This window comes from Gibbsiella greigii (assembly GCF_039540155.1).
Taxonomy (GTDB): Bacteria; Pseudomonadota; Gammaproteobacteria; order Enterobacterales; family Enterobacteriaceae; genus Gibbsiella; species Gibbsiella quercinecans.
The window spans coordinates 112,835-161,867 of record NZ_BAABEM010000011.1; the positions used below are offsets into that span (position 1 = coordinate 112,835).

Consider the following 49,033-nt stretch of genomic DNA (forward strand, 5'->3'; position numbering starts at 1 on the left):
CGCCGTTGTACATCCCCGCCATCATGCCAAGCGCAAACAGCGGCTCAATGCCAAAGGTGAGCGGGATCAGCACCGCAATGCCGGTCGTCACGGTCAGGCCGGGCAACGCCCCAACCACCAGGCCGGCCACCGTGCCCAGCAGCACCGCCAGCAGGTTCATGGGGGCCAGCACGAGTGGCAAGGCATTAATCAGCGCATCGATCACAATAGGCCCCCCAGGAACGACGCCACAATGCCCTGCGGCAACGGGCGTTCCAGCAGCACGTTAAACACCAGCCAGATAAACACGATGGTACCGCCGATCACCCACAGCAGTTGTTTCCAGTCGCGATAACCGGCCAGCAACGGCAGCACCAGGCCAAACAGCAGGCTGGCGGCGATATACCCCACCCAGTCCATCAGCAACAGATAGAGGAACACCAGCACAAAGCCCATCAGCACGCGGCCCGGCGCCTGAAACAAGCGTGCCGCCTGCGCGGCGGGCAAACGGCGCAGCGCCAGGAAAGATTTAACGCTGAGCACCACGCCGCAAATACCAAGCAGCACCGCCAGCGCGCGTGGGAAAGTGGCACTGGCCGCGCTGAAATGGCCGGCCTCAACATACAGCCAAATGGCTAACGCCACCCAGAGGATGGCGAACAGCAACTCAACCCAAGCCTTACGGGGGTTAAAACTTAACGCCATGGCGTGATTTTCCAGGTTTCGGCCAGGTCAGTGTTAATACGGGCGATTAACGCGCCGTAGCTTTTGGCATCCAGGTAGTTCAGCGGCATTTCGGCTTTTTGCGCGGCCGCCAGGTAGTCCGGATCGTTAACCACATCGTGCAGCGCTTTTTCCAACCTGGCGACAATCGCCGGTGGTGTGCCCTTCGGCGTAGCGATTCCCCGAGAGGCGCCGGCGATCAGATCGATATGCTGTTCGCGGAAGGTCGGCACATCTTTCACATAGTCCGAACGCTGTTCAGACATCACGCCGAGGATACGTATCTGCCCTTCACGCGCCAGTTGCAGCGCTTCGCTCAAGTTCATGGTCGCCGCCGGCACATGGTTCCCCAACACCGCCTGTTTTACCGGCGCGGTGCTGCCGAAGAAGGCGGCTTTCAATTCAACGCCCGCCAGGCGATTAAGGTTGAGCAACGCCACATGTTCAGAAGAGCCAGCCGCGCCAGACGTGCCGATCACCAGCTTGCCGGGAGCTTGCTTGCCGGCGTCGATAAACTGCTGCAGCGTTTGATACGGGCTCTTGCTATTCACCACCAGAATGGCCGGATCGTAAACAATATTGGCGATCGGCTGGAAATCATCCATGGTGTATTTGGCTTTCCCCTCCACCACCAGTGAATTGGTGGCCGGCGGGTTGATCATACCGATGGTGTAGCCATCCGGCTTGCTGCGCGCCAGCGCTGTCCAGCCGATTTCGCCGCCCGCGCCAGGTTTATTGATCACCGCCACGCGCGCGCCGTCCGCCAGGTGTTTTTCCAGGTAATGCGCAATGGTGCGCGCCGCGATGTCAGTTCCGCCGCCCGGCGCAAAGGCGACAATCATCTGGATCGGTTTATCAGGGTAACCGGCATCCGCCGTAGCAAAATTCGCGTGGAACATGGCAGCACCTGCCATTAAGCCGTATAAGCCAGAGCATAACTTCTTCATGATTTCCCCTCGATTTTGCTGTAATGCCGTGGTTACCGGTGCCATCGCCAACCTGGCATAGGTTAAATATCGCTATGATTTGTATATAAAAAAATAAGAAATACGCGCCATATGTTGCAAAATCATGCGGTAATTCATTCACCATGTACAGGCACATTTTTTTATAAAATTATGCTTTTTTATTATTAATAAACCGCATCAATAAAGTTTAACAATACTTTTTATGCATAATTGAAGGCGTCGATAGGCTAAACCATCGCTTAACGCTGGGCACGTTTAATCATGAGCTGGCTAACCGATGAAGCTTGGCCAGCCAAGGCAATGCATTGACAGCGGCAGGGCCATGCTGGCGGGGCAAATCGATTTGATTGCTGGCAGAGTGAGGGAAAAGTACCAGGCCGCCGGTCAGCGCACGGCCTGGCGCGCGGTTAATGGGCGCCGTTGGCGGCCCACCAGGCCAGCAGTTGCAGGCTGGAGGAGTAGTAGTCCCCCCCCTGGGAGAGTTGATCGCTGATGGCGCTGGTATTTGCCATGGTGAAATCGCGAATCGCCAGTTGGCCCGGCGACATCATGTAATTGGCCTTAGCACCGCTCAACACGTTGACCCAGGCCGGGGTGGCATTACGCGGGGTCTGTTGCCAGAACTGAATATAAGGCGCCAGCGCCGCTTGCCCGGGGTGCGCCCAGCGCAGATAAAGTGGGATGCGAATGGCATCGTAACTGAACAGCGCCGGCCACTTGCTGGCGGGCGCCAGGGTGCCGTCGGCATTGAGCGTAACCCAATCGGAAGGCAGCCGGTATTGGCCAAACGTCATACGGCCGAGCATCGCCAGCGCGCTGGCGTCCAAATCCTTCCACACCTTCAAATGGCTGTGTTGATAAAACGCCTGCCACGCCGGGAAAAGGAAGTAGGAAGGGTTAACGGTAACCGACGTGGTTTGGTTAAAACCGCTCAGCCCGGGCAGCATCACGGTATAACCGGCGTATTTTATCACCGTGTGTTTGATCAGCGCCGCCTGCAGCTTCTCGGAAGCCTGGGTATAGCGGCTATCATGCCATTTATCGCCGGCCAGCAGCAGCGCCCATGCCATCAGCGTATCACCGTCGGAAGCGGTATTTTTATCCGCCACCTTCGGCACGCTGTTGGGATCATAACGCCAGGAATACATCCCTACGTCGCTGCGAAACAGATTGGCGTTTGACCACTGCCACAGCTTATCAAAGGTTTGCCGATCGTTATTGAACACCGCCAGCAACATGCTGAACCCCTGCCCTTCGGTATGGCTGACGTTTTTATTCGCCGTATCAACGATACGCCCATCAGCCATCAGGAAACGCTGTTTGTAGGTTGACCAACCGTTGCCCTGGGCCAGCGCCGCTGTGGAGAACAGCGCCAGCACCAGCAGACTGATAGCCCTTATCGACCGCATAAACATTCCTTACAATCCATTTTTATAGCGGAAGATAAACGCGCCTTCCGCCGAAGTAGTCACCCAGCGCAGCGGCACGGTGGGGTGCCCGCCCTGGGACAGCAGCCATTCAGCGTACATGCCTTCAAGCAGTGAGATCAACGCCACGCGCCACAGCGCATCGTCCTGCCCCTGCGGGGACGGCGGCCATGCCAGGTGCACCAGCGTGAGCTGCTGCTGGCTGGCTTCGATGGTGACCACGCCCCAGTCAAAGCGGCTGAGGATGGCATTCATATTGTCTTCCAATTCCCCCAGCGAGCGCGAAAACGGCAGCGGATGCTGGCCGGCCAGATTCTTGCCAACCAGGTTGAGAAAGCGCCGCCCGTCTTCATCATCCGCAGAGGACAAAATGCCGGCAAACAACGCCTGGGTAAGGACTTGCCAACCGGAGACGGCCTGCTGACGATGGCGGTAATATTCCTGTTCGAGCTGTGTATAACGGTGTTCTTGCATATTCCCCACCAGCAATCAGTTGTCGCCCATCAAATAGCGGAAGTAAACCTGCGCTTTGCTTTCATTGTAGTCGCCGAAGGTATCGTAACTGACCTGGCCGCCAATGCGCATGTTTCTGTTCAGATGATAATTGCCGCCAACCCCCAAATTCCAGCCAATGCCGTTCTGGGTTTTGCCGGCGTAGTAGGCTTCGGAGGCATAGCCGGCAGCCACCAGATTTTCAAGCTCGGCCTGCAGTTCCGGGTTGTTCGGGTAGTAGGCGCTGCGATCCTGGGTGTATGACTGGTACCCCACTGCACCGCTAAGCTTCAGATCCCAGTTGCTGTATTGCTGGGTATATTCCACCGGGAACGACACGCTGACGTAGTTCTGCGGGCTGAAATAGCCCCCCTGGCCGTAGCTGTAGTAGCTGAGGTTTTTATCGAAGTTGAGGTAGCCGACGTTAATACCGGTTTTCAGCTCGCGATCGTCTTCACGATACGGGCGCACATACAGGCCGGCGTTGGCATTGACCGAGCTATTGCTGGCAACGTTATGGCCCAGATAGCTGTAATAACCGGCGCCGGCATAAAACCCGGCGTCGCCATCATCATAGGACAGGTTCAGGCTGCCGCCGTTTTTAGTAACCTGGCCCCAGCTATCGCCACTGTAGGTATCTTTGGTACCCACGTAGGACAGGTAGCTGTCGGTAACCATCCGCCGCTCAGCGGTGGCAGTCAGCGTGGTATAGTCCGTCAGCTTAGGCGACCATTGGACGCCCCCCACCAGCGTGTTGAGATCCTGGCCCAGCGGCGTGCTGCCGATATCCGCCCGGTAGTTATCGCCGGACAGCGCCAGGTTCAGTTCTACCCCGGTGGTGCTTTGATCGCCAGCGGCCGGTGCGGAATAGGTGGTTGGATCCATACCACTGATAGCGCTATAGGCATCGCACTGTGTGTCTGATGCGGTTTGTGAACTGCTGCTACAACTGCTGCTATAGGCTCTGGTGGCGGCGGTCTGCAACGCCGACAGCGTATCCCCGGAAATCCCCAGCGTGCTCGCATACCCTTCGGCATCTTCTTTTGCATACTGTGCCTGGGCAAGCGCTCCCTGGCCAAAACGCGTGTTGCCGGTGCCGGACGGGTTGCCGGCATTCAGGGAAACCGGCGTCGCCGTCAGGCTTAAGCGCGAGGTTTCAAACGGCACAAACGAGAAGGTCATCGGCGCCTTGGCTTCCGTCAGTTGGCTGAGGCCGCTTTCGCCATCGCGCCCACGCACCGACAGATCGCCCTGTACCCACGTGGCCGTTTTGTCCCGCAGGCGATCGAGCATGGTGTCGATCTGCTGCTCCGTCGCACTGCGCTGCGCCACCGCGGTAGGCACACTGCCCGTCTGCAATGCCGCCGTGCCGGAAGAAAGCTGATCGGACTGCTGCCACGGCATCACCGTGCCGTAGACCGACTGCGTCGTCGGCCGGTTGCCGCGCGTCGTGCGATCGACAAACGGGTTGTCGGCCATCTGCAGGCCGGCGATTTGCAATGCGCCTTCCCCGCCGCCCAGACCAATCATTTTCCCTTTGGCGGAGCGCAACAGCGCCTGCGCCTGCTGGTGATCGCCCTTCGCTTCCGCCACCCTGGCCGCCAACAGCAGACGATCCGGCGTGCGTGGGCCAGTCAGCCCTTGCATCAACGTATCCGCCCGCTGGGTATCCCCTTCAGCCAACGCGATATTGATCGCCCCCATACGCGCATCCTGCCCCGGGGTGTCATTGTTCATCAGGTAGGTATAGACCTGATTCGCCTGTTGGTTCATTTTGCCCGACTGGTACAGGCGCGCCATTGCCAGCATCAGATCGCGGTTTTGCGGATCGGCCTGCAGCGCTACCACCAGCCGATCGTAGGCCTCGGCATATTGGCCCTGCTCGCGCAGCCGATCGGCTTCGTTAATCACAAAGCCGTTGCGAATATCCGCCAGCACCGTTGAGGAGGTTGAAGACTGAATCTGCGGATCCTGCAAGAAGGCCAGCGCTTCATTGCTCAGGCCGGCCTCATTGAGCACCGCCACCTGATCGGCATAGTCGCCGGCATTGCCTTTCACCCCGGCCTGCATACTCTGGCGCACCAGTTGCACCGCCAGCGGCAGTTGCCCGGTCGCGGCCAGTTTCTTCGCCAATGCGCCCACATCGGCTGGCGCAGCCGGTGGGTTTTGCGCCAGCGCGCGCAGCGTATTGGCGGCGGCAACGCTGTTGCCCTGTTGCAGATAGGCATCGGCGGCGGCCATCTGCTGGTTGAAATTGGCACGCTGGTTCAGCTCACGCATGGCCGCCGTCTGGCTGCCCGACGGAATGCGCGCCATCAACGCACGGGTATAAGGCCAGTTTTGTTTTTCCGAAGCGAACAATGCGGCGGCGTACAAATCGGTGGCGCCGGCCCCCGGGCGCTCCAGCGGCAGCATCAGTGCCTGGGCCTGCGCGGTTTGCCCCTGCTGCTGCAGGATGCGCGCCATATCCAGCCGCACCCAGACGTTGCCGGGCTGGCGCGCCTGCGCCTGTTGCAACAGGCTCAGGGCTCGTTGCGGCTCGCCATTGGCCACTGCCTGGGCCGCCTGGCGGCGCAGCGGTTCAATGGCATCCACCACCGGCGGCGCCTGCAGCCGGCTGCGCAATTCAGCCGGCAACGTTTGCAACACTTGATCGGCCTGCGCCGTTTTGTTCTGCTGGCGCAGCACGTAATACAACCCGGCGCGGGCATTCTGGTTACTGCCCAGCGCGCTGTATTGCTGCTCAGCCGCCGCCAGATCCCCTTTGCGGCGCAGAATATCGGCACGCAGCAGCGCGGCGGATACGCCCTTGTCGTCGCTGCCTTGCGCCAGCGGCGTGACGGCAGCCAGCGCGGCGTCATAGTTGCCGCGGTCCGCACTCGCTTTGGCGTTGGCCAACTGCGCATAGAAAGCGGCGTCTTCCGCCTGGCTTTTCAGCTGTTCGCTATTCGCGCCGCCCTGCTGGGCCGCGCGTGACAGGTAGTCGGCTGCTTGGGCAAAATCGCCGCTGCGCTGGGCGATATACCCCAGGCCGGCCAGCGCATCCTGATCGTTCGGATTGCCGGCCAGCACGCTGTTAAACTGGCTTTTCGCCGCGTTGACATCGCCGCTGTTTAGCGCCGTGAACCCCTGGCTTTTGGCGGCGCCGCCGATGTTCTTCTGGAAATAGCCCATCACCGCCGTATCATTCGGGTGGCGCGCCTGGTACTCCTGATAAACATCACGATCGCTTTCCTGCGGAGCCTGCCACAACAATGCCTGGCGCAAAGCGCGATCGGCCTCGGGGCTGTCGGCCGCCATGCCGTTCAGCAAGGCAATCCCCTGGCGGCGGGTGGTTTCCTGATAGGTCATGACCTTGCCCAGCGCCAGGCGCGCTTCGGCATCGCCCGGGCGCTGGGCAACCCGTTGTTCCAGGCTGGCTATCGCCTGCGGCAACAGTCTTTTATCCCCCGCCATGGTGAGGTAATATTCGGTCGCCAGGCTGTCCAATGGGGTATCGCCGTTGAAAATCACGCGGTAAGCGGCCAGCGCGCCGGTAATGTTGCCCTGCGCCGCCATCTGGCGCGCCGAAGCAAGCTGTGAAGGCGGCACCGCGCGCAGCGTCTTGGCGTTGCCCAGTTCAATCAGCAACGGATCCTGCGGTGATACCTTCGCCAGCCGCTCACGCCACTGGGTCGCCGCCGCCGTATTGCCGCTTTGCAGGGAATACAGCGCCATCAGATACAGCGCCCGGCTGTTGTTCGGATCGACCAGCAGCACTTTCTGCAGGGCGTCTTTCGCCAGCTCATCGTGCGCCCGCGCGTGCCAGTACTCCGCCTGCTCAAACAGCGCCTTCATCGCCGGGTTGGGGGCATCCGCCGCCAGAGCCGGCATCGCGCCCGCAAGGATGCCAGCGCTGCCGACCAGGTACAGCACCCTGAGTATTGCCAAAGACAGCGTTGTTCTTTTCATTTTCCACCCCGGGAATCGCCAGGCTGCTTAATAGGTAATGCGTTTATCATTGTCATCATCGTTATTTCTTCGGCTGCTTGCCCAAGCGCCTGGCTGAATGGCGCACCAGCATCAAATAGGCCGCGCTGCCCGCGATCAGGGAAAGCGCCACGGCGATCCACGCCAGGATCACAATATGGGTGCTGGCATACCAGATCACCATCATATGCCAGGGCATTTGGCCGCTTGGGAACTGTTGGCCAACGCTGAAGCTGCGCACGCCACTTTCATCGGTGATCACGGCGAGATCGCCGCGCACGCCGGCGTTGATCTCCGGCGACTTCAGATCGTTATGGATTTTTGCCAGTTCCTGCTCGTCGCTGCCGGTTACCAGCACCACAACATGATTGGCCGACCACGGTGAACGGTAGCTGACAAAGCCGCGCCACTCGCCGTTAGACTGCAGGTAACGATCGGCATCCAGCGGTTGGGTATACCAATCGCCGGTCAGCCAGGACACCAGGCGCCGTAACTGGGTGGTTTTTTTCACCGCCAGTAAATCAGCACTGACGTCAAACGGCGACTGCTGCAGCAACCGTTGGTTAAACCCGGAGTTCGCCAGCGTACTGACCGCCAGAATATCGCGGGCAAACAGTGGGTTTTCCTGGGCGTTATCCGGCAGGCCAAACGCCACCTGCACGTTACCGATCGGCACCCCGGTGGCATTACCGGCACGGGCGCTCATGTTCATCAGGCTACGGATTTCCCCTGCACTGGGCGCTTCCGGCAACAGCAGCAGGCTGCTGGAAAAATCCGCCAGTTTAGAGAAAGGATAGGAAGCGCCGACAAAATAGGACAGGTTCGGTAGCTGGGTAAAATGGTAGCTGCCGCTCAGATCGATATATGAGCGCGGATCAATGCGACTTTTGCTGTTATTGCTGGTGAGAATGCTGCACGGAGTGCCCTGCTTCGGCTTGATGTCGAAGTAAAACTGCAGTTGGTTATCGCCGTAGATCAGGTAAGGGGAAAGCTGCAACGTGTAGCTTTCCTGGCGGCTGTCGCCCCCCAGACGGCGCCAGATGTTCTCCAACAGGCCGACTTTATTCACCGTCAGATCGCGCAGGAAGGTACCGTTGATCGACACGTTGAGCCGCGATCGATCTTCATCAATCCAGTGATCCGCCGGGAAGTGATAATCAAGGCGCAGCGGAATATGGCGGCCGTCCCACATGAACAGATCCGGTGCGGCGCGGAAAGCCACCTTGATACCTTCATGGTAAATGCCGTTCGATGTCAGCACATTGTTCTGATCGCGGCCGATCAGTTCGCCCAGAGTCACCGGTTGCGAAGTATCAATCCAGCGCGGGGCATCATAAGGCGCCCTCGACGGGATCAGGGTGTTGTCCACAGCCACCGTATCCATCTGTTCGGGCAGCGGGCTGGTCACCAGCCGGTAGGCGGCCTGGCGCAGTTGGACATCATTATTGCCCAGCACCAGCAACAGTTTATAAACCGGGTTAACCGGGTTATTGATAACCTTGAGTGAAGCGCCATTGCTGGCCGGCAGCGTCAGCGAGCCGATTTTGTCGCCCGGCCGGCCAAACAAAATGCCGTTTTGCTCCGGCAGATCGCCCAGCACCACGGGAAAATCCACGCCACGATAATCGGACACCATGCCAAAATAAGAGGCGACGATGGCGGCGGCACTAACGTCGCCCGGCTTCATCGCGGAGGAGAACGCCAGCGGGATTTTCGATTCCTGCATTTGCAACGAATCAAAGAATGGCCGTGGGAAATGGCCCAAATCCGGGCTGCTGTCCAGTTGTAACCCTTCCAGCTTCAACACGCTGTTCGGTTGCACGGTCACCCAATACTGTGAGGATTCCGACGCCTGGCAGGTCATGCTGTCGCCGCCGCTCACCCGGAAACTCAGGTTGTTGCTGGAGACGATCATCGCGCCGGGAATATCCAGCTCATAGGTGCCGTTGCCGCCGCTATCCTGGCTGAGCGGCAGGCTGCCCAGCGGCTGGCCGTTGAGCATCAGATCGAGCGATGCGTCGCGGGCCAACAACGCCGGCGACACCTTCAGCACCAGGGTCAATTTGGCATTGGTGATCACCTGATCGCGCGGCAGCGTGAACGTGATGCCGGATTGCAATTGCACGCCGCTCAGCGTCAGGCCGCCGGGCTGCCCCATTTCCGCGATGGTCAGATCCGTGGCGAGCGGCTGCGCCGCTGGCCCGCCGGGCGGCGGCGTAACCGGCTCATCTGTTTGTTGTTGGGCTGTGGGTGCAGCACCCACAGCCTCCGGCGCCGTAGGCGCCGGAGGTAACCAGTCTGGCAGCGCCACCGCTGCGCCGCCGGCCGCCGGGGCGGCCTCTTCTGCGGGGCTCTGCGCGGCGGGGAATAGGCCGAGCATCAGCAGCAGGCTGCTGAGCAGTTTATGGCCGCGAGGTACGCGCTTGCCGTTTTTCACACTGTATTTCATGCCGCTTCACCTTTGCTGGCAGGCGCAGCAGGCTTGTTTTTGGCCCGACGCTCTTTCCATGTGTTGTAAAAAAGCTCAAAGACACAGCGCACAATGCTGGCCAGAGAGCGCAGCGGGTTATCCTGTGGATAACTCTCGCCGATCCAGGCGTCCGCACGGCATAACACGATGCGCACCAACTCACGGCGCCGTGGTAAAGACAGGTTCTTGAACTGCAGACGAAGGCGCTCTTTGTCGCCGCTGACTTGCCGCACCGGGAAACTTTCGGCGCCGGAAGATAGCTGAATCTCCACATCCTCAATATCTTCATTCAGGTAGCGCTCATCCGGGGTGATCAGTTGAACGCCGCCCATCGAGATATCAATGGTGGTGGTGCGCAGGGAAATACCGTTGGCGTAGTGGATAATCGCCGGGATCGCCGCTTCCACGCGGATAGTTTTGCGCACCTGGCGGGTTTCCTTGGCAACGGCGATCGCCGCCAGCAGGATCAGTACGCTAAATCCGCCCCACAGCACGTTCAGCGCCACTACGCGCGGATCCACGCCAAAGTAATCGTGGAAAATGGCCCGCACAATGCCGTAACCGATACCGATCGTCATCAACACAGCGATGATCAGGTGCGGTTTTACGATGTTGAAGTCGAAGAAACCGACGTCCAGCAGCCCGCCTTTATCCGTCACGTTGAATTTGCCGCGCTTGGGCGCCAGCATGGTGACGAGCGTCGGCAATACCAGATGAAACGCCATTACGGTATCGTAAATTTCGCCCCAGAAACTGTAGCGATAGCGGCCGTTCATGCGCGAGTTGACATAGATCGACATCACCAGGTGCGGCAGCGCATAGGCAAAAATCAGGCTGGCCGATGAGGAGATGATGTTGAGGTTAAACAACAGGTAGACGCTCGGCGCCGTCAGGAACACCACCCGCGGCAGCCCCAGTTGGTAATACAGCATGGCGCTGAGGTAGCACAGGCGCTGCGGCAGCTTCAGCCCACGGCCAAGCAGCGGGTTGTCGACGCGGAAAATCTGCGTCATACCACGCGCCCAGCGGGTGCGCTGAACAATGTGCAGCCCCAGGCGCTCCGTCGCCAGCCCGGCGGCCAGCGGAATCGACAGGAAGGCGGTATTCCAACCGCGGCGCTGCATTTTCAATGCGGTGTGGGCGTCTTCGGTGACGGTCTCAACGGCAAAGCCGCCGACTTCATCCAGCGCAGTACGGCGGATAACCGCACAAGAGCCGCAGAAAAAGGTGGCGTTCCAGTTGTCATTGCCCTGCTGGATCGGGCCGTAGAACAGCGCCCCTTCGCCCGGCATGGCACGTGCGGCGGACAGGTTGCGTTCGAACGGATCGGGGGAATAAAAGTAGTGCGGCGTCTGCACCAGCGCCAGGCGGGGGTCCTTCAGAAAGCCGCCCACCGTCGCCTGCAAGAAAGCGCGGGTGGCCACGTGGTCGCAGTCAAATACGCAGATCAATTCGCCTTTGGTGACCTTCATCGCATGGTTCAGGTTGCCGGCTTTGGCGTGCGAGTGCTCCGCGCGGGTGATGTAACCCACGCCGGCGTCGGCCGCGAACACGGCGAACTCGTTGCGCGTGCCGTCATCCAACACATAGATTTTTATTTTATCTTTTGGGTAATCAATGCATTGTGCGGCCAGTACGGTGTCGCGCACCACGTCCAGGCTTTCGTTGTAGGTGGGGATATAAACATCCACCGTCGGCCAAAGCGCGGTGTCATCCGGCAACGGCTCAATCTTGCGCTGCAGCGGCCAGGTGGTTTGCAGGTAGCCCAGCAGCAAAATCCCCCAGATATACAGCTCGGCCAGGTAAAGCCCAATGCCCAGAATGGCTTCGATGGTGGAATTAAAATGCAGTGTTTCCGTTGTGCGCCAGTAAATATAACGTATCGACATCATGGCCGACATAATGACCATCACAACCGTAATACGCTTGCTTTTGCTTTGCCCCAGCAAAAACAATATGGCGATACTAATCAGACCGAAAATATACTGTTTCTCGCTATCCATCGGCGTAATGATAATCACCACGGCAACCGGTAATAGCAAAAGCATCAGGAGATAAAAAAGTATTTTATTCATAATAATCAGGCCACCAAAAAAATAATATTGATAATTATTTATATCTAATCGTGCGAATCATTCCCCCACACCGATTTTAATCCCCAAAATGGCGGCAACCTTTTTGCTAATCAATTCAATATCAAACGCCGAAGCAGATACCGGATTAAAGTCAATTATGGCCTGTTGCGAAGCGTTAGCCTCCGGCACACACTCATCCCGGTGAACCGTTCCTAATAAATGGTCATGCAAGCGCTGCTCAAAAAACTGCGTGACGTCACGGCTTAACGTACGGCGGGTATCAATTTGGTTAACGACATAATACTCACCATTTTTATTATTGAGCGGCATGCCGATTAATTTATGTTGCTCCATATGCGGCAACAGCGACAGCGAGGCGGTATCCGCCAGCATCACCACCACATGCAAATCGGCGATGGCCTGCACCGCTTTGAGCGCCGGCCCTGGGCCTGGCGGAAAGTCGGCGATAATCACCAGCCCTGGATAATTCAATACGGTATTCAGGCCGCGCTTCAAAAACAGCGGATCGGCCGCCAAATGGTGCTCAAACGCCAGGCGCTGATCTTCCGTCACATCGCCATAGGGCAACACAAAGGTATTCGAGCCGGCTTTTAAAATAAACTGGCTCCAGTCAGATTCTTCCGCGGCATTCGCCACAAAGCCGCGCGTATCCGAAATCGGCACGCCAAAGTGCAAACGCAGTGCGTTCTGCACGTCAAAATCAATCACCAGAACTTTACTGCCACTGCGGGCCAGGGAATAGGCCAAATTGGCAGCTATCGTGGTTTTCCCTACGCCACCTTTTGGCGAACAAACGCAAACTAACGGCATAATGCAATCATCTCTAGCAAGGGTTGGAGCGGTGTGTCGCGAGGTAATAATGCCGCAGCCTGCTGCGGTGCTTTTTGCTTAAACATTTGGCGGAACCCGCTATCCGCTGCCGCTGGCGGCGCTGTAGCCGCTACCGGTGCCGTTAACGGCGCCTTCTCCGGCAAAGAAGGGGCAGCCGATGGCGCAGCTTCCTGCTGGCCTGGCGGCAAAAGCTGATTAAGGGAATCGAGCAGGTTCTGCTGGTGGCCTGGGGTAATGGATGCTGCTTGCAGCGCCGGGTTTTCATCCTCCAGCGCCACCGAGGGCGCCGATTGCGGCGGCAATATCGCATGCAGGGAATCCATCAGACGGGAACCCGGTACCGGCGGCGGCACTTCGGAAGAAAAAGGATCAATCGCAGGAGCAGAAGTGGCTTTTGGTGTGCGCGGTGCGGCAACCGCCGTTTCAGCTTGTTTACGCGCTTGCCGGGCCGCATTGGCAAACTCTTCAGCGCTCACGGGCTGCGGCGCGGATTGGGTAGTCATGCCTTTACCAAAAGGAAGATCGGAATCTTCTTCAATGGCGGAAATTTGTTTAATCAAACTCCATTTTTTCATTGAGGTTGCCAGATCCTCTTCCACTACCCTTTCATTTATCTCTTTATAATCAATGCCTTCCACTTTTGTTTTTTCGATAAAACGCTTGATATCATCGTACTTATTCATATAGGCAACCCTGTCTGGATTATCTTTTTATCCACGCGAAAGGCACTGACATCACCATTAATCAGGGAGACAAACGGCGGGTTCATAGTAAAAAAACACAGTCCTTTGTAAAAACACCGTATTACGCTTTAATGTTACTCAAAGTGTAACGAAGATCAAAAAAATATCACGAGATTATTTTTACTGTGTACAGAAAAACATCTGTAAAGGCACATAAAGGAAACAAATATAAACCCGACGTAATTATTGATTACACTGCATAATCCTTATACCCATTAGTTTTATTAAAACATTTTATACCCGTCATACTTCAAGCTGCAGGTGTGTTGGCTTTCCTCGCTCACCCCAGTCACTTACTGGAGTAAGCTCCTGGGGATTCGCTGCGTTGCCGCCTTCCTGCAACTCGAATTATTTTGGGTATAGCTAACGGCTATGTTTGGCATGACGCTCAAAGTTATCGGCCCTCGCCGCCGCAGACTTGCGCAGTGTGACATAGCAAGCGCCATCGCCGCCGTCCCGCGGCAGCGCCCGGCAAAACGCCTGCACCTGTTCAAGCTGCACCAGCCATTTGGCGACATAACTGCGCACGATGTTCGCATGGCTGTCATCCGCCCGGCCACGGCCATGCACAACCAGCAACGAGCGCAAATTTCGCCGTTCCGCCTGGACAATAAAACTAAACAGCGCCTGCCGGCATTGCTCCACCGTGCTGCCACGCAAGTTCAAACTGCCCTGCGGGGCATAACGCCCCTGGCGCAGCTTATCCAGCACGCCCTGCTGGATCCCTTCGCGTTTATACTCCAGCGCCGTGGCACGGGGAATAATCGCCAGGAAATCCGTGCTGAGAACGTTGTTCAACGGTATGGCCCGCACCTCCCGGCGTTGGGTTTTATCCATATGATCCTGCGGCTTCAGGTACAGCGTCTGCTGCCGCCCGGCGAGCGGGATCACATCCGCCATCGCCTGCTCAAAAAAACCTTGCTCATCGTTACTCATCGTCGCGTCACTCTTACAGGGAAGGCCGGGAACCTTCGCCATCAGGGGATAGTGATGATTGTAAGACACCGCCGCAGGGTTGCAAGTAACAGATTGTCAACAAAGGGTGCAGCAACGGGTGAGCTTCTGAACAGTTTTCGCTATACTGCCAACCTCGATTGAGTGCCGCAATAAGGAAGAAGAAGATGACAATGCGCGAGCTGGATATTCGGTTTCAACATGCAATGAATGAATTGCAAGCCAGCTTCGAAAAGCAGCACCGTGAATGGCAGCAAAGCTACCAGGCGCTGCAACAGCTGCTGGAAGAAGCCAAACAGCGGGAAGCGGCCCTGCGCGCGCAGAATGAACAGCTGCGGCGCAAATTGAGCACCGCCAGTTCGGTGCCGGAACAGCATGCGTTGGTGAAGCAGATCAAAATGCTGGGCGCCCATCTGGATGCGCTGGCGAAAGACGCCGCCACCTTCAATCACCACCTGCATAATACGCAAACGCGCCCCGGCGGCAACTTTGGCAATGAGCACTAGGCCGGCGCCCATGGCCCGGCACTGCGCCCCAACACAATAAGACAACCTAATGACGTGGATCATCATCGCCGCCCTGGTATTGGTTTTTATCGCGGGTTATTTCATCCTGACCTCCGATACCCGCAAAGCGGTGGCTTCACTGGCGCATCGGCTGAAGATCAAACCCTTGCTGATTGAGTCGATGATGCAAGAAATGGGGCCGCGCCAAAGCCAGAATTTCATCAGGATGCTGAATAACGGCTACAGAGAAGAAATGCACCAGGCGGCCTATCTGATCTTTATCTATGCCACTTTCGTCAAACAGGCGGACGATGAGCAAATCGGCCACTGGCGTGAAATATTAATACGCGCGGGCCTGTCGCCGGAGTTGCTCAGCGAACACACCGAGGCCGCGCTGTTTTATTTTGCCGATATGGATCTGGACGCGTTTGAGCTGGCGCAGTTTCGCCGCAGCTACAACGAGCGTTTCAACCATGAGGTGCTGGTAGCGCTGTGAGTACGTTCCCCCTTAGCCGGGGGAAAACGCATCAGAACATGCTGTACAGGTAGCGCGAAAGCGCATCGCGGGAGCTAAAACCATGAGGGATGCCATAACGCTGGGTTGGTGCGTCGCCGCTTAAGTCCAGAGGGAATTCGAGATACTGCTCGCTGGTGCGCACCGGCGAGGTCGGCGTGGCAAAATGCAGGCTCTTCTCTTTCAGCGCGGGGTGGATCACCAACGCTGTTCGCCCCATACGCGCTTCCCGGTTAACATACACATAGTGTTCGCCCTTGCGGTAACCATAGGCCTGATCGCTGACATAATCACGTACAAAGCCGGCACTCTCCAACACTCTAGCCACTTCATCCGGCCGTAAATACATTAATTTCTCCTTATTTTCATTGCTAAACGCAGTGCGACCTTACCGCAAACAGCAGATGAAACAATCACTTTATTAATATAAATAAGGGTTTCAGAATAATCCCTAATTATGGTTTATTACCGATCCGCGGCGCGCCAGCGCCTGCATCCGCAGCGTTAACAACGCGCCAAAAAACACCATCAGCGCCGCCGCCAGATAGATTGACGGCATACCGCTATAGGTGATCAGCAACCCAGCCAGCGGCCCGGTGATCCCCAGCGCCAGATCCAGAAACGCCGAGTACAACCCAAGCGCCGTTCCCTGGTTTTGTTGCGGCACCTGTTTCACCGCCTCAACGCCCAACGCCGGGAACACCAACGAGAAACCTGCCCCGGCCAGCAGTGCGCCGATCTGCACCATCCACGGCGCGATCGCCAGCCAGATCAACAGCAGGCCGGCGATTTCGATCGCAAAAGACACCAGCGTCACGCTCAGGCCACCGTAGCGGTTGATGGCATTACTGAACAACAACCGCATGCCGACAAACGCACAGCTAAATAACGTGAGCGTGAAAGCCGCGCCACTCCAGCTTTTCTCGGCGTAGTACAGGGTGATGAACGTGGCGATAACGCCAAACCCCACGGTGCCGAGCGCCAATCCCATCCCATACGCCCAGATGCGCCCAAACACGGCGCTGAAGGCAATACGCTTGCCGGCCGAAATCGCCACCACCGGTTTGCCACTTGCCAGCCACAGCGACACCAGCACCGCGAACACAATCAGCCCGGCCACCCCGGCCAGGCCCCAGTGCTGGTTAAGGTAAACACCCAGCGGCGCGCCGCCGGCCATCGCGCCATAGGTAGCCACACCGTTCCAGGAAATCACTCGCGCCGTATGTGCTGATCCCACCAGCCCGATGCCCCACAGCGTCGAACCGGTGCTGGCGAAGCTTTCCCCCACGCCCAGGAGCATGCGGCCAATGCACAGTAGGATCAGGCTCAGCAGCGGAAGGCCGTCGAACCAATAGGCGATAGCGTAAAACACCCCGCTCAACCCGCAACAGGCCAGGCCAAACAGCACCACCTTTTTCGGTCCGAACTGATCGGCATAACGCCCGGCATGCGGACGGCTGACCAACGTCGCGAAATATTGCGCGCTGATAATCAACCCCGCCATCACCGAGTTATAACCCAGGTGGTTATGCACAAACCCCGGCAACACCGCCAGCGGCAAACCGATGGTCAGATAGCAGGTAAACGTAAACATCACTACGGATAAAATCCGCTTGTTAAGCTGAAAATTATTTTCTTTGCGACTGATTGCGGTCATGGGGCGTGGCTCACAAACAAGGGGGAACGACAACGTCTATCAGCATACCCCAGCACAAACCGATGAGAAATGTGATAGTTATAACGAATTATTATTTCTATTCTCAGCTTTCCGCCTGCGCCACTCACTGGGGCTCATGCCCAGGACGCGCTGAAACTCACGGTTAAAGTTCGATTTGGTGATAAAACCGGCATCCAGCATAATTTCCGTCACGGGCTTTTCGCTGCCGCGCAGCCACGCCGCCGCCTGCTGGATCCGCAGTTGATTCACATACTGGGAAACGTTCATCCCGGTCTGCTGGTTAATAGCCTGCGAAACCTTACGGGCCGGCAGGCCCACCTTGCGCGCCAGGCTGGCCAGGTTCAGCTCAGGCGTTAGATAAAGATTATCCTGTTGCAAACGCCGGTGTATTTGGGCAAACCACGCCGCCGTCTGTTCAGGGGCGGCACGCTCCTCGCCGCCCACCTCCGCCACGGGCTCCACAGTGGCCTCTGGTGGCCGCATCAGCCCGAGCGCCAGGGCGACGCCAAGGGCCAGCAGCGTATTGCTGACGGTGGCCACCAGCGCCGCCAACCGCCCGCCGAACAGCTCGAAATCCACAATAATCACGATTTCAGCCATACTGCACAGTATCAGCACAACAGCCAATGCCCGCCACAGCCGGTAGCTCAGCCAGCTTTCCGTCAACGCCACCTGTTGCAGGCAGTTCTCCCCCCGGCGCAGATAAAACAGCATGGCGATGCCATACCCCAGATAACTGGCGACAATTAGCGCATCCAACAACACCGGCGCCCACGTGGCCGCCAGCCATACCCACAGCGGCAGCATCAGGTGCCCATAGGTATAACGGCTCAACCGCCCCTGGGCGCTGGTCAGCAACGCTAGGTAGCTCAGCACCGGCACCAGCACGGCGCCAAAGGGCTGCAACGGATTAAACAGCGCCACATGGTAGCCATAGCGCAGCCCAATCAACAGGCTTTGCCAGATACACAACAGCAGCAATAGTTGGAACGCCCAGCGCTGGCGCTGCGGGCGACCAAGGCGCAACAGCAGGATCAGGCACATCAGGCTAAACAGAAAGGAAAGCGGGACAAGTGGCATAGCGGCCCATCAGAGTAGTGACTGAATGGCGAGTGTAGGGCCTTAAAACTGTTAAAACAATCGGTTGAGGTGCTGGATCGCGATCGAGGTCGCGGCCATTCCCGGCGTGGGCACAATGGCGTTTCCACCAGCCATGAGAACCCGAAATGAAAACACTACTGCTGCTTATTGCCTTATTCAGCACATTGGCGAATGCTGCGCCCTATCAAGTCGCCAGCCATCAACAGACCTTTCACAACGGTGAGCGAGTGCTTACTGGGTGGGTGCGTTACCCTACAACGCCGCCCCGCGAGCAACGCACGGCAAGCGCCCCAGTGCCTGAATGCTCTGCCGCCCACTCCCCGGTATTTCACTGCATCAATACCCATCCTGATGCCCCTGTCGCTGCCGGGCGCTTCCCGCTGATTGTGTTAAGCCATGGCAGCGGCGGCAATGCGATGAGCCAAGCCTGGCTGGCGCAGGCGTTGGTGCAGCAAGGCGCTATCGTAGTGGCGGTGAACCACCCCGGCAGCACCACCGGCAATTCCATACCGGCACGCTCGGCCAGGCTGTGGCAGCAGACGCAGGATATTTCCGCCCTGATTACCGCGGTCAGCCAAAACCCACGCTGGCGCCAACATATTAATCCGCACGCCGTCGGCGTCATCGGCCACTCCAAAGGGGGCTACAGCGCCATTGCCGCCATCGGCGGACGTATCACGCGCGAGGGTTTCGCCCACGGTTGCCGCCAGGCGCCAGCTACGCCAAGCTGCCAATTCTATACCGCGGCCGGGGTAGATTTGTCGGCCTTACCAGCACGGCAAATGGATGCCGACTATACCGATCCGCGCATCCGCTTTGCCATCGCGCTCGATCCGGGGATGGTGCACTACCTGTCGCCGTCCAGCCTGCGCAGGCTCAGTGCGCCGCTGTTGGTTATCGTGCCGCAGCACTATATGGAAGGAAACACGGTGGGGAATCTGGGCGGCGCCAAACTGGCCGCCGATAGCGGTAAATACCCTATTCGCACGCTAACGTTGCCTGGCGGTAACCACTTCGATTTTTTGCCAACCTGCACACCGGCGGCGAAATCCATCCTGGAAGCGGACGGAGAGGCATTTATTTGCGCCACGCCTTCGGCGCAACGCGACGCATTTCACCGGCAAACCATTCAGGCCGTCGTTGAATTTATCCGGCCATGGCTCCCGCCGTACAAGGCATGACGGCGTGCGGATACTTATCCGGCCAGCGCACCAAAAAGAAAACACCCGGGCAAGCCCGGGTGTCTGCATACTGGCACTGTGCCGTTAACCGGTGCCGTTCCATCACTGATGATTAAGCGGCTGGAGTAGCGGCTTTTTTAGCGGCGGTTTTTTTAGCGGTTTTGTGGTGTTTTTTGGCAGCCTGCGCTTTTTGGGCTGCTGGTGCGGCTTTTTTAGTGGCTTTATGATGTTTTTTAGCCGCCTGTGCTTTTTGAGCGGCTGGCGCGGCTTTTTTAGTGGCTTTATGATGTTTTTTAGCCGCCTGAGCTTTCTGTGCCGGGGCTTTTTTGGTGACTTTTTTATGGGCTTTCTTGTGAGTGGTGGTTTTAGCCGGTGCTTTCTGTGCAGCAGCAGGCGCCGCAGCAGTAGCAGGTGCGGAAGCCGGTGCCGCTGTAGTATCAGCGGCAAAAGCAACAGAAGACAGACCCATAGCGGCAGCAACGATCAGCGCAAATACTTTTTTCATAGTGACATTCCTCAGCGTTTTTTTCGGTAAGCCCCCAATGGAGCCGTTGCGCTGATAATAGAGGAACCCGTGTAGTGCTTCAGTAAGGGATTGGTTTCCTCACGTAACCAAATGTACAGAACACGGCAACGCCGTTTGGCGCAGCGCAATACCCCAGCGCCGCCGGCAAAATGACCAAAATGGTCTATACTTACCAGACATGTGTCGAAACGGAGAGCCGAATGTTTAAGAAAAGCGAAAAAGTAGAACGAGATATCGATCAGGACGTCACTCTGCTTGCCGATACATTAGACGAAGTCCTGCGGGCTTCCGGTGATAAGAGCAAAGAGGAACTGAAAGAGCTGCACAATAAGGCGAAAGGGGTTTTACGCGACGCCAGGGCACGCTTTAACGATTCCCCCAGCCTGACACAGCACGCGCGTGACGCGGTCAGCCATGCTGACAACTATATACACGACAAACCTTGGCAGGGCGTAGGCATCGGAGCCGCTGTTGGCATCGTGCTCGGCGTCCTGCTGGCCCGGCGTTAACACCCCCTGCAGTTATAAAGAGAAAACAACAAATGTGCGTCTGGCCCGTGGGTAACCACGGGCCGTTTACGTTTTATCCCCCTACTTCCCCACACATCCGGCGTTGAACGATCGTCTTTGGCGGGTCCCTATCCAGATTGCCGGTGAAACGGTGAAAAACCGCACCTGGCTACTTTACCGCCACGCCAACGCCGATGCGGGCGTTACTCACCCGTTTGTCGAGATGTTTGAAGACGGCCCGCATTAGGAGCCGGACACGCCGAAAAAAAATTTTCCCCACGCAACCCAGCCCGGCTGCGGCTTGCATAAAAAAAGGCAAAAACACTATATGTAGAATGGTTGATAAAACCAATATCAATATATAGTATTCATTATGTCAGCCGCAGGGACATCGTGCCGGCTGATAACGCTGCCAGAAACGCCGTAAGATGCTCCGTTTTCTGGTGTTGGCCGCCTTTCCTTCAAACCACAAGGTAAATGCGAATCATGAGCATTATTATTTACAGTAAACCTGACTGTGTCCAGTGCAATGCCACCTATCGCGCATTTGATAAACAAGGGATTGATTATCAGGTCATCGACCTCACGCAGGATCAACAGGCCCTGACACATGTAAAATCATTAGGTTACCAACAGGTTCCGGTGATTATCGCCGGCGACGATCACTGGGCCGGGTTCCGCCCGGACAAAATCGGCGCGCTGGCCCAAGCCCTGGCATCGTGAGGTTCAGGCATGAATCCGTTGGTTTATTTCTCCAGCAGTTCGGAGAACACCCATCGGTTCGTTGAGAAGCTGGGCCTGCCGGCGATACGTATCCCGATCGCCGGCGCCCGCAGCAAGCTGTTAATGGAACAACCCTATATATTGATTGTGCCCAGCTACGGCGGCGGTAGCACCGTCGGCGCGGTGCCGATCCAGGTGATCCGCTTTCTCAATGTGCCACAGAACCGTTCCTATCTGCGCGGCGTAATCGCCGCCGGGAATACCAACTTCGGCGCAGCGTACGGCATTGCCGGCGACATTATCGCTAAAAAATGCCAGGTGCCTTTTCTTTACCGTTTTGAACTGCTCGGCACCGAGCTAGACGTTGCAAACGTTCGACAGGGAGTAACCGCATTTTGGCAACAACAGAACTGACCAAACCGGCGTCCGGCGCGCTGGATTATCATTCGCTCAACGCGATGCTCAACCTTTACGATGCCGAAGGGCGCATCCAGTTCGATAAAGATCGGCTGGCCGCACGCCAATACTTCCTGCAGCACGTCAACCAAAACACCGTTTTCTTCCATAACCTGGAAGAAAAGCTGCGCTATCTGGTAGAGGAAGGCTACTACGAAGCGCAGGTGCTGGCGCAGTATGAGTTCGCCTTCATCAAGCAACTGTTCCGCCAGGCCTATGCCAAGAAGTTCCGCTTCGATACCTTTCTGGGCGCCTTCAAATATTACACCAGCTACACGCTGAAAACCTTTGATGGCAAACGCTATCTGGAACGTTATGAAGACCGCGTGTGCATGGTGGCGATGACTCTGGCGGCCGGCAACACCCAACTGGCGCAGGATCTGGTCGAGGAAATTATTTCCGGGCGCTTCCAGCCGGCTACCCCAACCTTCCTCAACTGCGGCAAGCGCCAACGCGGGGAGCTGGTTTCCTGCTTTCTGCTGCGCATTGAAGACAATATGGAATCCATCGGCCGGGCGGTGAACTCTGCGCTGCAGCTTTCCAAGCGCGGCGGCGGCGTGGCCTTCCTGCTGACCAATATTCGCGAAGTGGGCGCACCGATCAAACGCATCGAAAACCAGTCGTCCGGCGTTATCCCGATCATGAAAATGCTGGAGGATGCCTTTTCCTATGCCAACCAGCTCGGCGCGCGCCAGGGGGCCGGTGCGGTGTACCTTAACGCGCACCACCCCGACATCCTGCGCTTTCTCGATACCAAGCGTGAAAACGCCGATGAGAAAATCCGCATCAAAACCCTGTCGCTCGGCGTGGTGATCCCGGATATCACCTTTGAGCTGGCGAAAAACAACGAAGAAATGTACCTGTTCTCGCCGTATGACGTGGAGCGGGTGTACGGCGTGCCGTTCTCAGAGATCAGCGTCAGCGAAAAATATCGCGAAATGGTGGGCGACAAGCGCATCCGCAAGTCCCGCATCAATGCGCGCGAGTTTTTCCAGGTGCTGGCGGAAATCCAGTTTGAATCCGGCTACCCATATATGCTGTTTGAAGATACGGCCAACCGCGCCAGCCCGATCGCCGGGCGCATCAACATGAGTAACCTATGTTCGGAAATCCTGCAGGTCAACCGTGCCAGCACCTACCACGACGATCTCAGCTACGCGGAAGTGGGCAAAGATATCTCCTGCAACCTCGGCTCGCTGAACATCGCCAAGACCATGGACGCGCCGGACTTCGGCAAAGCGGTGGAAACAGCGATTCGCGCGCTGACGGCGGTGGCGGACATGAGCGACATCAGCTCGGTGCCTTCAATCGCCAGCGGCAACCGCGCCTCACACGCCATCGGCCTGGGGCAGATGAACCTGCACGGCTACCTGGCGCGTGAGCGTATCTACTACGGTTCCGAAGAAGGGATTGATTTCACCAACATCTATTTCTACACCGTGGCCTACCACGCCATCCGCGCGTCCAACCAGTTGGCGATAGAACGCGGCAGCAGTTTCGGCGGGTTTGAAAACTCCACCTACGCCAGCGGCGAATATTTCAGCAAATACATTGAGCAAAGCTGGCAGCCGCAAACCGCACGCGTCAGCGAACTGTTCGCTCAGGCCAATATCAGTATCCCAAGCCAGGACGACTGGCAGGCGCTGCGCCAGTCTGTGATGGCGCACGGGCTGTATAACCAAAATCTGCAGGCGGTGCCGCCAACCGGTTCGATTTCCTACATCAATAATTCCACCTCCAGCATTCACCCGATCGTGTCACGTATCGAGATCCGCAAAGAGGGCAAGATTGGCCGCGTGTATTACCCGGCGCCTTACATGACCAACGACAACCTGGATTACTACCAGGATGCCTACGAGATCGGCCCGGAAAAGATTATTGATACCTATGCCGCCGCCACCCAGCATGTCGATCAGGGGCTATCGCTGACGCTGTTCTTCCGCGATACCGCCACCACGCGCGACATCAACCGGGCGCAGATCTACGCCTGGCGCAAAGGGATCAAAACCATTTACTACATCCGCCTGCGCCAGATGGCGCTGGAAGGCACCGAGGTGCAGGGCTGCGTGTCCTGCTCGCTGTGAGGGATCTTATGACTATGCAACGTGTCCAGGCGATTAACTGGAACAAAATCGAAGACGACAAGGATCTGGAAGTGTGGAACCGCCTGACCACCAACTTCTGGCTGCCGGAGAAAGTGCCGCTTTCCAACGATATCCCCTCATGGGCCACGCTGACCCCACAGGAGCAGCAGTTGACCATCCGGGTATTTACCGGCCTGACGCTGCTGGACACCATCCAGAACACCGTCGGCGCGCCGGCGCTGATTGCCGATTCGCTAACGCCGCATGAAGAGGCGGTATACTCGAACATCAGCTTTATGGAGGCGGTGCACGCGCGTTCTTACAGCTCGATCTTCTCTACGCTGTGCCAAACGCCCGACGTTGACGATGCCTACCGCTGGAGCGAAGAGAATCGCGCGCTGCAGAAAAAGGCCAGTATCATTCTGGCCCACTACCGCAGTGACGATCCGCTGTTGAAAAAGGTCGCCAGCGTCTTCCTGGAATCGTTCCTGTTCTATTCCGGCTTTTATCTGCCGATGTACTGGTCCAGCCGCGCCAAGCTGACCAACACCGCCGATTTGATCCGCCTGATCATTCGCGATGAAGCGGTGCACGGCTACTACATCGGCTATAAGTTCCAGAAAGGGTTGGAAAAAGCCGATCCGGCACGCCGCCAGCAGGTGAAAAACTTCGCCTTTGATCTGTTGCAGGATCTGTACGACAACGAAGTTCACTACACCGAAGAACTGTATGACGGCGTCGGCTGGACAGAAGATGTGAAAACCTTCCTGCATTACAATGCCAACAAGGCGCTGATGAACCTGGGCTATGAAGCCCTGTTCCCACCGGCGATGGCCGAAGTCAACCCAGCGATCCTTTCTGCGCTTTCGCCGAACGCGGATGAAAACCACGATTTCTTCTCCGGCTCCGGTTCGTCATACGTCATCGGCAAGGCCGTCAATACCGAAGACGAAGACTGGGATTTCTAAGCGCGTACCCGCCCCACCCGCTTCACGTTGCGCCAAACCCGGCGCAACGTGATCGGCCACAATATTACTGGCACCGCATATCATGGTAGGCTTACCGGCTGAACGCACCACTGCGCCCTTGTTATTCACCGGATTAAACGGCAGGCCATGCGCATAAAACTGTCTTACCAAATCAAACTTTTTCTTGGCCTGGTCGCCTTTTCCTGCCTGCTGCTGACGGCGATCGGCAGCTATACCTATTACCGGCTGGATGCCAAACTGCATGAGGATCTTGGCGCCCGCGCCCAGGTGCAGGCGCGGGAAATTGCGCTGATGCCGCCGCTGATCAGCGCGGTGGAACACAACGATACCGGGCAAATCGCCGCGCTGATGAACAAAATCCGCGCCGTCAGCGATGCCAGCTATATCGTTATCGGCAATAGCCAGACCCTGCATCTTTATCACTCACAATCCCCCAACAGTATCGGCACGCCGATGGTCGGCGGCGATAATAAGCAGGTGCTGGCCGGGAAAAGCATTATTTCAGTGCGCGAAGGCGGCATCGGTATTTCGCTACGCAGCAAAGCCCCGATTATGGATGAGCATAACCGGGTGATCGGCATTGTCTCCGTCGGCTACTTAAAATCGTACATCGACAGTTTGAATGCCCGCAGCCTGAGCCAAATTGTTCTCTCCGTGGTGTTGCTCTTGATCACCCTGTTCGTATTCTCCTGGCTGCTGGCAAAAAACCTCAAACGCCAGATGTTTTGGTTGGAACCGGAAGAGATTGCCCTGCTGGTCCGCCAGCAAAAAGCCTTGCTGGAAGCCATCTATGAAGGGGTGATCGCCATTGACGATCGCCAGCGCATCATCACCATCAATCGCGCCGCGCGTGAACTATTAACACTGCATCAACCGGCCAGCGTATTGATCGGCAAAGAGATCAGCGAAGTGATCAACGCTCAGCCAGATTTTTTCAGCCCGGCCAAGCTCGCGCAGAATACCCACGATGACGTTTGCCGCTTTAACCACGTGCGCGTCATCGCCAGCCGGGTGCGCATCCTGCAGGAGGATAAACTGCAGGGCTGGGTGATCAGCTTCCGCGACAAAAACGACATCAATACGCTAAGCAGCCAGCTCAGCCAGGTGCGGCGCTACGCGGATACCCTGCGTATCATGCGCCATGAGCAGCTTAACTGGGCGGCGACCCTAGCCGGGCTGTTACATATGCATCGCTACGATGAAGCGGTGCGCTATGTCGAGGCGCAGTCGGAAGGCGCCCAGGAAATCCTGGATTTCATTGCTCAACGCTTCAGTTCGGCGGCGCTGTGCGGCCTACTGTTAGGCAAATATGCCAGCGCCCGCGAAAAAGGCATTACCCTGCAGTTTGATCCCGCCTGCCAACTGCGCCAACTGCCTGCCGCGCTGAATGAAACCGAGCTGATGTCTATCATCGGCAACCTGGTGGATAACGCCGTAGAGGCGACGTTGCGTGGCGCAACGCCGCAGGCGCCCGTCGAGCTGTATATCAGCGACAGCGGCAACGAGTTGGTGATCGACGTCGCAGACCAGGGCACCGGCATTGCGCCGGCGATCCGTGACACGCTGTTTGAGCAAGGGGTGACGACAAAAGATAAGGGCGATCACGGCATTGGCCTGCACCTGGTCGCCAGCCATGTGGCACAAGCGCACGGCAGCATAGAAGTGACGGATAACTCGCCGCATGGCACCGTATTCTCCCTTTTTATTCCCAAAGCAAGATAACCATTCGGTTCATTAGGCGGGGTTATATACCCACACAATAATTAAGCGTAATTTACGTTTTATTACCGCGAATACCCCGCAAAAAATAGCACGCCGTAAATCTAAAATGTAACGCCTATTTCCTCCAGAAAGCGTCACGTATTACGGTAATATTTTAATACTAAGAATAATATTTGAAAATTTCACAACGAATTTATTACATCTAAAAATCAGTGTGTTCGGAGAATTATTACGAATAGTGAAAAAAATATGTAAGGTGGGCGAAAGTACCATAACCAATAAAAAAGCGGATGTAAACCTCAGATATACCCTCGAGGGAAGATTGAGACTTGTCTCAGAAGCTCACTGTGTTAGGGTATAGGGCACTATTATTTTCTATTAGGAAATTTTTATCGTTTGAATTACTCCAGAGGAAACAGAAAATTGCATGGCAATTAAACTCGAAGTAAAAAACCTATATAAGATATTTGGCGAGCACCCAGATCGCGCATTCAAACTGATTGATAAAGGATTATCCAAAGATCAGCTGTTTGAAAAAACCGGGTTATCACTGGGTGTAAAAAACGCAAGTCTGGCCATTGAAGAAGGCGAGATATTTGTCATCATGGGGCTTTCCGGTTCGGGGAAATCCACCCTGGTACGCCTTCTCAATCGTCTGATAGAACCTACCCGCGGGCAGGTTCTGATTGACGGTGAAGATATTTCAAAAATATCCGATGCCGCCCTGCGTACCGTGCGTCGTAATAAGATCAGCATGGTGTTCCAGTCATTCGCGCTAATGCCGCATATGAACGTATTAGACAACACGGCATTCGGCATGGAATTAGCCGGCGTACCACTGCGTGAGCGCCAGGAAAAAGCGCTGGATGCATTGCGCCAGGTGGGGCTGGAAAATTATGCCAAATCCTACCCGGATGAACTTTCCGGCGGCATGCGCCAGCGCGTAGGGTTAGCCCGTGCGATGGCAAACGATCCCGACATATTATTAATGGATGAGGCCTTCTCGGCGCTGGATCCATTAATTCGTACCGAAATGCAGGATGAGCTGGTGAAATTGCAGTCTAAACACCAGCGTACCATCGTGTTTATTTCCCACGATTTGGATGAAGCCATGCGCATTGGCGATCGTATTGCCATTATGCAAGGCGGTGAGGTTATTCAAGTCGGTACGCCGGATGAAATCCTGAATAATCCGGCCAATGATTATGTCCGCACCTTCTTCCGCGGCGTTGATATCAGCCACGTATTTAGCGCAAAAGATATCGCCAAACGCCGCCCGGTAACGTTAATTCGTAAAACCCCCGGTTTTGGTCCGCGTTCAGCGCTCCGGCTGCTGCAGGATGAAGACCGCGATTATGGCTATGTTCTTGAACGCGGGCAGAAATTCATCGGCGTGGTGTCGATAGAATCGCTGAAAAAAGCCCTGGCGGCCGGCCAAACGCTGGACGATGCGCTGCTCGAAGCGCCCGCACCGGTGCCGGCCGACATGCCGCTCAGCGAACTGATTTCCCTGGTCGCTCAGGCGCCTTGCGCCGTGCCGGTCGTCGGCGAAGAGAACAACTATATCGGCATTATTTCCAAAGCCATGCTGCTGCAGGCTTTAGATAAAGAGGGCTCAACCGAATGACTGATCAAACTCAAGACCCGTGGGCCAGCACCGCAGAACAGAGTGCCGCCCCGGCCCATGACGCCGCAGGCCAGGCCGCGGCAAACAGCGATCCCTGGGCCAGCACCGCGGCGCCCGCAGACAACGCGAACGATGCCTGGTCAACGTCACCGCCGCCCGCGTCACACGATGCCGCCAGCCAGGCTGCACAGAGCAGCGACTGGCTGAACAGCGCCCCGGCACAGCCGGAGCACTTCAACCTGCTCGATCCGTTCCATAAAGCCTGGGTACCGTTCGATTCCTGGGTCACCAGCGGCATCGACTGGCTGGTACTGCACTTCCGCCCGCTGTTTCAGGGGATCCGCGTGCCGGTGGATTTCATTCTGAGCGGCTTTCAGCAACTGCTGCTCGGCATGCCGGCGCCGGTTGCCATTGTGGTGTTCTCGCTGATCGCCTGGCAGCTTTCAAGCCTGGGCATGGGCGCCGCTACGCTGGTGTCACTGGTGGCCATCGGCGCCATTGGTGCCTGGTCGCAAGCGATGGTCACGCTGGCGCTGGTATTAACCGCCCTGCTGTTTTGTATCGTGATCGGCTTGCCGCTCGGCATCTGGCTGGCGCGCAGCAGAAACGCCGCCAGGGTGATACGGCCGATTCTTGATGCCATGCAAACCACCCCGGCGTTTGTTTACCTGGTGCCGATCGTCATGCTGTTTGGTATCGGCAACGTGCCCGGCGTGGTGGTGACCATCATCTTCGCCCTGCCGCCCATAGTGCGTTTGACGATCCTGGGTATACAGCAGGTGCCGGAAGATCTGATCGAAGCGGCCGAGTCCTTTGGCTCCAGCCCGCGCCAAATGCTGTTTAAAGTACAGTTGCCGCTGGCGATGCCAACCATTATGGCGGGCGTGAACCAAACGCTGATGCTGGCGCTTTCGATGGTGGTCATCGCCTCGATGATTGCCGTTGGCGGCCTGGGCCAGATGGTGTTGCGCGGTATCGGCCGCCTTGATATGGGCCTGGCGGCGGTCGGCGGCGTGGGTATCGTTATTCTGGCCATTATTCTCGATCGCCTGACCCAATCTCTGGGGCGCGATCGCCGCAGCAAGGGGATGGGCCGCTGGTATGCTCACGGGCCAATCGGCCTGCTCACCCGTCCATTCATCAAAAAAGCGTAATCGCTCGGCTCCCGGCGCCAGCCGGGGGCCATGGCACGCAACCATCACCGAAGGGGAACCATTATGCGTTCGGCAGGAATTTGGGCTGTCGCCCTTGGAGCATTGTTTAGTGCTCAAGCCTTTGCCGCAGAACTTCCCGGTAAAGGCGTCGTGGTAAAACCGGTACAAAGTACCCTTGCAGAAGAAAGCTTCCAGACAGAGCTGGTCAACCGAGCCTTGACGGCATTGGGCTATGACGTTCAACCCACGGCAGAAGTGGACTACAACGTAGCCTATACCTCGATTGCCGCCGGCGACGCCACCTATATGGCGGTGAACTGGGAACCGCTGCAGGTGGATATGTATAACAACGCCGGCGGTGGGCAAAAGTTTTATCGTGAAGGGGTGTATATCACCAACGCCGCACAGGGCTATCTGATCGATAAGAAAACGGCGGATCGCTACAAAATCCACGATATTTCCCAGTTAAAAGACCCCAAGCTGGCGAAATTGTTTGACGCGGACGGCGACGGCAAGGCCGATCTGGCCGGCTGCGAGCCGGGTTGGGTGTGCGGCAACGTGATCGACACCCACATCCATGCCTATGGGCTTAGCCAAACCGTTACACAAAACCAGGGTAACTACTCGGCGATTATCGCCGATACCATCACCCGCTTTAAACAGGGCAAGCCGGTGCTCTACTTCACCTGGACGCCGTACTGGGTTAGCGACGAACTGGTGCCGGGCCGCGACGTGGTGTGGCTGACGGTGCCGTTTTCCGCCGGCCCCGGCTCGTTGAAAAACACCGACACCACCTTGCCTAACGGTAAAAACTACGGTTTCTCGGTCAATAACGAGCATATCGTCGCCAATAAACAGTGGGCGGCGGCCAACCCGGCGGCGGCGAAACTGTTCGCCATCATGAAGCTGCCGCTGGCCGATGTGAACGCGCAGAACCTGCGTATGCACAACGGCGAAAACAGCAGCGCCGATATACAGCGCCATGTCGACGGCTGGATCCGTGCTCACCAGGCCACGTTTGATGGCTGGATCAAAACGGCTGCCGCGGCGGCGAAATAATCTCCTGCGCCGGTAACCCGGCGTCACATGACAAAAATAAGGTATTTCACTATGCGCAAAGCAGGAATATGGGCTCTGGCCCTGACAACACTGATTGGTTCACAATTCACTTACGCCGCCGATCTGCCCGGCAAAGGCATTTCGGTACAGCCGGTGCAAAGCACCATCTCGGAAGAAACCTTCCAAACGCTGCTGGTCAGCAAAGCGCTGGAAAAACTCGGCTATGACGTTAAGCCGCCGCGTGAAGTGGACTATAACGTTGCCTATACCTCCATTGCCTCTGGCGACGCCACTTTCCTCGCCGTGAGCTGGGATCCGCTGCACGCCGATCAGTACAAAGCCGCCGGCGGCGATGCCAAGTTCTACCGTGAAGGCGTTTACGTTAACGGCGCCGCTCAGGGCTACCTGATTGACAAGAAAACTGCCGAACAGCACCACATCACTAACATCGAACAGTTGAAAGATCCCAACATCGCCAAGCTGTTTGACACCAACGGCGATGGCAAGGCCGATCTGACCGGCTGTACGCCGGGTTGGGGCTGTGAAGCGGTGATTAACCACCAGATAAACGCTTACGGCCTGAGCAAGACCGTTGAGCACAACCAGGGCAACTACGCGGCGATGATTGCCGATACCATCACCCGTTATAAAGAAGGCAAGCCGGTGCTGTACTACACCTGGACGCCGTACTGGGTTAGCGACGTGCTGGTGCCAGGGCGTGACGTAGTGTGGCTGCAGGTGCCGTTCTCATCCCTGCCGGGCGCGCAGCAAAACGTGGATACCAAGCTGCCTAACGGCAACAACTACGGTTTCCCAGTGAATACCATGCGTATCGCCGCCAACAAACAGTGGGCCGCAGCCAACCCGGCAGCCGCCAAACTGTTCGCGATCATGCGCCTGCCTATCGCGGACGTGAACGCGCAAAACCTGCGTATGCATGAAGGCCAGTCTTCTGAAGCCGATATCGAAAACCACGTCAACGGTTGGATTAAAGCCCACCAGGCAACCTTCGACGGTTGGGTCAAAACCGCCGCTGAAGCCGCACAGAAATAATGCCTTCCGGGGCGCAGCCCGCTGCGCCCCTTATTCCTCGACGACAATCCCCCCACCCTGCAAAAAACGCTCAGCGGCCTTCGACAGCGGCTGTGGCCATACGCAAAACACCTGGCGTCGCGGCCCATCCTGAATCGGGATCGACACCAGCGTACTCAGGCGCTGCGCCGTTGAGATCGGTACGATGCCCGCGGCCAACCCTCGGCTGACCAGATTTTCCAACCATTCGAAATGGTCGATTTCAAAGCTGACGTGCCGCTTGATGCCCGCGGCCTGAAACGCGCGATCGGTCTGCCGCCTTGCGGCGGTGCCGCTGTAAAAATCCACCAGCGGCACCTCCGACAGCGCCTTCAGGCTCACACGTTCACAACCGGCCAGCGGATGCTGCGCGGCCACCAGCGCTACCAGCGGCTCATCGATCAACCGACGATGGGAAACCGGCAGCAGATCAATATCCCCCGGCCAGATGCCGACAAACGCCAGGTCGAGTTTCTGCTGGCGCACATCCTCCAGCAGCATTTCGCTCATGCCCACGTACAGCCGGATATTCACCGCCGGATAGTGGCGGTGGAACTTGTCGAGCATACTGGGCAGATCAATCGCGTTTATCGTTGATATGGTGCCGATGCTCAGGGTGCCGGACACCGTGCTGCTGGCGGCGGTGACCTCTTCCACCAGCGCCTGTTTCGCCGCCAGCAACCGTTGCGCGGACGGAATAAATGCCTGGCCGGCGGTCGTCAGCCTGACCCGGCGAGAAGTGCGTTCAAACAGTGAACAACCCAGCTCATCCTCCAGCTTGGCAATCTGGTGGCTGAGGGCCGACTGCACCGTATGGCAGCGCTGCGCCGCCCGGGTAAAGCTCTGCTCCTCGGCCACCGCCAGCGCATAGCGGATCTGTTTCAGGTTCATGGTATCTATCTCAAAATGAGATTAATCAAATGAAAATTATACATTGGTTTAATCTACCGCGCTGCCGGATACTCCCCCCCACGTTTTCCGATGATGAGAACCTATGCGCCCATCAACCCCAACTTCAGGCCTTAGCCCGATGCTGACCGCCCTGATCGCCATCGCCACCGGCCTGGCGGTCGCCAGTAACTATTATGCCCAGCCGCTGCTGGAAACCATCGCCCAGAGTTTCCGCCTGTCGGTCAACCAGGCTGGGCTGATCGTCACTGTCGCCCAGTTGAGCTATGCCACCGGCCTGCTGCTGCTGGTGCCGCTCGGCGATATGTTTGAACGCCGCGGGCTGATTGTGTTTATGACGCTGCTGGCGGCCTGCGGCATGCTGATCACCGCCAGCGCGGGCACACTGCCGCTGATGATGTTGGGCACCGCCCTGACCGGGCTGTTTTCGGTGGTGGCGCAGATACTGGTGCCGCTGGCGGCCTCGCTGGCGCAGCCGGAAAAGCGCGGAAAGACCGTGGGGATTATCATGAGCGGCCTGCTGCTGGGTATCCTGCTGGCGCGCACCGTGGCAGGCGCGCTGGCGGCGATCGGCGGTTGGCGCACCATTTACTGGGTAGCCAGCGTGCTGATGATCCTAATGGCGCTGCTGCTGTGGCGTGCGCTGCCGCGCTACAAACAGCATACCGGGCTAAATTACCTCCAGTTGCTGAAATCGATTTTCACCCTATTCAGCGGCACGCCGTTGCTGCGTACCCGCGCGCTGCTTGGCGCGCTGTCGTTCGCCAACTTCAGCGTTCTCTGGACGTCCATCGCCTTTCTGCTGGCAGCGCCGCCGTTCAACTATTCGGAAGGCGCCATTGGGCTGTTCGGGTTGGCGGGCGCAGCCGGGGCGCTGGCCGCTTCACGCGCCGGCCATCTGGCCGATAAGGGCAAGGCCCGCCTGACCACCAGCGTTGGCCTGGCGCTGTTGCTGTTGTCATGGCTGCCCATTGCGCTGGCAAAACAATCGCTATGGGCGCTGATTGTGGGGATTGTGATCCTCGATCTGGCGGTACAGGCGGTACACGTCACCAACCAAAGCGTGATTTACCGCATTATGCCGGAAGCCCGCAACCGCCTGACAGCCGGCTATATGACCAGCTATTTTATCGGCGGCGCGCTGGGCTCACTGTTGTCCGCCTCGGCCTACCAGCACGCAGGATGGTATGGGGTGTCCGCTGTCGGCGGCGTTTTATGCCTGCTGAATCTGGCGATTTGGCAGTTCGGCAAGCGGTTTGATCCATAGGGCACAGCCGAAGGCCCGTATGGGGGTATAAAGGCGCCCGCCGCTCTGGTAAGGTGATGAGCATGAAACAGGGCCGTATTTCGCGATGCGTAACGGCGCCCTTTACCCTTGATAATTCGAATAAAAATGCCAAACCAAGCAGCAGACAACCTCACCCCCGCCGCCACCTTCACGAACGGCGTCGTTGACAGTTTACCGATCGTGATCGGCTATGTGCCTGTGGCGTTTGCCTTTGGCCTAAGCACGGTGAAACTGGGCTTCACCCCACTCGAAAGTATTTTCTTCTCCTGCATTATCTATGCGGGCGCCAGCCAGTTCGTGATTACCGCTCTGCTAAGCGCCGGAATGTCGCTGTGGGTATCGGCCTTAACGGTGATGGCGATGGATGTGCGCCACTTGCTGTACGGCCCGGCGCTGCGCCACCGTATTGTCACACGCATGTCGGGCGGGAAAACCGCACTGTGGGCGTTTGGCCTAACGGATGAAGTGTTTGCCGCCGCCACCACTAAACTGATGCGCAATAACCGCAGTTGGAGTGAAAACTGGATGCTGGGTATTGCCCTGTGCTCCTGGCTGGCCTGGGTGGCCGGCACCGCCGTTGGAGCGCTCTTCGGCAATGGCCCACTGGAGCAGTTCCCGGTGCTGGAAGCGGCGCTTTCCTTCATGCTACCGGCGCTGTTCCTGAGTTTTTTGCTAGCGGCCTTTAAACGCCCACAAAGCCTGACGATCGCCGCCGCGTTGGCCGGCGCGCTGCTCGGCGTGGTGCTATTTTCCATTCCGGCCGCCATTTTGACCAGCCTCGCCGCCGGCGGTGTGGCGGCGCTGCGCCGCCCCGCAACCGAGGAAGCCGCCGATGAACACTAACGTCCTGATCATTGGGCTGATCGTCGGTTGCGCCAACTACCTGTTCCGCTACCTGCCACTGCGCCTGGGCGCCAGGCGCAATCCGGCGGCGCTCAAACGCGGTAAAACCGCCCTGCTGCTCGACAGCATCGGTATCGCTTCTATCTGCGCGCTGTTGGTGGTTTCCAGCACGCCGATGATCATGCGCGAACCCGACAAACTCTGGCCCACGCTGGCGGGGTTCGGCGCGCTGGCGCTGTGCTTTTATCACAGCAAAAGCATCATTCTTTCGACATTAACTGGCGCATTAACCTTTGGGATTACATTAAAACTACTTATATGTTTCAGCCAAGGCTGATACGCTACTGCGTACAGCTTGCGGTCTTAATCACATTTTTCAGCTAAAACACGCATTTGTTACCACTGAAAATGACACAAATTGTTAAATTATTCACCGTGCTGAACATTTACATTATTAATCACCATGGTTATTATGCCAGACGAAATTAATGAGGCGATAGATTATGGAAAGTTCGTTCACTCCCATAGAGCAGATGCTGAATTATCGGGCGAAGCGCGAGAAGGATTTCCCCTACCAAGAGATCCTGCTCACCCGTCTGTGCATGCATATGCAAAGCAAATTGCTGGAAAACCGCAATAAAATGCTCAAAGCGCAAGGCATTAATGAAACGCTGTTTATGGCGCTGATCACCCTTGATGCACAGGAAAGCCACAGCATCCAGCCTTCCGAGTTAAGTTCGGCCCTGGGCTCTTCACGCACCAATGCCACCCGCATCGCCGATGAGCTGGAAAAACGCGGCTGGATCGAACGCCAGGAAAGTGATAACGATCGCCGCTGCCTGCACCTGCACCTGACCCCGCAGGGCGAAGCATTCCTGGCACAGTTACTGCCACCTCAGCACAAATGTCTGCACCTCCTGTGGTCCACGCTCAGCGCCGACGAACAAAGGCAGTTGGAAGCGTTAACACGCAAGCTATTAGCACGTCTGGATCAAATGGAAGTGACAGAACAGTTACTCTAATTAGCTCTTTCTGTTCAGGTACACACGTATGAACCCCCTGTTTAACTGGAGATTGACCCCGTTGTGCGCGGTTTTGCTGCTCGCCGGGTGTGCATCAACCGATAATATTGCGCCGCAGTCTACGCTGATGGATGCGCAAAACCTGCAGTTGGCTCAGCCAAAGGTCAGTTCGTTGGCGCTCAGCCCACAGTGGTGGCGTTCACTGAACGATCCCCAGCTTGACGACCTGATGGCCCGCACGCTGCAAAGTTCGCCCTCACTGAGGCAAGCCGCCGCCCGCGTGCGTGAAGCGCAGAGCGTAGTGGGTGAAGCCAACGCCGCCAATGGGCCGAACCTGGATCTTAACGGCAGCATTACGCGCCAGCGTACGCCGCAAAACGTCTACGAGGTCATCGGCTACCCAACCAGCCCGGTCTACACCAGTTCCAACTCACTGGGGTTGAATCTGGCCTATGAGCTGGATTGGTGGGGCAAATACCGCAATCAGGTCAATGCGGCGCAGGCCCAGGTGAATGCCGCCAGGGCAGAGCAGGAACAGGCCGCGCTGACCCTGACGACCTCGGTCGCCTCGGCTTACTATCAGCTGCAAAGCAGCTACGCGCTGGAAAACGTACTGCGGCAGGAAGTCGAAAACAACCAGCGCCTGGCCGATCTGCGCCAACAGCAATATAAAGCCGGCATCACCGGGGTGGATATCCCACGGCAGATCCAGGCTCAGGCCGACGGCGCCAAGCAACAGCTGTTGCAACTGCAATCCCAGATTGAACAACTGAAGCACCAACTGGCGGCGCTGGCCGGCCAGGGGCCGGACGCCATGCAGCACCTGCGCCCGGTTGCCTTGCCGGCCGATGGGCTTTTGGCGCCACAGGGCGAACTGACCACCGATCTCCTGGGCCGGCGCCCGGATATTACCGCACAGCGGCAGTTGGTCGAATCGTATAACCAACGGGTGAGCGCAGCCCGGAAAGAATTTTACCCCAGCTTGTCGATCTCGGCCTTCGCCGGCCTGACGACCACCAACATCAGCGGCACCAGCCCGAACCTGTTGGAAGCGGCGAGCCAGGCCTGGAATTTCGTGCCGGCCATAACGCTGCCTATTTTCCATGCTGGCGCACTGCGCAGCAAACTGGGCGAGGAATCCGCGCTTTACGATCAGGCGGTGGAATCCTATAACCAAACCATCGTCAACGCCGCACAGCAAACGGCAGACGCTATTACCGTGCAAAAAAGCAGTGCACAGCAATTGGAGCAGGCGTCTTCCGCCGCCGGCGCCATCCAGCAGGTCTACCATGTTGCTAATGCCCAATATCAGGCCGGTATTATCGGGCGCGATCAGCTGCTGACCAGCCAAACCCAGTGGCTCCAGCAGCAACAGGCGGAACTGAACGCCCGCAGCAATGTGATCCAGGCGAAAATAGGATTGATCCGTGCCCTTGGCGGCGGCTATCAGGCCCCGCAAAGCGCGGATAAAAAAGCATAAATATACTCTAAATAATTCGAGTTGCAGGAAGGCGGCGACGCAGCGAGTCCCCAGGAGCTTACTCCAGTAAGTGACTGGGGTGAGCGAGGAAAGCCAACACACCTGCAACTTGAAGTATGACGAGTATAAATAATAAACATGCCCGCTATAGCCTGTGTTGTCAGCAAGCGCTAGCCCACTCCCAGCGTCAAGCGGGGAGCGCATACGGCGCATAACGCGGCGGCACGGCAGTGAGGGTAAACGTGGAGAATACCATGAGTGTAAGCGCGGAGAATCAGGCCCCGCAGCAACAAGCCGGCCAGAAACGCAAACCGGCAGGCAAGAAAAAACAACGTAAATTTTGGCTATCACTATTAACCGTTATTTTCATCGTCATTGGGGTGGTCTATCTGGTGTATTGGTTCCTGGTGCTGCGCCATCACCAGGAAACGGACGATGCCTATGTGGCCGGTAATCAGGTGCAAATCATGGCCCAGGTATCCGGCAGCGTGAACCGCATCAACTTTGATAATACCGATCTGGTGAAACAGGGTGATGTGCTGGTCACACTCGATCCGACCGATGCGCAACAGGCCTTTGAGCGTGCCCGCACCGGCTTGGCCAATGCCGTGCGCCAAACCCGGCAGTTGATCATCAACGGCAAGCAGTATCAGGCCAATATCGCCCTGCGCCAGGCGGATCTCAGCAAAGCGGAAAACGATCTGAAACGCCGTGTGGTACTGGGCAGCGTTGACGCCATTGGCCGTGAAGAGCTGCAACATGCCCGCGATGCGGTCACCAGCGCCAAGGCCGCGCTGGAAGTGGCCACGCAGCAATACAACGCCAACCAGGCCATGGTGCTGAATACGCCGCTGGAGCAACAGCCGGCCGTGCAGCAAGCCGCCGCACAGGTGCGTGACGCCTGGCTGGCCTTGCAGCGCACCCAGGTGATCAGCCCGATTACCGGTTATGTTTCACGCCGCAGCGTGCAGGTGGGGGCGCAAATCGCCGCCGGTTCGCCGCTGATGGCGGTGGTGCCGGCCGATCACGTCTGGGTTGACGCCAACTTCAAGGAAACCCAAATCGCCAATATGCGCATCGGCCAAAGTGCCACGGTGGTCAGCGATGTTTACGGCGATGATGTGGTGTACAACGGCAAAGTGGTCGGGATCGATATGGGCACCGGCAGCGCCTTCTCATTGCTGCCGGCGCAAAACGCCAGCGGCAACTGGATCAAAGTGGTTCAACGCCTGCCGGTGCGTATTGAGCTGGATGCCAAACAGGTGGCGGAGCACCCGCTGCGTATCGGCCTGTCGACGCTGGTCAAGGTCGACACCACCGATCAGGCCGGCCGTATGCTGGCGGACGTGGTGCGCGACACGCCACGCTACCAGAGCGACGCTCTGGCGTTGGATCTGGCACCGGTGAATCAGATTATTGCTGAGATCATCCATGCAAACGCCGGTTAACCAAGTGGGAGGCTTCCTTGGCACAAAAACCGCTTGAAGGCGCCCAGCTCGCCTGGATGACCGTCGCCCTGGCTATGGCGACCTTCATGCAGGTGCTGGACTCCACTATTGCCAACGTTGCGATACCAACCATCTCCGGTAACCTGGGGGCCTCCAACTCGCAGGGCACCTGGGTGATCACGTCGTTCGGGGTCGCGAACGCGATCTCCATTCCGATCACCGGTTGGCTGGCGAAGCGTATTGGCGAAGTCCGTCTGTTCCTGTGGGCGACGGCGCTGTTCGCCCTCGCCTCCTGGCTGTGCGGGATTTCCAACAGTCTGGGCATGCTGATCTTCTTCCGCGTGGTTCAGGGCGTGGTGGCCGGGCCGTTGATCCCGTTGTCGCAAAGCCTGCTGCTGAACAACTACCCGCCGGCCAAACGGGCAATGGCGCTGGCGCTATGGTCGATGACGGTGATCGTGGCGCCGATTTTCGGGCCGATCCTCGGCGGCTATATCAGCGACAACTACCATTGGGGTTGGATCTTCTTTATCAACATCCCGATTGGCCTGTTCGTGGTCATCGCAGCCATGTCGACGCTGAAAGGCCGAGAGACTAAAACCGAGATCAAACCGATCGACACCGTCGGGCTGGTGCTGCTGATCGTGGGCATTGGCTCGCTGCAAATCATGCTCGATCAGGGGAAAGAGCTAGACTGGTTTAACTCCACCGAGATTATCACCCTGACGGTGGTCGCCGTGGTTTCGCTGCTGTTCCTGGTGGTCTGGGAGCTCACGGACGATCACCCGGTGGTGGATCTGTCGTTGTTCAAATCGCGCAACTTTACCATCGGCTGCCTGTGTATCAGCCTGGCCTATATGCTGTATTTCGGCGCGATCGTGCTGTTGCCGCAACTGCTGCAGGAGGTCTTCGGCTATACCGCCACTTGGGCCGGCTTGGCTTCGGCGCCGGTGGGGCTGATCCCAGTGCTGCTATCGCCGATCATCGGCCGCTTTGGCAACCGGCTGGATATGCGCCGCCTGGTCACTTTCAGCTTCATTATGTATGCCGTTTGCTTCTACTGGCGCGCCTATACGTTTGAGCCGGGAATGGACTTTGGCGCCGCCGCGTGGCCGCAGTTTGTGCAAGGCTTTGCCATCGCCTGCTTCTTTATGCCGCTGACCACCATTACGCTGTCAGGGCTACCGCCGGAACGCATGGCGGCGGCGTCAAGCCTGTCCAACTTTACCCGTACTCTGGCAGGCTCTATCGGTACGTCGATCACCACCACGCTGTGGACCCAGCGCGAATCGCTGCACCATGCGCAGTTGAGCGAGTTTGTGACCCCTTACAACCCGCAGTCGCAGTCGATGTACCAGCAGCTAGAGCAGTTGGGGATGAGCACCCAGCAGGCGTCTTCCTATATCGCCAGCGAGATCACCGCACAGGGGCTGATTATCTCCGCCAATGAGATTTTCTGGCTATCCGCCGGGGTGTTCCTGGTAATGCTGGTGTCGGTGTGGTTCGCCAAACCGCCGTTTGGCTCCGGCAGCGGCGGTGGCGGCGCGCACTGATCGCCAGGGCGGTTGCTTTGCGGTAAAAAAAGGCGGGCCAGTGCATCCACACTGGCCCGCCTTATAATATGCGTTAACTGAATCAGGCGTGGTTCTGGCGCCACCAGTCCGCCAGCAGAATGCCTGCGGCCACGGACACGTTCAGGCTTTCCACCTTGCCGGTTCCGCCGATCGCCACGCTAATATCCCCCTGCTGCAAGGCATGGTCACTCAGGCCATCACCCTCATGGCCCAACACCAGCACCATTTTGGCCGGCAGTTTGGCCTGCGCCAGCTGCGTTGCGCCTTTATGGCTGGAGGTGGTGACGATGGTGTAGCCCGCATTGCGGAAGGTTTCCAACTCGGCCAGCAGGTTGTCTGCGCCGATCGCCCGGATATGCTCGGCGCCCCCTTCGGCGGTGCGCACCGCCGCACCGGACTCCAGCAGCGCCGGATCCTGCAGCAACAGGCCATTAACGCCAAAGTGCGCGCAGGAACGAACAATCGCCCCCAGGTTATGCGGGTTGCCCACGTCTTCCAGCGCCAGCACGCAGTCTGTCGCCGGCGCGTCTTGCAGATACGCCTGTGCATCCAGGCCCTGGCGTTTTTTAATCAAGAAGCAAACGCCGCCGTGGTGCTCAGTGCCGGATGCTTTAGCCAGCTCTTCTTCATCCACCACATGGTAGGCTTTGCGGTTTGCGGCCATCCAGCGCAGCGCCTCGCGAAAACGCGGTGTTACCGACTGAATAAACCACGCGCGGACGATCGCTTCCGGGCGGCTGGCAAACAGCGCCTGGCACGCATTCTCGCCGTAGACGCGGGTTTCTTCCGCGCGCTGACGGCGCAGCTGTTCCGGATCGATAAAGCTTTTACCGCTGATGCCGCCGTGATCAAATGCCGGCTCTTCATCCGGCCCACGGGAAACGGTTTTCCATGGGGAATCGTAGCCATCGCGGCTGCTATCCTGGCGCGCCGGCCGGCGTGGGCGTTCGCCTTCATTGCGGCGTGGATCGGCGCCACGGCGCTCACTGCCACGCGGTTTGTTGTGCCCGGCGCGGTCTGGGCGCGCACGGTCGTCCGCCCGCCCCTTGCCCGCCGGACGCTTGTTCTTGTTACGGTTGTCGCCGCCTTCGTCGTCACTACGGACGTACATCACTTTGACCTTACCGTTCTTGCCACTAAATGAATCGTTCATTGTCTTCTCCACCAACGCGCAGGGCGCGAAGATTACCTGATGTCCGTGCACTAAGCCACCAGCTTGGGCCAAAAGCCAACAACTATTGCACTTATTGAACAAACCGTTTTGTTCGGCTGCGCGGTTTTACCGATAATCGTCAACATTAATAGAACATACTCGCAGCCAACGCGGCGTGTGTAACGCTTTCCGAAAACGAGGTAAATATGAATACCGTTTGTTCAGCTTGTAATGCGACCAACCGCGTTCCGGAAGAACGCCTGGCAGACAGCGCGAAATGCGGCCGCTGCGGCCACGATCTGTTCGACGGCGAAGTAACGAACGCCACCGCCGCGACGCTGGATCAATTGCTGGCGGACGATCTGCCGGTGGTCGTCGATTTCTGGGCGCCGTGGTGCGCCCCGTGCCTCAGCTTCGCTCCCATCTTTAAGGATGTGGCCGAAGAACGTGCCGGCAAAGTCCGTTTCGTTAAGGTCAACACCGAGGCAGAACCGGAACTGAGCGCCCGTTTCCGCATCCGCAGCATCCCTACTATTATGGTGTTCCGTGACGGCAAGATGGTCGATATGCTCAATGGCGCCATGCCCAAGGCGCCATTTGATAGCTGGCTCAATGAGTTAGTCTAACCTATAACGCATCAGCCTGCCCGGCCCGGTCGCCGCCAGGCTTTTGATATGGCCGTAACGGATAACGTTGCGGCCTTTCTTTTATCACCAAGCCCGGCAGAAGGCCCGCGCGCCGGTTTTTTTACGCTACAATAGCGGTTTTCACCGGGATCATCATGACCGCTAACGCCGTACTTCGCCTGCGCCAGTTTCGCTTGGATCGCGCCACCCGCCCGTTTCTGGCGCGCGGCTGCCGCGTAGCCCGTTGCCAGGGCTGCCTGTTGCCGCAAAAACAGTGTCTGTGCAGCACGATAACCCCTCAGCAGGCCAGCAGCCGCTTTTGCCTGATCATGTTCGGCGCCGAACCGCTAAAACCCAGCAATACCGGCCGCCTGATTGCCGATATTCTGCCGGATACCCAGGCCTTTCTCTGGGCGCGTACCGAAGTGGAGCCCGCGTTGCTGGCAGCGATTAGCGATCCTACTCGCCAGCCCTATGTGGTGTTCCCCGGCTCTTACGCACAGCCGGGGCGCGAAGTGGTTACCCAACTGCCCACGGGCGGCAAGCCGCCGCTGTTTATCATGCTGGACGGCACCTGGGCCGAAGCGCGCAAAATGTTCCGCAAAAGCCCTTACCTGGACGCCTTGCCGGTATTTTCGCTCAATGTCACCCAGGGATCAGATTATCAACTGCGCGAGGCCAGCCGCGCGGAACAGCATTGCACTGCGGAGGTCGCCGCCGCATTGCTGGCGCAGGCCGGGGATCAGGCCGCCGCCGACGGCCTGGACCAACACTTCCGCTACTTCCGCCAACAGTATCTGGCAGGGAAACCCACACGCCAGGAGGCACCGGTCACAGCAAGCCTGCCGCAAAGCACCTAAAATCAGGCAATAATATTGCCGAAAGGAGCAGCACATGAGCCAACGGGGATTAGAAGCGCTGTTGCGCCCCAAATCGATCGCCGTTCTCGGCGCCTCACAGCAACCAGGACGCGCCGGCTACCTGATGATGCGTAACCTGTTGGCCGGCGGCTTCAACGGCCCGGTGCTGCCCGTTACGCCGCGTTATAAGGCTGTGTGCGGCGTGATGGCCTACCCGGACGTCGCCAGCCTGCCGCTCACCCCCGATCTGGCGGTGATTTGCACCAACGCCAAACGCAATCTGCAGTTGCTGGCCGCGCTGGGGGAACGCGGCTGTAAAACCGTCATCGTGCTTTCCTCGCCGCAGGAACAGTTCCCGGCGCTGAAAGCCTGTGCCCAGCAATACTCCATGCGCCTGCTGGGCCCCAACAGCCTTGGGCTATTGGCGCCCTGGCAAGGCATCAACGCCAGCTTTTCCCCGGTGCCGATTCAAAAAGGCAAACTGGCCTTTATTTCGCAATCCGCCGCCGTCGCCAATACCATTCTTGACTGGGCACAGCAGCGGGAAGTCGGATTCTCCTACTTCATTGCGCTTGGCGACAGCCTGGATATTGACGTTGACGATCTGCTCGACTTCCTGGCGCGCGACGGCAAAACCAGCGCGATCCTGCTGTATCTGGAAAATATCAGCGATGCACGCCGCTTTCTTTCCGCCGCGCGCAGCGCTTCGCGCAACAAACCGATTTTGGTGATTAAAAGCGGCCGTAGCCGCCAGGCCCAGCAGTTGCTCAACGGCCACCCGGGGCTGGATGCCGCCTATGACGCCGCGATCCAACGCGCCGGGTTGCTGCGCGTGCAGGATACGCATGAGCTGTTCTCCGCAGTGGAAACGCTGAGCCATATGCGCCCACTGGGCGGCGAGCGGCTGATGATCGTCAGCAACGGCGTCGCCCCCGCCGCCATGGCGCTGGATGCGCTGATTGCCCGTAACGGCAAGCTGGCCACGCTGAGCGAAGACACGCAACAAAACCTGGCGCAAGCGCTGCCCGAATTACGCCATATCAGCAACCCGCTCGATCTGTACGACAATGCGGCACCAGAGCGCTATCAGGCCGCAGTGCAGGCGCTGCTGAGCAGTCATGACTATGATGCCCTGCTGCTGATCCACGTACCCAGTGCCGCCGCGCCCGGCACGGCAACGGCGCAGCGTGTGATCGAGGTTTGCGGCCAACATCCGCGTGGCAAACGCGTCACGCTGTTAACCAACTGGTGCGGGGAATATTCATCCCAGGAAGCGCGGCGGCTGTTTAATGAAGCAGCCATCCCGACTTACCGTACGCCGGAAGGTGCAGTAACCGCATTTATGCATATGGTGGAATACCGGCGCAATCAAAAACAGCTGAAAGAAACACCGGCGCTGCCGGTGGGGCTGACGGCCAATACCGCCGATGCCCACCGCCTGATTCATCAGGCGCTGGCAGAGGGCGCGACGCAACTGGATACCCACGAAGTGCAGCACATCCTGCGCGCCTATGGGCTGAGCACCTTGCCCACCTGGATCGCCGGCGACAGCGCCGAAGCAGTGCATATCGCTGAACAAATCGGCTACCCGGTGGCGCTGAAACTACGCTCACCCGATATTCCACACAAATCGGAAATCCAGGGTGTGATGCTGTACTTGCGGTCAGCCACCGAGGTGCAGGGCGCTACCGAGGCGATTCTCGATCGCGTTAAACGTACTTATCCGCAGGCCCGTATCCACGGCCTGCTGGTGCAAAGTATGGCTAACCGCGCCGGCGCGCAGGAGCTGCGCATTAGCGTTGAGCTGGATGCCATTTTCGGCCCGTTGATTATGCTGGGCGAAGGCGGGATTGAATGGCGGCAGGAAAACCAGGTCGCGGTGGCGTTGCCGCCGCTGAATATGGCGCTGGCGCGCTATCTGGTGCTGCAAGCGGTGAAAGGCGGCAAGATCCGCGGCCGCAGCGCCCTGCGGCCGCTGGATATCCCGGGGTTAAGCCGCCTGCTGGTGCAGGTTTCCAACCTGATCCTCGACTGCCCGGAGATCACCCGGCTGGACATCCACCCGGTGCTGGCTTCCGGCAGTGAATTCACGCTGTTGGACGTCAACATGCAGTTGGCGCCGTTTAGCGGCGATCCACAGGCACGCCTGGCAATCCGCCCGTATCCGCATGAGCTGGAAGAAACTATTACGCTCAAAGACGGCACCCACTGCCTGTTCCGCCCGATCCTGCCGGAAGATGAACCGGCGCTGAAACACTTTATCGATCGAGTCACCAAAGAAGATCTCTATTACCGCTACTTTAGTGAGATCAGCGAGTTTACCCATGACGATTTAGCCAATATGACGCAAATCGACTACGATCGCGAAATGGCCTTCGTGGCCGTGCGCAACGATGAGGAAATTATCGGCGTCACCCGTGCCTTGTCCGATCCGGATAATACCGACGCCGAATTCGCCGTGCTGGTGCGTTCCGATCTCAAAGGGCTGGGGCTGGGCCGCCAACTGCTGGAAAAAATGATCGGCTACGCCAGCGCACACGGCCTGACCCGCCTGACGGCGGTCACCATGCCACGCAACCACGGCATGGTGGCGCTGGCACGGAAACTGGGCTTTACGGTGGATGTTCAGCTTGAAGACGACATTGTTAACCTGAGCTTGCCGTTAGCCGGGGGCGCCGCAAAGTGAGCCATATCGCAATGCGCTACGAATCCATGACTTAACGCTAAAACATGCGCACAAGCGGGAAAACTAGTGGTATTATCGCCCGATTGTTCATTTTTTTATTTACGTACGTGGCGTTATGGCCATCTAATTATGAGAGAAGAAGCGCACTGTGATGTTGTCAAAATTTAAACGTAGCAAACATCAACAACACCTTGCACAACTGCCCAAACTCCCCCAGACGGTTGCTGATGTACGTACCCTGTACAGCCCTGCCGACTTCCGCACCACGCTGCTGGAAGCTATCGCAAACGCCACAACACGTATTTATCTGGTCGCCCTCTATCTGGAAAATGACGATGCAGGCCGCGACATCCTCAACGCGCTTTATCAGGCTAAACGCCGGCGCCCGGAGTTGAAGATCTGCGTGCTGGTTGACTGGCACCGCGCCCAGCGCGGGCGTATCGGCGCCGCCGCTGCCCATACCAACGCAGACTGGTACTGCGAGATGGCGGCGAATAACCCTGAGCAATCGGTAGCGATTTACGGCGTGCCGGTAAACACCCGCGAAGCCCTGGGTGTGCTGCACCTGAAAGGCTTCATCGTGGATGACACCGTGATTTATAGCGGCGCCAGCATCAATGATGTTTATCTCAACCAGCACGACAAATACCGCTATGACCGTTATCAGTTGATCGCCAATGCGCAGTTGGCCGATATCATGGTGGGCTACATCCGCCAGCACCTGATAAATGCCAGCGCAGTGCATCGCCTGGATCGCGCCGATCGGCCGAAAAGCCCGGAGATCAAAAATGAAACGCGCATGTTCCGTTTCGCTCTGCGCCAAGCCAACTATCAGGTGCGTGCCAAAGCCGGTAACGACGAGCTGGCGGTAACGCCGCTGGTTGGGCTTGGCAAGCCCAGCATCCTGAATAAGACGGTACATCACCTGATGGCCAGCGCCGATCAAAAACTGACGCTGTGCACCCCTTATTTCAATCTGCCCGCGCTGCTGGTGCGCAATATCATTTATCTGCTGCGCCAGGGTAAGCAGGTGGAAATTATCGTCGGCGACAAAACCGCCAATGATTTCTATATTCCCGAAGATCAGCCGTTCAAAATCATCGGCGCCCTGCCTTATCTGTACGAGATCAATCTGCGCCGCTTCCTGAGCCGCTTGCAGCGTTACGCCGACACCGGCCAGCTGATTATTCGTCTGTGGAAAGACGGGGAGAACAGCTACCACCTGAAGGGAATGTGGGTAGATGATGAGTGGCAGCTGATTACCGGCAACAACCTTAACCCGCGTGCCTGGCGGCTCGATCTGGAAAATGCCATCCTGATCCACGATCCTAAACAGGAAATGCGCGAGCAGCGCCTGAAGGAGCTGGAGCACATTCGCACCCATACCAGCATCGTGGACAATTACCAGGATCTGCAGAGTATTCAACAGTATCCGGTAAAAGTGCGCAAATTGATCCGCCGCCTGCGCCGTATCCGCATCGATCGCTTGATTAGCCGTATACTCTAACCGCGCTATACTTTTCATCCGGGCCGAATCGTGCCCGGCTGTTCCTCCGTTCGGGGTACTGAAACAACAGGATGTTTCATCATGCGCGTGCTTCCCCCCTTGCTGTTGCTCCCTTGCCTGCTATTGACCAATGGCTGTACACACCTGGCTAACGATCACTGGACAGGGAAAGATAAAGCGCAGCACTTTGTGGTTTCTGCGGCGTTAGCCGCGGCGGGGACGGCATATGGCGACCATCGCGATTGGAGTGCGGCGCACAGCCGGGGGTTTGGCTTGCTGTTTTCTATCGGCCTGGGGGCTGGCAAGGAGTGGTATGACAGCCGGGCCGCAGGCACCGGCTGGAGCTGGAAAGATTTTGCCTGGGATGTGGCAGGCGCAGCCACCGGCTACGGCCTGTACCACATCACACGCTGATTTAGAGTTGAATTTCCATCCCTTTGCGGTGCAGGCGTAGTGAAACAATCAGCGCCAGCAAACACATCCCGGACACATACCAGAAGAACGCGTTTTCAAAGCCAAAGGATTTGAGCGACAGCGCCACATACTCCGCCGAACCGCCAAAGACCGCATTCGCTACCGCATAAGACAGGCCAACCCCCAGCGCCCGCACTTCCGGTGGGAACATTTCTGCTTTCAGCAGCCCGCTGATGGCGGTATAGAAGCTGACGATCAGCAATGCCACTGTGGTCAGGGCAAACGCCAGGAACGGATTGGTTACGCTCTTGAGGGTTAACAAAATAGGAACCGTCAGGAACGTCGCCAGAGAAGCAAAAGCGATCATTGAGTTACGGCGGCCAATGCGATCGGACAATGCGCCAATCAGCGGTTGCACCAGCATAAACACAAACAGCGAACCGGTCATGATGCCGCTGGCCAATTTGGCATCCATACCCGCGGTATTCACCAGGTACTTCTGCATGTAGGTGGTATAGGTGTAAAAACTTAACGAACCACCGGCGGTGAACCCCAATACCATCAAAAAGGCCTTACGGTTTTTCCATATCCCTTTCAACGAACCGGCATCTTTGTGATTACGGGTTTTGGCATCCGAGGTTTCATTTAACGAGCGGCGCAGGAACAGCGCGACAATCGCCAATGCCGCGCCCAGGCCAAACGGAATACGCCAGCCCCAGGCACGTAGCTCTTCCGTTGACATCACCTGCTGTAGAACGACCAGCACCAGCAGCGCCAACAGTTGGCCACCAATCAGCGTGACATACTGGAATGAGGCGTAGAATCCACGGTGGCCCTTAACAGCAACCTCGCTCATATAGGTAGCGCTGGTGCCATATTCCCCACCGACAGACAGCCCCTGGAACAGGCGAGCAACCAACAGCAGAACCGGCGCCCAATAGCCAATGCTGGAATACACCGGCAGGCACGCAATGGCCAGCGAACCGGCACACATCATGCAGACAGAAATCAGCATTGAGGTTTTACGGCCGTGCTTATCGGCGATGTAGCCAAACAGCCAGCCGCCGATTGGCCGCATAAAGAACCCGGCGGCGAAGATACCTGCCGTCTGCAACAGCTGTGTGGTGGCGTTGCCCGCGGGGAAGAACGCCGATGCAAAATAGATAGAACAAAAGGAATAGACGTAAAAGTCAAACCACTCGACCAGATTCCCGGAGGATGCCCCAACGATAGCAAAGATACGTTGTTTCTTATCTTTATCATCCGCAAGAGGACGATCCGCAATACCCGAGGTTGTTTCTGCCATAATATTTTCTCCCGGCCAGATCGGCATTACCGTCCGGCTTCCTGCCTTGTGTTATGTATGTTGTGAATTGCGATTTCTTATTTTTTTGAACATTAACAATTAGCACCGTCGGCAGACGAAGAAAAGCAGAATATTTATTAATTATGCAAATATATACAGCAACATCGGCATCATGATGAATAAATAAGCAAAAAAACAGAAAAAATAACGCTAACTATGGGGAAAATGAAAGGGAATAAAACGCAAAAAGCCCCGTACGCAAGTACGGGGCTTTTCACTGGGTTTGATGCCTGGCAGTGTCCTACTCTCGCATGGGGAGACCCCACACTACCATCGGCGCTACGGCGTTTCACTTCTGAGTTCGG

General features: G+C 57.5%; 44 protein-coding genes and 1 rRNA gene (1 of these 45 only partly in view). 26 read left to right on the plus strand and 19 right to left on the minus strand.

What is annotated here, in order from left to right:
* The 11 genes from AC559G_RS11680 to smrA form a co-directional block, all read right to left on the minus strand.
* Positions 1-205, minus strand: the 5' portion of a protein-coding gene (locus AC559G_RS11680) for a tripartite tricarboxylate transporter permease (protein ID WP_279026360.1). 1,280 nt of this gene lie to the left of the window's left edge; 205 of the gene's 1,485 nt are visible here — the first part of the coding sequence; it begins with the start codon at positions 203-205; the stop codon falls past the left edge of the window.
* Entirely contained in the window at positions 202-684 is a 483-nt protein-coding gene (locus AC559G_RS11685; RefSeq protein ID WP_498912662.1) for a tripartite tricarboxylate transporter TctB family protein, read from the minus strand. The genes AC559G_RS11680 and AC559G_RS11685 overlap by 4 nt, the downstream gene beginning before the upstream one ends.
* Positions 675-1,601 (minus strand): tripartite tricarboxylate transporter substrate binding protein, encoded by a 927-nt coding sequence (locus AC559G_RS11690; protein ID WP_498912663.1) that lies wholly within the window; start codon positions 1,599-1,601, stop codon positions 675-677. The genes AC559G_RS11685 and AC559G_RS11690 overlap by 10 nt, the downstream gene beginning before the upstream one ends.
* Before the next feature lie 476 nt (positions 1,602-2,077).
* Positions 2,078-3,085, minus strand: coding sequence for a family 8 glycosyl hydrolase (locus AC559G_RS11695; protein WP_498912664.1), 1,008 nt, complete (start codon positions 3,083-3,085; stop codon positions 2,078-2,080).
* 3 nt (positions 3,086-3,088) lie between these two features.
* A complete protein-coding gene (gene bcsD / locus AC559G_RS11700; protein WP_498912665.1) occupies positions 3,089-3,571 on the minus strand; it encodes a cellulose biosynthesis protein BcsD in 483 nt (160 codons plus the stop codon).
* A gap of 15 nt (positions 3,572-3,586) precedes the next feature.
* On the minus strand, positions 3,587-7,540 hold the full coding sequence (locus AC559G_RS11705; RefSeq protein ID WP_498912666.1) for a cellulose biosynthesis protein BcsC: 3,954 nt from the start codon (positions 7,538-7,540) through the stop codon (positions 3,587-3,589).
* 61 nt (positions 7,541-7,601) lie between these two features.
* Positions 7,602-10,007, minus strand: a complete 2,406-nt coding sequence (gene bcsB, locus AC559G_RS11710; protein ID WP_498912667.1) for a cellulose biosynthesis cyclic di-GMP-binding regulatory protein BcsB — start codon at positions 10,005-10,007, stop codon at positions 7,602-7,604.
* Positions 10,004-12,103, minus strand: a complete 2,100-nt coding sequence (gene bcsA, locus AC559G_RS11715) for a glycosyltransferase family protein (protein WP_498912668.1) — start codon at positions 12,101-12,103, stop codon at positions 10,004-10,006. Before bcsA ends, bcsB begins: the two co-directional genes overlap by 4 nt.
* A 57-nt stretch (positions 12,104-12,160) precedes the next feature.
* A complete protein-coding gene (gene bcsQ, locus AC559G_RS11720) occupies positions 12,161-12,934 on the minus strand; it encodes a cellulose biosynthesis protein BcsQ (protein WP_438596649.1) in 774 nt (257 codons plus the stop codon).
* Positions 12,925-13,638 (minus strand): cellulose biosynthesis protein BcsO, encoded by a 714-nt coding sequence (gene bcsO / locus AC559G_RS11725; protein ID WP_498912669.1) that lies wholly within the window; start codon positions 13,636-13,638, stop codon positions 12,925-12,927. Before bcsO ends, bcsQ begins: the two co-directional genes overlap by 10 nt.
* Positions 13,639-14,061: 423 nt before the next feature.
* Positions 14,062-14,634: a Smr/MutS family protein gene (gene smrA / locus AC559G_RS11730; RefSeq protein WP_498912670.1), complete on the minus strand. Its 573-nt coding sequence runs from the start codon at positions 14,632-14,634 to the stop codon at positions 14,062-14,064.
* A 185-nt stretch (positions 14,635-14,819) separates the two neighbouring features.
* Between smrA and AC559G_RS11735 the strand changes: the two genes are divergently transcribed.
* Together AC559G_RS11735 and AC559G_RS11740 are read left to right on the plus strand one after the other, a co-directional pair.
* Positions 14,820-15,158, plus strand: a complete 339-nt coding sequence (locus AC559G_RS11735) for an MbeD/MobD family mobilization/exclusion family protein (protein ID WP_438596646.1) — start codon at positions 14,820-14,822, stop codon at positions 15,156-15,158.
* Between the two features lie 49 nt (positions 15,159-15,207).
* Entirely contained in the window at positions 15,208-15,654 is a 447-nt protein-coding gene (locus tag AC559G_RS11740; RefSeq protein WP_498912671.1) for a DUF1198 domain-containing protein, read from the plus strand.
* A gap of 31 nt (positions 15,655-15,685) precedes the next feature.
* Here the strand turns inward: AC559G_RS11740 and AC559G_RS11745 are convergent, their stop codons facing one another.
* From AC559G_RS11745 to AC559G_RS11755, 3 genes are all read right to left on the minus strand, one after another.
* Positions 15,686-16,021 carry a DUF2002 family protein gene (locus AC559G_RS11745; RefSeq protein WP_438596644.1) on the minus strand — a complete coding sequence of 112 codons (336 nt, stop codon included), beginning with the start codon at positions 16,019-16,021 and terminating at the stop codon, positions 15,686-15,688.
* A 102-nt stretch (positions 16,022-16,123) separates the two neighbouring features.
* Positions 16,124-17,329, minus strand: coding sequence for an MFS transporter (locus tag AC559G_RS11750; RefSeq protein ID WP_498912672.1), 1,206 nt, complete (start codon positions 17,327-17,329; stop codon positions 16,124-16,126).
* A 78-nt stretch (positions 17,330-17,407) separates the two neighbouring features.
* Positions 17,408-18,430: a helix-turn-helix domain-containing protein gene (locus AC559G_RS11755; RefSeq protein ID WP_498912673.1), complete on the minus strand. Its 1,023-nt coding sequence runs from the start codon at positions 18,428-18,430 to the stop codon at positions 17,408-17,410.
* A 146-nt stretch (positions 18,431-18,576) separates the two neighbouring features.
* On the opposite strand from AC559G_RS11755, the gene AC559G_RS11760 reads away from it, so the two are divergent.
* Entirely contained in the window at positions 18,577-19,632 is a 1,056-nt protein-coding gene (locus AC559G_RS11760; RefSeq protein ID WP_498912674.1) for an alpha/beta hydrolase family protein, read from the plus strand.
* Between the two features lie 112 nt (positions 19,633-19,744).
* Here AC559G_RS11760 and asr read toward each other — a convergent pair whose 3' ends face one another.
* Positions 19,745-20,137 (minus strand): acid resistance repetitive basic protein Asr, encoded by a 393-nt coding sequence (asr, locus tag AC559G_RS11765; protein ID WP_498912675.1) that lies wholly within the window; start codon positions 20,135-20,137, stop codon positions 19,745-19,747.
* Between the two features lie 221 nt (positions 20,138-20,358).
* Here asr and AC559G_RS11770 point away from each other — a divergent pair, with 221 nt between their 5' ends.
* The 11 genes from AC559G_RS11770 to proX (AC559G_RS11820) all read left to right on the plus strand — a co-directional run bounded on the left by AC559G_RS11770 (position 20,359) and on the right by proX (AC559G_RS11820) (position 31,534).
* Complete coding sequence (locus AC559G_RS11770) at positions 20,359-20,667, plus strand: ElaB/YgaM/YqjD family protein (RefSeq protein ID WP_095847509.1); 309 nt, start codon at positions 20,359-20,361, stop codon at positions 20,665-20,667.
* 103 nt (positions 20,668-20,770) lie between these two features.
* The gene (locus AC559G_RS11775; RefSeq protein WP_498912676.1) at positions 20,771-20,914 is read left to right on the plus strand and encodes a hypothetical protein; all 144 of its coding nucleotides are present in this window, start codon (positions 20,771-20,773) and stop codon (positions 20,912-20,914) included.
* Positions 20,915-21,153: 239 nt separating this feature from the next.
* A complete protein-coding gene (gene nrdH, locus AC559G_RS11780; protein ID WP_095847504.1) occupies positions 21,154-21,390 on the plus strand; it encodes a glutaredoxin-like protein NrdH in 237 nt (78 codons plus the stop codon).
* A 9-nt stretch (positions 21,391-21,399) separates the two neighbouring features.
* The gene (nrdI, locus tag AC559G_RS11785; RefSeq protein ID WP_498912677.1) at positions 21,400-21,804 is read left to right on the plus strand and encodes a class Ib ribonucleoside-diphosphate reductase assembly flavoprotein NrdI; all 405 of its coding nucleotides are present in this window, start codon (positions 21,400-21,402) and stop codon (positions 21,802-21,804) included.
* Positions 21,786-23,930: a class 1b ribonucleoside-diphosphate reductase subunit alpha gene (nrdE, locus tag AC559G_RS11790; protein WP_462614269.1), complete on the plus strand. Its 2,145-nt coding sequence runs from the start codon at positions 21,786-21,788 to the stop codon at positions 23,928-23,930. Before nrdI ends, nrdE begins: the two co-directional genes overlap by 19 nt.
* 8 nt (positions 23,931-23,938) lie before the next feature.
* Positions 23,939-24,898, plus strand: a complete 960-nt coding sequence (gene nrdF, locus AC559G_RS11795) for a class 1b ribonucleoside-diphosphate reductase subunit beta (protein ID WP_498912678.1) — start codon at positions 23,939-23,941, stop codon at positions 24,896-24,898.
* A 147-nt stretch (positions 24,899-25,045) separates the two neighbouring features.
* The gene (locus AC559G_RS11800) at positions 25,046-26,641 is read left to right on the plus strand and encodes a sensor histidine kinase (protein ID WP_498912679.1); all 1,596 of its coding nucleotides are present in this window, start codon (positions 25,046-25,048) and stop codon (positions 26,639-26,641) included.
* Between the two features lie 427 nt (positions 26,642-27,068).
* Positions 27,069-28,268 carry a glycine betaine/L-proline ABC transporter ATP-binding protein ProV gene (gene proV / locus AC559G_RS11805; RefSeq protein WP_438597133.1) on the plus strand — a complete coding sequence of 400 codons (1,200 nt, stop codon included), beginning with the start codon at positions 27,069-27,071 and terminating at the stop codon, positions 28,266-28,268.
* Positions 28,265-29,422, plus strand: coding sequence for a glycine betaine/L-proline ABC transporter permease (gene proW, locus AC559G_RS11810; protein ID WP_498912680.1), 1,158 nt, complete (start codon positions 28,265-28,267; stop codon positions 29,420-29,422). Before proV ends, proW begins: the two co-directional genes overlap by 4 nt.
* A 63-nt stretch (positions 29,423-29,485) precedes the next feature.
* A complete protein-coding gene (gene proX, locus AC559G_RS11815; protein ID WP_498912681.1) occupies positions 29,486-30,481 on the plus strand; it encodes a glycine betaine ABC transporter substrate-binding protein in 996 nt (331 codons plus the stop codon).
* A gap of 51 nt (positions 30,482-30,532) precedes the next feature.
* Positions 30,533-31,534, plus strand: a complete 1,002-nt coding sequence (proX, locus tag AC559G_RS11820; RefSeq protein ID WP_438597136.1) for a glycine betaine/L-proline ABC transporter substrate-binding protein ProX — start codon at positions 30,533-30,535, stop codon at positions 31,532-31,534.
* A gap of 30 nt (positions 31,535-31,564) precedes the next feature.
* Here proX (AC559G_RS11820) and AC559G_RS11825 read toward each other — a convergent pair whose 3' ends face one another.
* Entirely contained in the window at positions 31,565-32,443 is an 879-nt protein-coding gene (locus AC559G_RS11825; RefSeq protein ID WP_438597137.1) for a LysR family transcriptional regulator, read from the minus strand.
* Between the two features lie 103 nt (positions 32,444-32,546).
* Here AC559G_RS11825 and AC559G_RS11830 point away from each other — a divergent pair, with 103 nt between their 5' ends.
* The 7 genes from AC559G_RS11830 (at position 32,547) to emrB (ending at position 40,095) form a co-directional block, all read left to right on the plus strand.
* Positions 32,547-33,728, plus strand: coding sequence for an MFS transporter (locus AC559G_RS11830; protein ID WP_498912682.1), 1,182 nt, complete (start codon positions 32,547-32,549; stop codon positions 33,726-33,728).
* A 126-nt stretch (positions 33,729-33,854) separates the two neighbouring features.
* Positions 33,855-34,592, plus strand: a complete 738-nt coding sequence (locus AC559G_RS11835; RefSeq protein WP_498912683.1) for an AzlC family ABC transporter permease — start codon at positions 33,855-33,857, stop codon at positions 34,590-34,592.
* A complete protein-coding gene (ygaH, locus tag AC559G_RS11840) occupies positions 34,582-34,929 on the plus strand; it encodes an L-valine transporter subunit YgaH (protein WP_498912684.1) in 348 nt (115 codons plus the stop codon). The genes AC559G_RS11835 and ygaH overlap by 11 nt, the downstream gene beginning before the upstream one ends.
* A gap of 166 nt (positions 34,930-35,095) precedes the next feature.
* Entirely contained in the window at positions 35,096-35,614 is a 519-nt protein-coding gene (gene mprA, locus AC559G_RS11845) for a transcriptional repressor MprA (RefSeq protein WP_498912685.1), read from the plus strand.
* Positions 35,615-35,642: 28 nt separating this feature from the next.
* On the plus strand, positions 35,643-37,094 hold the full coding sequence (locus AC559G_RS11850) for an efflux transporter outer membrane subunit (protein ID WP_438597142.1): 1,452 nt from the start codon (positions 35,643-35,645) through the stop codon (positions 37,092-37,094).
* A gap of 254 nt (positions 37,095-37,348) precedes the next feature.
* The gene (gene emrA / locus AC559G_RS11855; RefSeq protein ID WP_498912686.1) at positions 37,349-38,542 is read left to right on the plus strand and encodes a multidrug efflux MFS transporter periplasmic adaptor subunit EmrA; all 1,194 of its coding nucleotides are present in this window, start codon (positions 37,349-37,351) and stop codon (positions 38,540-38,542) included.
* Positions 38,543-38,559: 17 nt separating this feature from the next.
* Positions 38,560-40,095, plus strand: a complete 1,536-nt coding sequence (emrB, locus tag AC559G_RS11860) for a multidrug efflux MFS transporter permease subunit EmrB (RefSeq protein ID WP_498912687.1) — start codon at positions 38,560-38,562, stop codon at positions 40,093-40,095.
* Positions 40,096-40,177: 82 nt separating this feature from the next.
* On the opposite strand, the gene AC559G_RS11865 is transcribed toward emrB, so the two are convergent.
* Positions 40,178-41,269, minus strand: a complete 1,092-nt coding sequence (locus AC559G_RS11865) for a tRNA/rRNA methyltransferase (RefSeq protein ID WP_498912688.1) — start codon at positions 41,267-41,269, stop codon at positions 40,178-40,180.
* A 206-nt stretch (positions 41,270-41,475) separates the two neighbouring features.
* On the opposite strand from AC559G_RS11865, the gene trxC reads away from it, so the two are divergent.
* The 5 genes from trxC (at position 41,476) to AC559G_RS11890 (ending at position 47,362) form a co-directional block, all read left to right on the plus strand.
* A complete protein-coding gene (gene trxC / locus AC559G_RS11870) occupies positions 41,476-41,895 on the plus strand; it encodes a thioredoxin TrxC (protein ID WP_498912689.1) in 420 nt (139 codons plus the stop codon).
* A gap of 155 nt (positions 41,896-42,050) precedes the next feature.
* On the plus strand, positions 42,051-42,755 hold the full coding sequence (locus AC559G_RS11875; protein WP_498912690.1) for a tRNA-uridine aminocarboxypropyltransferase: 705 nt from the start codon (positions 42,051-42,053) through the stop codon (positions 42,753-42,755).
* Positions 42,756-42,789: 34 nt separating this feature from the next.
* Positions 42,790-45,441, plus strand: a complete 2,652-nt coding sequence (locus tag AC559G_RS11880; protein WP_498912691.1) for a bifunctional acetate--CoA ligase family protein/GNAT family N-acetyltransferase — start codon at positions 42,790-42,792, stop codon at positions 45,439-45,441.
* A 151-nt stretch (positions 45,442-45,592) separates the two neighbouring features.
* Positions 45,593-46,948 (plus strand): CDP-diacylglycerol--serine O-phosphatidyltransferase, encoded by a 1,356-nt coding sequence (gene pssA, locus AC559G_RS11885; RefSeq protein ID WP_498912692.1) that lies wholly within the window; start codon positions 45,593-45,595, stop codon positions 46,946-46,948.
* 81 nt (positions 46,949-47,029) lie between these two features.
* A complete protein-coding gene (locus tag AC559G_RS11890) occupies positions 47,030-47,362 on the plus strand; it encodes a YfiM family lipoprotein (protein ID WP_498912693.1) in 333 nt (110 codons plus the stop codon).
* 1 nt (position 47,363) lies between these two features.
* Here the strand turns inward: AC559G_RS11890 and AC559G_RS11895 are convergent, their stop codons facing one another.
* Together AC559G_RS11895 and rrf are read right to left on the minus strand one after the other, a co-directional pair.
* Positions 47,364-48,668, minus strand: a complete 1,305-nt coding sequence (locus AC559G_RS11895) for an MFS family transporter (protein WP_279024571.1) — start codon at positions 48,666-48,668, stop codon at positions 47,364-47,366.
* A 288-nt stretch (positions 48,669-48,956) separates the two neighbouring features.
* Positions 48,957-49,033 (minus strand): 5S ribosomal RNA (gene rrf, locus AC559G_RS11900); the annotation flags it as partial.

Coding starts and splice junctions, on each gene's coding strand:
- nrdH (WP_095847504.1), top strand. CDS start 21,154: ATGAGCATTATTATTTACAGTAAACCTGACTGTGTCCAGTGCAATGCC.
- AC559G_RS11800 (WP_498912679.1), top strand. CDS start 25,046: ATGCGCATAAAACTGTCTTACCAAATCAAACTTTTTCTTGGCCTGGTC.
- proW (WP_498912680.1), top strand. CDS start 28,265: ATGACTGATCAAACTCAAGACCCGTGGGCCAGCACCGCAGAACAGAGT.
- AC559G_RS11830 (WP_498912682.1), top strand. CDS start 32,547: ATGCGCCCATCAACCCCAACTTCAGGCCTTAGCCCGATGCTGACCGCC.
- asr (WP_498912675.1), bottom strand. CDS start 20,137: ATGAAAAAAGTATTTGCGCTGATCGTTGCTGCCGCTATGGGTCTGTCT.
- smrA (WP_498912670.1), bottom strand. CDS start 14,634: ATGAGTAACGATGAGCAAGGTTTTTTTGAGCAGGCGATGGCGGATGTG.
- AC559G_RS11755 (WP_498912673.1), bottom strand. CDS start 18,430: ATGCCACTTGTCCCGCTTTCCTTTCTGTTTAGCCTGATGTGCCTGATC.
- AC559G_RS11705 (WP_498912666.1), bottom strand. CDS start 7,540: ATGAAAAGAACAACGCTGTCTTTGGCAATACTCAGGGTGCTGTACCTG.
- AC559G_RS11865 (WP_498912688.1), bottom strand. CDS start 41,269: ATGAACGATTCATTTAGTGGCAAGAACGGTAAGGTCAAAGTGATGTAC.
- AC559G_RS11745 (WP_438596644.1), bottom strand. CDS start 16,021: ATGTATTTACGGCCGGATGAAGTGGCTAGAGTGTTGGAGAGTGCCGGC.
- AC559G_RS11880 (WP_498912691.1), top strand. CDS start 42,790: ATGAGCCAACGGGGATTAGAAGCGCTGTTGCGCCCCAAATCGATCGCC.
- pssA (WP_498912692.1), top strand. CDS start 45,593: ATGTTGTCAAAATTTAAACGTAGCAAACATCAACAACACCTTGCACAA.
- AC559G_RS11760 (WP_498912674.1), top strand. CDS start 18,577: ATGAAAACACTACTGCTGCTTATTGCCTTATTCAGCACATTGGCGAAT.
- bcsO (WP_498912669.1), bottom strand. CDS start 13,638: ATGAATAAGTACGATGATATCAAGCGTTTTATCGAAAAAACAAAAGTG.
- bcsQ (WP_438596649.1), bottom strand. CDS start 12,934: ATGCCGTTAGTTTGCGTTTGTTCGCCAAAAGGTGGCGTAGGGAAAACC.
- bcsD (WP_498912665.1), bottom strand. CDS start 3,571: ATGCAAGAACACCGTTATACACAGCTCGAACAGGAATATTACCGCCAT.
- bcsB (WP_498912667.1), bottom strand. CDS start 10,007: ATGAAATACAGTGTGAAAAACGGCAAGCGCGTACCTCGCGGCCATAAA.
- AC559G_RS11770 (WP_095847509.1), top strand. CDS start 20,359: ATGTTTAAGAAAAGCGAAAAAGTAGAACGAGATATCGATCAGGACGTC.
- AC559G_RS11690 (WP_498912663.1), bottom strand. CDS start 1,601: ATGTTCCACGCGAATTTTGCTACGGCGGATGCCGGTTACCCTGATAAA.
- emrA (WP_498912686.1), top strand. CDS start 37,349: ATGAGTGTAAGCGCGGAGAATCAGGCCCCGCAGCAACAAGCCGGCCAG.
- proX (WP_498912681.1), top strand. CDS start 29,486: ATGCGTTCGGCAGGAATTTGGGCTGTCGCCCTTGGAGCATTGTTTAGT.
- AC559G_RS11685 (WP_498912662.1), bottom strand. CDS start 684: ATGGCGTTAAGTTTTAACCCCCGTAAGGCTTGGGTTGAGTTGCTGTTC.
- AC559G_RS11850 (WP_438597142.1), top strand. CDS start 35,643: ATGAACCCCCTGTTTAACTGGAGATTGACCCCGTTGTGCGCGGTTTTG.
- AC559G_RS11740 (WP_498912671.1), top strand. CDS start 15,208: ATGACGTGGATCATCATCGCCGCCCTGGTATTGGTTTTTATCGCGGGT.
- AC559G_RS11835 (WP_498912683.1), top strand. CDS start 33,855: ATGCCAAACCAAGCAGCAGACAACCTCACCCCCGCCGCCACCTTCACG.
- nrdI (WP_498912677.1), top strand. CDS start 21,400: ATGAATCCGTTGGTTTATTTCTCCAGCAGTTCGGAGAACACCCATCGG.
- trxC (WP_498912689.1), top strand. CDS start 41,476: ATGAATACCGTTTGTTCAGCTTGTAATGCGACCAACCGCGTTCCGGAA.
- AC559G_RS11895 (WP_279024571.1), bottom strand. CDS start 48,668: ATGGCAGAAACAACCTCGGGTATTGCGGATCGTCCTCTTGCGGATGAT.
- AC559G_RS11750 (WP_498912672.1), bottom strand. CDS start 17,329: ATGACCGCAATCAGTCGCAAAGAAAATAATTTTCAGCTTAACAAGCGG.
- AC559G_RS11695 (WP_498912664.1), bottom strand. CDS start 3,085: ATGTTTATGCGGTCGATAAGGGCTATCAGTCTGCTGGTGCTGGCGCTG.
- AC559G_RS11825 (WP_438597137.1), bottom strand. CDS start 32,443: ATGAACCTGAAACAGATCCGCTATGCGCTGGCGGTGGCCGAGGAGCAG.
- ygaH (WP_498912684.1), top strand. CDS start 34,582: ATGAACACTAACGTCCTGATCATTGGGCTGATCGTCGGTTGCGCCAAC.
- nrdF (WP_498912678.1), top strand. CDS start 23,939: ATGACTATGCAACGTGTCCAGGCGATTAACTGGAACAAAATCGAAGAC.
- AC559G_RS11875 (WP_498912690.1), top strand. CDS start 42,051: ATGACCGCTAACGCCGTACTTCGCCTGCGCCAGTTTCGCTTGGATCGC.
- proV (WP_438597133.1), top strand. CDS start 27,069: ATGGCAATTAAACTCGAAGTAAAAAACCTATATAAGATATTTGGCGAG.
- bcsA (WP_498912668.1), bottom strand. CDS start 12,103: ATGAATAAAATACTTTTTTATCTCCTGATGCTTTTGCTATTACCGGTT.
- proX (WP_438597136.1), top strand. CDS start 30,533: ATGCGCAAAGCAGGAATATGGGCTCTGGCCCTGACAACACTGATTGGT.
- AC559G_RS11735 (WP_438596646.1), top strand. CDS start 14,820: ATGACAATGCGCGAGCTGGATATTCGGTTTCAACATGCAATGAATGAA.
- AC559G_RS11890 (WP_498912693.1), top strand. CDS start 47,030: ATGCGCGTGCTTCCCCCCTTGCTGTTGCTCCCTTGCCTGCTATTGACC.
- mprA (WP_498912685.1), top strand. CDS start 35,096: ATGGAAAGTTCGTTCACTCCCATAGAGCAGATGCTGAATTATCGGGCG.